At 69.9% G+C, this 42,224-nt stretch carries 37 protein-coding genes and 1 riboswitch (1 of these 38 only partly in view); of the genes, 24 read left to right on the top strand and 13 right to left on the bottom strand.

Going from position 1 to position 42,224, the window contains the following annotated elements; translation table 11 throughout:
- From K8625_RS17910 to K8625_RS17890, 5 genes are all read left to right on the top strand, one after another.
- Positions 1-2,175: condensation domain-containing protein (locus K8625_RS17910; RefSeq protein ID WP_223783372.1), on the top strand; the 2,175-nt coding region annotated here is incomplete at its 5' end.
- A gap of 6 nt (positions 2,176-2,181) precedes the next feature.
- The gene (locus K8625_RS17905; RefSeq protein ID WP_223783371.1) at positions 2,182-3,414 is read left to right on the top strand and encodes an aminotransferase class I/II-fold pyridoxal phosphate-dependent enzyme; all 1,233 of its coding nucleotides are present in this window, start codon (positions 2,182-2,184) and stop codon (positions 3,412-3,414) included.
- Entirely contained in the window at positions 3,411-4,301 is an 891-nt protein-coding gene (locus tag K8625_RS17900; RefSeq protein WP_141331190.1) for an aldolase/citrate lyase family protein, read from the top strand. The genes K8625_RS17905 and K8625_RS17900 overlap by 4 nt, the downstream gene beginning before the upstream one ends.
- Positions 4,298-4,825: a MaoC/PaaZ C-terminal domain-containing protein gene (locus K8625_RS17895; protein WP_046713949.1), complete on the top strand. Its 528-nt coding sequence runs from the start codon at positions 4,298-4,300 to the stop codon at positions 4,823-4,825. The genes K8625_RS17900 and K8625_RS17895 overlap by 4 nt, the downstream gene beginning before the upstream one ends.
- Positions 4,812-5,810, top strand: a complete 999-nt coding sequence (locus K8625_RS17890; RefSeq protein WP_223749092.1) for an NAD(P)H-quinone oxidoreductase — start codon at positions 4,812-4,814, stop codon at positions 5,808-5,810. The genes K8625_RS17895 and K8625_RS17890 overlap by 14 nt, the downstream gene beginning before the upstream one ends.
- A 10-nt stretch (positions 5,811-5,820) precedes the next feature.
- On the opposite strand, the gene K8625_RS17885 is transcribed toward K8625_RS17890, so the two are convergent.
- Both K8625_RS17885 and K8625_RS17880 read right to left on the bottom strand, forming a co-directional pair.
- Positions 5,821-6,921: an ornithine cyclodeaminase family protein gene (locus K8625_RS17885; RefSeq protein WP_223783370.1), complete on the bottom strand. Its 1,101-nt coding sequence runs from the start codon at positions 6,919-6,921 to the stop codon at positions 5,821-5,823.
- A 172-nt stretch (positions 6,922-7,093) separates the two neighbouring features.
- Positions 7,094-8,107, bottom strand: coding sequence for a formylglycine-generating enzyme family protein (locus tag K8625_RS17880; protein WP_223783369.1), 1,014 nt, complete (start codon positions 8,105-8,107; stop codon positions 7,094-7,096).
- Between the two features lie 236 nt (positions 8,108-8,343).
- On the opposite strand from K8625_RS17880, the gene aspD reads away from it, so the two are divergent.
- The 5 genes from aspD to K8625_RS17855 all read left to right on the top strand — a co-directional run bounded on the left by aspD (position 8,344) and on the right by K8625_RS17855 (position 14,819).
- Entirely contained in the window at positions 8,344-10,011 is a 1,668-nt protein-coding gene (gene aspD, locus K8625_RS17875; RefSeq protein ID WP_223783368.1) for an aspartate 4-decarboxylase, read from the top strand.
- A gap of 36 nt (positions 10,012-10,047) precedes the next feature.
- Positions 10,048-11,214: a type II asparaginase gene (locus K8625_RS17870; protein WP_223783367.1), complete on the top strand. Its 1,167-nt coding sequence runs from the start codon at positions 10,048-10,050 to the stop codon at positions 11,212-11,214.
- Between the two features lie 24 nt (positions 11,215-11,238).
- Positions 11,239-12,378 carry a hypothetical protein gene (locus tag K8625_RS17865; protein WP_223783366.1) on the top strand — a complete coding sequence of 380 codons (1,140 nt, stop codon included), beginning with the start codon at positions 11,239-11,241 and terminating at the stop codon, positions 12,376-12,378.
- Between the two features lie 110 nt (positions 12,379-12,488).
- On the top strand, positions 12,489-13,379 hold the full coding sequence (locus tag K8625_RS17860) for a hypothetical protein (RefSeq protein WP_223749086.1): 891 nt from the start codon (positions 12,489-12,491) through the stop codon (positions 13,377-13,379).
- A gap of 111 nt (positions 13,380-13,490) precedes the next feature.
- Positions 13,491-14,819, top strand: coding sequence for a DUF1254 domain-containing protein (locus tag K8625_RS17855; protein WP_223749085.1), 1,329 nt, complete (start codon positions 13,491-13,493; stop codon positions 14,817-14,819).
- A 218-nt stretch (positions 14,820-15,037) separates the two neighbouring features.
- Here K8625_RS17855 and K8625_RS17850 read toward each other — a convergent pair whose 3' ends face one another.
- From K8625_RS17850 to K8625_RS17840, 3 genes are all read right to left on the bottom strand, one after another.
- On the bottom strand, positions 15,038-15,895 hold the full coding sequence (locus tag K8625_RS17850; RefSeq protein ID WP_223749084.1) for an SMI1/KNR4 family protein: 858 nt from the start codon (positions 15,893-15,895) through the stop codon (positions 15,038-15,040).
- A 358-nt stretch (positions 15,896-16,253) separates the two neighbouring features.
- Positions 16,254-18,077, bottom strand: a complete 1,824-nt coding sequence (locus tag K8625_RS17845) for an aspartate:alanine exchanger family transporter (protein ID WP_223749083.1) — start codon at positions 18,075-18,077, stop codon at positions 16,254-16,256.
- Between the two features lie 108 nt (positions 18,078-18,185).
- Positions 18,186-18,905 (bottom strand): outer membrane beta-barrel protein, encoded by a 720-nt coding sequence (locus tag K8625_RS17840; protein WP_223749082.1) that lies wholly within the window; start codon positions 18,903-18,905, stop codon positions 18,186-18,188.
- Between the two features lie 179 nt (positions 18,906-19,084).
- On the opposite strand from K8625_RS17840, the gene K8625_RS17835 reads away from it, so the two are divergent.
- Complete coding sequence (locus K8625_RS17835) at positions 19,085-20,791, top strand: SulP family inorganic anion transporter (RefSeq protein ID WP_370641924.1); 1,707 nt, start codon at positions 19,085-19,087, stop codon at positions 20,789-20,791.
- Positions 20,792-20,885: 94 nt separating this feature from the next.
- Positions 20,886-20,955, top strand: a riboswitch (guanidine-III (ykkC-III) riboswitch).
- An 18-nt stretch (positions 20,956-20,973) separates the two neighbouring features.
- Complete coding sequence (sugE, locus tag K8625_RS17830) at positions 20,974-21,300, top strand: quaternary ammonium compound efflux SMR transporter SugE (protein ID WP_223749081.1); 327 nt, start codon at positions 20,974-20,976, stop codon at positions 21,298-21,300.
- A gap of 6 nt (positions 21,301-21,306) precedes the next feature.
- Here sugE and K8625_RS17825 read toward each other — a convergent pair whose 3' ends face one another.
- On the bottom strand, positions 21,307-22,368 hold the full coding sequence (locus K8625_RS17825; RefSeq protein WP_223749080.1) for a hypothetical protein: 1,062 nt from the start codon (positions 22,366-22,368) through the stop codon (positions 21,307-21,309).
- 200 nt (positions 22,369-22,568) lie between these two features.
- Between K8625_RS17825 and K8625_RS17820 the strand changes: the two genes are divergently transcribed.
- From K8625_RS17820 to K8625_RS17810, 3 genes are all read left to right on the top strand, one after another.
- Entirely contained in the window at positions 22,569-23,936 is a 1,368-nt protein-coding gene (locus K8625_RS17820) for an amidohydrolase (RefSeq protein WP_223783365.1), read from the top strand.
- Between the two features lie 116 nt (positions 23,937-24,052).
- The gene (locus K8625_RS17815; protein ID WP_223783364.1) at positions 24,053-24,352 is read left to right on the top strand and encodes a hypothetical protein; all 300 of its coding nucleotides are present in this window, start codon (positions 24,053-24,055) and stop codon (positions 24,350-24,352) included.
- Positions 24,353-24,403: 51 nt separating this feature from the next.
- Positions 24,404-25,174, top strand: a complete 771-nt coding sequence (locus K8625_RS17810; protein WP_223783363.1) for an ATP-binding protein — start codon at positions 24,404-24,406, stop codon at positions 25,172-25,174.
- Between the two features lie 15 nt (positions 25,175-25,189).
- Here K8625_RS17810 and K8625_RS17805 read toward each other — a convergent pair whose 3' ends face one another.
- Entirely contained in the window at positions 25,190-25,453 is a 264-nt protein-coding gene (locus K8625_RS17805) for a hypothetical protein (RefSeq protein WP_141330881.1), read from the bottom strand.
- 269 nt (positions 25,454-25,722) lie between these two features.
- Between K8625_RS17805 and K8625_RS17800 the strand changes: the two genes are divergently transcribed.
- From K8625_RS17800 to K8625_RS17790, 3 genes are all read left to right on the top strand, one after another.
- Entirely contained in the window at positions 25,723-27,255 is a 1,533-nt protein-coding gene (locus K8625_RS17800) for a methyl-accepting chemotaxis protein (RefSeq protein ID WP_223783362.1), read from the top strand.
- Between the two features lie 537 nt (positions 27,256-27,792).
- A complete protein-coding gene (locus K8625_RS17795; RefSeq protein ID WP_223749075.1) occupies positions 27,793-28,548 on the top strand; it encodes a hypothetical protein in 756 nt (251 codons plus the stop codon).
- 34 nt (positions 28,549-28,582) lie between these two features.
- The gene (locus tag K8625_RS17790; protein WP_223749074.1) at positions 28,583-28,936 is read left to right on the top strand and encodes a DUF2019 domain-containing protein; all 354 of its coding nucleotides are present in this window, start codon (positions 28,583-28,585) and stop codon (positions 28,934-28,936) included.
- Between the two features lie 24 nt (positions 28,937-28,960).
- Here K8625_RS17790 and K8625_RS17785 read toward each other — a convergent pair whose 3' ends face one another.
- Entirely contained in the window at positions 28,961-30,463 is a 1,503-nt protein-coding gene (locus K8625_RS17785) for an MFS transporter (protein ID WP_223749073.1), read from the bottom strand.
- 208 nt (positions 30,464-30,671) lie between these two features.
- On the opposite strand from K8625_RS17785, the gene K8625_RS17780 reads away from it, so the two are divergent.
- From K8625_RS17780 to K8625_RS17770, 3 genes are read left to right on the top strand one after another with little or no spacing between them, the layout of a single operon-like run.
- Positions 30,672-31,670 carry a polyprenyl synthetase family protein gene (locus tag K8625_RS17780; protein ID WP_223783361.1) on the top strand — a complete coding sequence of 333 codons (999 nt, stop codon included), beginning with the start codon at positions 30,672-30,674 and terminating at the stop codon, positions 31,668-31,670.
- On the top strand, positions 31,667-32,257 hold the full coding sequence (locus K8625_RS17775; protein WP_141332387.1) for a GbsR/MarR family transcriptional regulator: 591 nt from the start codon (positions 31,667-31,669) through the stop codon (positions 32,255-32,257). Before K8625_RS17780 ends, K8625_RS17775 begins: the two co-directional genes overlap by 4 nt.
- Before the next feature lie 10 nt (positions 32,258-32,267).
- Entirely contained in the window at positions 32,268-32,789 is a 522-nt protein-coding gene (locus K8625_RS17770) for a gamma-glutamylcyclotransferase (protein ID WP_223749071.1), read from the top strand.
- 184 nt (positions 32,790-32,973) lie between these two features.
- Here the strand turns inward: K8625_RS17770 and K8625_RS17765 are convergent, their stop codons facing one another.
- Positions 32,974-33,633, bottom strand: a complete 660-nt coding sequence (locus tag K8625_RS17765; protein WP_223783360.1) for a YopT-type cysteine protease domain-containing protein — start codon at positions 33,631-33,633, stop codon at positions 32,974-32,976.
- A gap of 539 nt (positions 33,634-34,172) precedes the next feature.
- Between K8625_RS17765 and K8625_RS17760 the strand changes: the two genes are divergently transcribed.
- The 3 genes from K8625_RS17760 (at position 34,173) to K8625_RS17750 (ending at position 37,289) form a co-directional block, all read left to right on the top strand.
- The gene (locus K8625_RS17760; RefSeq protein ID WP_223749069.1) at positions 34,173-34,832 is read left to right on the top strand and encodes a RedB protein; all 660 of its coding nucleotides are present in this window, start codon (positions 34,173-34,175) and stop codon (positions 34,830-34,832) included.
- Positions 34,829-36,328 (top strand): methyl-accepting chemotaxis protein, encoded by a 1,500-nt coding sequence (locus K8625_RS17755; RefSeq protein WP_223783359.1) that lies wholly within the window; start codon positions 34,829-34,831, stop codon positions 36,326-36,328. The genes K8625_RS17760 and K8625_RS17755 overlap by 4 nt, the downstream gene beginning before the upstream one ends.
- Before the next feature lie 76 nt (positions 36,329-36,404).
- Positions 36,405-37,289, top strand: a complete 885-nt coding sequence (locus K8625_RS17750; RefSeq protein WP_223749067.1) for an efflux RND transporter periplasmic adaptor subunit — start codon at positions 36,405-36,407, stop codon at positions 37,287-37,289.
- Between the two features lie 9 nt (positions 37,290-37,298).
- On the opposite strand, the gene K8625_RS17745 is transcribed toward K8625_RS17750, so the two are convergent.
- The 4 genes in view from K8625_RS17745 to K8625_RS17730 are tightly spaced (at most 4 nt apart) and all read right to left on the bottom strand, a layout consistent with a single transcriptional unit that may run on beyond the window.
- Positions 37,299-38,693 carry an MBL fold metallo-hydrolase gene (locus tag K8625_RS17745; RefSeq protein WP_223783358.1) on the bottom strand — a complete coding sequence of 465 codons (1,395 nt, stop codon included), beginning with the start codon at positions 38,691-38,693 and terminating at the stop codon, positions 37,299-37,301.
- 4 nt (positions 38,694-38,697) lie between these two features.
- On the bottom strand, positions 38,698-40,917 hold the full coding sequence (locus tag K8625_RS17740) for a peptidase domain-containing ABC transporter (protein WP_223783357.1): 2,220 nt from the start codon (positions 40,915-40,917) through the stop codon (positions 38,698-38,700).
- Positions 40,910-41,866 carry an efflux RND transporter periplasmic adaptor subunit gene (locus K8625_RS17735; RefSeq protein ID WP_223783356.1) on the bottom strand — a complete coding sequence of 319 codons (957 nt, stop codon included), beginning with the start codon at positions 41,864-41,866 and terminating at the stop codon, positions 40,910-40,912. Before K8625_RS17735 ends, K8625_RS17740 begins: the two co-directional genes overlap by 8 nt.
- A protein-coding gene (locus K8625_RS17730; RefSeq protein WP_223783355.1) for a lantibiotic dehydratase crosses the window boundary here: on the bottom strand, positions 41,863-42,224 show its final stretch. The gene runs 2,845 nt beyond the window's last position; only the last 362 of its 3,207 coding nucleotides appear in the window; the start codon falls outside the window, past its right edge; it ends in the stop codon at positions 41,863-41,865. The genes K8625_RS17735 and K8625_RS17730 overlap by 4 nt, the downstream gene beginning before the upstream one ends.

Raw genomic sequence — 42,224 nt, 5'->3', positions numbered from 1 at the left:
GACACGAAGCTGCTGGTGCTGGATGAGAAGGGGAGGCTGTGTCCGGTGGGGGTGGCCGGAGAGCTGCACATTGGAGGGGCGCAGCTGGCGCAGGGGTACCACGAGAGGGCGGAGCTGACGGCGAAGCGCTTCGTGCCGGACGGGTACGCGAGGGAGGTGGGGGCGAGGCTGTACCGGACGGGAGACAGGGCGAGGTGGAGGAGCGACGGGGTGGTGGAGTTCCTGGGGCGGCTGGACGCGCAGGTGAAAGTGCGCGGCTACCGGATTGAGTTGGCGGAGGTGGAGGCGGCGCTGAGGGAGTTGGAGGGGGTGAAGGACGCGGCGGTGGGGGTGCACGAGGAGACACCGGGGGACAGGAGGCTGGTGGGGTACGTGGTACCGAGGGCGGGGGCGGCGTGGGAGCCGGAGGGGCTGAAGGAGGCGCTGGGGCGCAAGCTGCCGGAGTACATGGTGCCGCCGGCGCTGGTGAGACTGGAGGCGCTGCCGCTGACGCCGAGCGGGAAGGTGGCGAGGGCGAAGCTGCCGGCGCCGGACCTGGCGAGCCTGAGGGGCGTGGCGCCCTTCGTGGCGCCGAGGGACACGCTGGAGACGCAGCTGGCGGAGGCCTTCGCGTCGGTGCTGAAGCTGCCGAGGGTCAGCGTCACCGACAGCTTCTTCAGCCTCGGCGGTCACTCGCTGCTGGCGACACAGGTGGTGGCGCGCATCCGCAATCGGCTCAAGGCGGACATCCACCTGACGACGCTCTTCGAGGCACCGTCCGTGGCCGCGCTGGCCCGACGCATCGAGGCCGCGCCGCGCGCGCCGCTGGCGACCCTGCCCCCCATCGTCCCCGCATCACGCGACAAGTCGGTGCCGCTGTCCTATTCGCAGGAGCGCCTGTGGAAGCTGTTCAAGGCCAACCCCCAGTCCACGGCCTACAACCAGCCCGCGGCGTACCGCTTCAAGGGCGCGCTGAATCCGGATGCGCTCCGGGCCGCGGTCCAGGCCCTGGTGGACCGACACGAGTCCCTGCGCACCACCTTCACCGAGGAAGCCGGTCAGCCCGTCCAGAAGGTCGCCGCGACGTTGCGAATCGACCTGCCGCTGGAGGACTTCCGGGCCCGCGAGGACCGGGAAGAAGAAGTCCTCCGTCGCATCGCCGAGGACGCGCGCAAGCCCTTCGACCTCACGCAGGGGCCCCTGGTGCGCGGCGGTCTGATCCGCCTGGCGGACGACGAGTACCTGTTCATCTTCAGCAAGCACCACATCCTCTCGGATGGCTGGTCCGAGAGCGTCATCACCCGCGAGGTGGTCCACCTCTACACCGCCTTCGCGCGCGGCTCGGCGCCGTCGCTGCCTCCGCTGGTGATTCAATACCCCGACTACGCGGCCTGGCAGCGCCGCTGGCTGTCCGGTGTCGAGCTGGAGTCCCGGCTGTCCTACTGGCGCAACGCCCTGGCGAAGGCGCCGAAGCTGCTGGAGCTGCCTCTCGACAAGCCCCGTCCTCCCACGCGCACGTTCAACGGCACCTGGATTCCCGTGTCGCTGGGGCGCGCGCGCAGTGACGCGCTCAACCTGCTGTGCCAGCGCGAGCGCGTGACGCCGTTCATGGCGCTGCTGTCCCTGTTCGGCACCTTGCTCTGCCGCCGGGCTCGACAGGAGGAGCTGGTCATCGGCTCTCCCATCGCGAACCGCGCGCTCCCGGAGGTGGAGTCCCTCATCGGCCTGTTCGTCAACACCGTCGCGCTGAACGTGGATGTGCGCGGCAATCCCTCCTTCCGGCAGCTGTTGGCCCGGGTGCGCGACGTCACCCTCGGCGCCTACGCGCACCAGGAGGTGCCGATCGACCAGGTGGTGGACACCCTCGTCCCCCAGCGACAGCAGAACCGGGCGCCGCTCTTCCAGGTGATGTTCGTGCTCCAGAACACTCCCGCAGAATCGCTGGAACTGCCGGAGCTGACCTTGATGCCGATGCCGTCGGATCGCGGTGCCTCCATCTACGAGCTGACGCTCTCGCTCCAGGAGCAGGAGGACGGGTTCTCCGGGCTGCTGGAGTTCAACACCGACCTGTTCGAGCCCGACACCGCACGACGACTGTGTGACGCCTTCTCCGCGCTCCTCGACGCGGCGCTGGCGACGCCGGACATGCGGGTCGGAATCGACGCGGTCATCCCAGGATTCGAAGGGCAGGAGTGAGCCGTCATGGAACTCAAGAATCGCTATCGCAACACGGAGTCGATGATCGGCCACGGCAACCCGTCGTTCACGTCGGCGAAGGAAGCGGGGCTGCTGGACCTGTCCGTGCACAACACCGGACGCGGCACGCTGGCACTGCCGGATGGCCGTGAGTTCATCAACATGTGCTCGTGCTCGTACCTGGGGCTGGACTCGCACCCGGACGTGCTCCAGGGCGCCATCGACGTGCTCCAGCGCGAGCGCACCCTGTGCATGTCCATCTCCCGGCTGCGAATCCGGCTGGCGGACCTGGACGCGCTCGAGGAGGAATTGACCCACCGCTGGCGCGCGAAGACCATCGTCACCAACTCCGCCAGCTCCGCCAGCGCGGGCCTCCTGCCCCTCATCGCGTCCGGCCACCTGCTGCCCGACGGGCACAAGCCCATCCTGGTCTTCGACAAGTCCGCGCACTTCTCGATGAACCTCATCAAGCCCATCTGCGCGGATGAGACGCACGTCATCACCGCGCCGCACAACGACCTGGACTTCCTGGAGGACCTCTGCCGCAAGCACGCGCGCGTCGCGTACGTGGCGGACGGCTTCTACTCCATGGGCGGCGTGGCCATCGTGAAGGACCTGTTCCACCTGCAGGACAAGTACGGGCTGTTCCTCTACTTCGACGACTCGCACTCGCTCTCCATCTACGGCGCGTCGGGCGAGGGCTACGTGCGCGCGACGATGGGCGGCGAGGTCAACTCGCGCACCATCATCATCGGCTCGCTGGGCAAGGGCTTCGGCACGGCGGGCGGCGCCGTCATGCTGGGGCCCCAGCAGCACGCGGACCTGGTGGGCCGCTTCGCGGGTCCGCTGGGCTGGTCCCAGAGCCTGTCGATTCCGGCCATCGGCGCGAGCCTGGCCTCGGCGCGGCTGCACGGGGGCGCCGACCTGGCCGAGCGACAGCGCGCCCTCCGGGCCAACGTGCGCTACTTCGACGAGCGCGTGCCCACGCGGACCGCGGGCGAGGACTTCCCCATCAAGATCATCGACGTGGGGCCCGAGCCCCTGGCGGTGGAGCGCTCGCGGCGGTTGATGGCCGCGGGCTTCTACTCCTCCGCCGTGTTCTTCCCCATCGTCCCCAAGGGGCGTGCGGGGCTTCGCATCATGCTGCGCTCCAACCTGTCCACCGAGGACCTCCAGCGGCTGTGTGACGCCGTGCTGGAGCTGGCGGCGCCCGGGACCTCGGAGCCACTCGCATCATGACCATGCCCTTGCAGTGCAGGTCCTTCCTGGTGACGCCCGCCATCGACCCCTCCCGCTTCGACAAGGCGGTGGAGGTGGGCGCGGACATGGGACTGCTCGACCTGGAGGACGGTGTCCCCCACGCCCTGAAGTCGGAGGCTCGCCGGCTGGCGCTGTCCTATCTGTCCTCCTCCCGCCCACGCGGGCCGCTGTGCCTGCGCATCAACAGCCTGCGCACGGAGGCGGGCCTGCGCGACGTGCTCGCGCTGCTGGACTCCAACGCGCGACTGGATGCCCTGCTGCTGCCCAAGGTGGAGTCGCCCGCCGAAATCCAGCAGCTGGACGCGCTCCTGGGAGACCGCTTCCCGGAGCTGTCGCTCCTGGCCATCATCGAGACGGCGCGCGGTGTGGAGGCCGTGGACGCCATCGCCCTGTCCGCGCCCCGCCTGCGCGGCCTCATCTTCGGCGCCGCGGACCTCTCCGCGCAGATGGGCGTGTCCCTGTCCTGGGAGCCCATGCTCTATGCGCGCTCGCGCATCGCCATGGCGGCGGCCATCGCGGGGCTCAACGCCATCGACTCGCCGTACTTCGGCCTGGGAGACCTGTCGGGGCTGGAGGAGGAGACGCGCAAGGTGGGGGCGCTGGGCTACACCGGGAAGATCGTCATCCACCCGGACCAGGTGGGCGTGGTGCACGCGGCGCTGCGGCCCACGCCGCAGATGGTGGCCCACGCGCGCCGGGTGCTCGCGCAGGCGGGTGACGGAAAGGGCGGCATCCACGTGGTCGGAGGGAGCATGATTGGCCCCCCGCTCGTGACGGTGGCGCGGCGGGTGCTGGCGAGCGTCCAGCATGACGAGGCCATGGCGCCCGTCCACCTTCGCGCGGGCTCCGGGAGCGGGGACTCATGAAGAAGATGGTGGCCGCCCACAAGAAGGTGGGCAAGCAGCGCTACCGCGAGACACACGGGCTGTTCTACGAGGACTTCGAGGTGGGCGATGTCTTCGAGCACCGCCCCGGCCGCACCCTCACCGACGTGGACAACATGTGGCAGTCGCTGCTCAGCCTCAACACCCACCCGCTCCACATCGACGCCGTCTACGCCAGCAAGACCGAGTGGAAGCGGCCGCTGATGTCCAGCCTCGTCACCCTGGCCATCGTCGGGGGGATGAGTCTGAACAGCACCAGCGCCAAGGGCGTGGCGAACCTCGGGTGGGACCGCATCCGGTTGACGGCCCCCGTCTTCGTGGGGGACACCCTGTACGCGGAGAGCCGGGTGCTGGCCAAGAGGAGGTCCCGCTCTCGCGCGAAACAGGGAGTGGTCACCGTGGAGACCAAGGGCCTCAAGGCGGACGGCACCGTCGTGATGACCTTCGAGCGCTCCTTCCTCGTGCCCTTGCGGCGCCATGGCGTGGACGTGGATGCGAACTACTGAGGTGATGACCGCGGTCGTCGTGCGGACTCCAGGCGGTCCGGAGCAGCTCCACCTGGAGACCCGACCCCGGCCCGTCCCCGGCCCCCGTCAGCTCCTCGTGCGCGTGCGCGCCTCCGCCCTCAACCGCGGAGACACCAGCCAGCGCGCCGGCGGCTACACGCTGCCTCCCGGCGTCACCAGTCCCTTGCTCGGCATCGAGGTCGCGGGCGAGGTGGAGGCCGTGGGCCACGAGGTGCGCGCCTTCCAGCCCGGCGCGCGCGTCTTCGGGCTGGTGGACGGCGGCGGCTACGCGGAGGCGTGCCTGATGGAGGAGGGGATGGCCCTCCCGATTCCGGAGGGCTGGTCCTTCGTCGAGGCCGCGGCCGCGCCCGAGGCGTACTGCACCGCGCACGAGTCGCTCGTCGAGCTGGGCGGACTGGGGCCCGGTCAGTCCGTGCTCATCCACGCCGCGGGCAGCGGCATCGGCACCGCGTGCATCCAGGTGGCGCGCGAGGTGGGTGCCACCGTCTTCGTCACCGTGGGCAGCGACGAGAAGCTGCGCCGGTGTCTGGCGCTGGGCGCCTCGGCGGGCGTGGTGCGCACGCGCGAGAACTTCGCGGACGCGGTGCCCGAGTGGACGAAGGGACGCGGCCTGGACGTGGTGGAGGACTTCGTCGGAGGCGCGGCGCTGGGCCGCAACCTGCGCGCGCTGCGCTTCGGCGGCACGCTGATGCTCGTGGGGCTGATGGACGGAATCCGCGGCGACCTGGACCTGAAGCAGGTGGTGCTGCGCCGCCTCCAGCTCAAGGGCATGGCGCTGCGTCCGTTGCCCCTGGCCGCCAAGGTCGCCGTCGTCCAGCGCTTCCGCGAGCGTTGGCTGCCCCGGCTCGTCGACGGCCGCGTGCGCGCGGTCATCGACACCACCTTCCCGCTGGCGCGCGTGGCGGACGCGCACCGGTACATGGAATCCAACGCGAGCTTCGGGAAGATCCTCCTGGAGCTCTGAGGCGGTGGCTTCAGCTCCCCGTGGCGCGGCGCAGGTTGCCGCGGGCCGCGGCCCCCGGCTCGTGCAGGAGCGAGTACGGGTCCAGCGCGTCGCCGCCCACCGTCTCCAGCCCCACCGACGTGCCCAGCCCCAGCCGCTCCGCGTGACGCAGGAACAGCGCGGTGACGACCTGGTCCTCCAGCGCGTACCCGGTGGAGTCGAACACGGTGGCCTTCTGGCGCCAGGACTCGTAGCGGTCCGGGTTCTTCACCAGCGTGACGAGGTCCGGGCCCACCTGCTCGGGCTTCAACTGCTGGCACTCGCCCTCCACCAGCGCCTGCACGGTGAAGTCCGGGCACACCAGGCTCTTCTCCAGGAGCGCGCGCGGCAGCTCCGTCTTGCCCGGCAGGTCCGAGCCCACGGCGTTGACGTGCACGTGCGGCTTGAGCGCCTTGCCGGAGATGACGGGGCCGGCGCCCACGGCGATGGAGGTCGCGGTGCAGATGATGTCCGAGCGCTCCTCCAGCTCCGAAAGCGACACCTGCTTCACGTCCAGCCCGAGGAACGCCGTGCGACGCGCGAGCGACGCCTGCGCCTCCGGGTTCGTGTCGTACGCGAGCACCTCCGTGAGCGGGAACACGCGGCTGATGGCGTGCAGCTGCGTCACCGCCTGCGCGCCGCAGCCCACCAGGCCCAGCACGCGGCTGTCCGGCGAGGCCAGGCAGCGTGTGGCCACCGCGGAGGCCGCGCCCGTGCGCAGCGCCGTGGCGAACACGCCGTCCATCAGCGCGACCAGGTGGCCCGTCCTGGAGTCATACAGGCTGTTGGTCGCGATGATGGTGGGCAGCCCCTGCTCCTCGGGGTTGAACGGGCTGTAGCTCACCATCTTCACGGTGACGGCGCCGCCCTTCTGCATCACCGGCATCCACTCGAGACACCCGGGCTGGCGCGGATGCTCCGTCAGGAAGCCATCCCGCTTGCGCACCTCGGTGAGCTCTCCGTCGAACGTGCGCAGCGCGTCGGTGAGCGCGCGGATGAGCTCGTCCATCAGCGCGTCCGCACCCACTGCCTCCACGATGCAGCGCAGGTCCGCCCGAGTCACCAACAGTGTCCGTGTCGCGTCGCTCTTCACTCGAGTGTCCCCTGGGCCAATCCGCTGTTTCAGTCGCTGACTCGCGAAACAGGATCTGCTGATAACACAGCTCTGTAATGGGAGCGCAAACTAGCAGGGCTTTCGTGTTCACGACAGGGGGGGCCCAACCCAGCGGAACCCGGTCGTTTTTTCCGGGCGGAACGTTGGCGTCTCACGCGTCCGAGACATGGACGACACATCGGAATCCGATGTGCGAGGTTCCGCTGTCGATGGACTGCGGCGAGCGCGCGGCGGGGCGGTAGCGCAGGCAGTAGTTGGACGCGCAAAGGTGGCTGCCGCCCTTGAGGACGCGGCGGGGGATGCTCACGTGCGGAAGGCTCGGGTCCAGGCTCTTGCCGCTGGAGGCGGGGCCGCGCGGGTTGACGGGGATGCAGCACGCCTTGCCGCCGTTGCCCTGGTGGCGCTCCTGATACCAGTCGCAGGTCCACTCCCACACGTTGCCCGCCATGTCGAAGAGCCCATACCCGTTGGGTGGGAAGCTCCCGACTGGCGAGGTCCCCTCGAACCCATCGGTGTTCAGGTTCTGCCAGGGGAACTCTCCTTGCCAGATGTTGGCCATCTGCTGGCCTCCCGGAGAGAACTCGTCGCCCCAGACGTACACCTTGCGGTCCAGGCCGCCGCGGGCCGCGCGCTCCCACTCGGCCTCGGTGGGCAGGTCCTTGCCGGCCCAGGTGGCGTAGGCCTCCGCGTCCTCATAGGCGACGTGGACCACCGGGTGGCGCTCGCGGCCGAGCCACGTGCTGCCGGGCCCTTCCGGGGCCTTCCAGCAGGCGCCGGGGGTATAGGCCCACCACTGCGTCAGGTCCTTCAGGCTCACGCGCCGGGCCGTCTTGCGGAAGACGAGTGAGCCGGGCACGAGCAGCTCCGGCGTGGCGCCGGGGAAGTCGTCCGGATTCAGCGGACGCTCGGCGACGGTGACGTAGCCGGTGGCCTCGACGAAGCGCGCGAAGTCGGCGTTGGTCACCGTGTGGCGGTCCATCCAGAAGCCGCTGACCGTCACCTGGTGCGCGGGCTTCTCCTCGGGATAGTGATGGTCGGAGCCCATCCAGTAGGTGCCGCCCGGAATCCACACCAGGTCCATGGCGGGTGCGTCCTTCTCCGCCACCTCGTTGCGCGAGACGGGGGACTGCAGGCCCTGGGTTTCACCGACGACATCCACGCTCATCCGCCGCCTCGCTCTTCGTCTGTCCACACCGGTGGAGGGGCACGCTCGTGGCCCCAGGCGGCAAGCTGGGTGGCTTCGTCGCGCGGGACAACCGGGCCCCGCGGGGCGGGGCGACCGAGGGGCCCCGGGCGCTCGGAGGCACCCGGACCTGCGAGCGCCCGCGGCGTGTCCGCCTTCGGATTGGCGGCGTGTGCACGCGTGGACAACGTCCTGTCGCCAACGTGCAGGAGGGGCTCATGGAGACGAGGACCGAGACGGAGACGCGCGTGAGGGAGCAGACGGACACCACCACGCCCCGCGAGCTCCACAAGCTCAGCCCCTTCGAGCTGAAGGACACGCTCATCGAGATGGCGGACGAGTCCGCGAAGACGCGCGCGGCGGTGATGCTCAACGCGGGGCGGGGCAACCCCAACTGGATTGCCACCACGCCGCGCGAGGCGTTCTTCCTGATGGGGCAGTTCGCGCTGAGCGAGAGCCGCCGCACCTGGAACGAGCCCGAGGTGGGGCTGGCGGGCATGCCGAAGTCACCGGGCATCGCCCGGCGGCTGCGCGACTTCCTGGACGCACAGGAGGACAGCGCGGCCGTGAGGCTCCTGCGCGACTCGCTGGAGCACGGCGTGCGCGAGCTGGGCTTCGACGAGGACGCGTTCGTCTGGGAGCTCACCGACGCGGCCATCGGCGACAACTATCCGGTGCCGGACCGGATGCTCGTCCACGCGGAGCGAATCGTTCAGTCCTATCTGGCGAAGGAGATGTGTGATGGCCGTCCGCCGCCGGGGCGCTTCGACCTGTTCGCCGTCGAGGGCGGCACCGCGGCGATGACGTACATCTTCCGCTCGCTGATGGTGAACGGCCTGCTCCAGAAGGGGGACACCATCGCCCTGGGCACGCCCATCTTCACGCCCTACCTGGAGATTCCGCGCCTGGAGGAGTTCGACCTGCGCACGGTGGACATCCGGCAGAGCGAGATGACCGAGGAGGGGCGGCACTCATGGCAGTATCCGGAGTCGGAGCTGCGCAAGCTGGAGGACCCTCGCATCAAGGCCTTCTTCGTGGTCCACCCAGGCAACCCGGGCGCGACGGCGATGCGGCGTGAGTCGCTGGACCTGCTGGTGGACATCGTCCGGAAGAAGCGGCCGGACCTGCTGCTGCTGACGGATGACGTGTACGGCACGTTCGTGGAGGGCTTCCGCTCGCTCGCGGCGGAGCTGCCCCACAACACGCTGCTCGTCTACTCGTACTCGAAGCACTTCGGGTGCACCGGCTGGCGCCTGGGCGTGGTCGCGCTCCACGAGGACAACATCCTCGACGACATGATCGCGCGCCTTCCGGCCGCCCAGCGCGAGATGCTCGAGGAGCGCTACGGCTCCATCACCCTCGAGCCCGAGCGGCTGAAGTTCATCGACCGGATGGTGGCGGACAGCCGCGCGGTGGCGTTGAACCACACCGCGGGCCTGTCCCTGCCGCAGCAGCTCCAGATGTCGCTGTTCTCGCTGTTCGCGCTCCTGGACAAGGACGACGCGTACAAGAAGCGCTGCCGGCGCATCTGCCGCGAGCGGCTGGCCGCGCTGTACCAGGGCCTGGGCGTGGACCTGCCGGAGGACCCGCTGCGCTCGGCGTACTACCAGACGCTCGACCTGGAGGCGTGGGGGCGCAAGCACGTGGGGAAGGACTTCGTGGAGTACGAGGAGGCGCGGCATGACCCGCTCGACATCGTGCTCGCGCTGGCGCGCAGGCATGGCGTGGTGCTGCTCAACGGCAGCGGCTTCGAGGGGCCGGAGTGGTCGGCCCGCGTGTCGCTGGCGAACCTGGACGACGAGGCCTACCCGCGCATCGGCCAGGGCCTGAAGGACATCGTCATCCGCGCCATCCAGGAGTGGAAGGGGCGCGAGCTGGACTCGTGAGCGCGCGAAGATGCCCACCTTCGACGGAGGCCCATCATGAATGGCTCGAAGAACTCGATGCGAGGACTGTTGTGCGCGGTCGGCCTGCTGCTGACGGGCGCGGGCATCGCCGCGCAGGAGGGCTCGGCGCGGCCCACGTCCCCAGGCGCGGAGGCGTCGTCGACCCGCGGGGCCCCGGCGGACACGAAGGCGAAGGACGGCAAGGACGCGGCGCCGCTGCAGTCGGTGCGCATCCTGGCGACGGGCGGCACCATCGCCGGCTCGCAGGGCAACCCCCAGGGGTATGGCTACAAGGCGGGGGCCTTCAAGGTGGCGGACCTCATCAAGAGCGTGCCGAACCTGGACAAGCTGGCGCGGCTATCCGGTGAGCAGGTGGTGAACATCGGCAGCCAGGACATGAACGACGCGGTGTGGCTGAAGCTGGCGAAGCGGACCAACGAGCTGCTGGCCTCGCCGGACGTGGACGCCGTCGTCGTCACGCACGGCACGGACACGCTGGAGGAGACGGCGTACTTCCTGGACCTGGTGGTCAAGAGCGACAAGCCGGTGGTCCTGGTGGGCTCCATGCGGCCCGCCACCGCCACCAGCGCGGACGGGCCGGGCAACCTCTACAACGCGGTGGCCGTGGCGGCGTCGCCGGAGGCGAAGGGGCGGGGCGTGCTCATCGTCATCAACGACGAAATCCACGCGGCCCGGAACGTGACGAAGACGAACACCACCAACGTGGAGACCTTCCGCAGCCTGAACCGCGGGCCCGCGGGCGTGGTCAACACGGGTGACATCCACTGGTTCGAGAAGATGGACAAGCGGCACACGGTGGACTCCGAGTTCTCCATCGCGGGCGAGAGCGCGCTGCCGCGCGTGGACATCCTCTACGCGCACGCGAACATGAGCCCGGACCTCATCGACTCGGCGGTGAAGAACGGCGCCAAGGGGCTGGTCATCGCGGGGGTGGGGGATGGGAACATGACCCAGCCCGCGCTCGACACGCTGGCGAAGCACGTGAAGAAGGGCGTGGTGGTGGTGCGCAGCACGCGCCTGCCGAGCGGCCTGGTGCTGCGCAACAATGAAATCGACGACGACCAGAAGGGCTTCGTGGCCTCCGGGGAGCTGAACCCCGCGAAGTCGCGCGTGCTGCTCCAGCTGGCGCTGCTGGAGACGAAGGACCCCACGCGCGTCCAGCGGATGTTCGAGGAGTACTGAGGCCCTCCGCCTCGCGGTGCTCCCATGGTGGGCTCGGAGACGCTGTCGGACTTCTCGCTGGTGAGGGGCGGTCCATTCCAGACGCTGGGACGGCGGCTGCGCGGTGTCGAGCCGCGCCGCTCCGGCCTCTTCGCGCTCGTGCTCGCGTTGGGGTGCTGGGGGCCGCTCGTCCTGATGACGTGGATGCAGGGGGGCGACGCCCCGCGCCTGCTGCTTCGGGATCTCCAGGTCCATGGCGAGCTGCTGCTGTCGCTGCCGGTGCTCGTGGCGTCGGGGCCCTACATCGACAGCCGCCTGGGCGCGGCGGCGCGTCAGTTCCTCCGGGCGGACCTGGTGGGCGAGCGGGGACGGGGCGCGCTGGAGGCGCTGGCCCGGAGGTGCACGCGGTGGTGTGACTCGGCGGGCGTGGAGCTGCTGCTGCTGGGGCTGGTCATCGCGTTCGCGTGGCTCACCTCGCCGGACCCGTCGCGGGCGTGGCAGGTGTCGTCCTGGGGCCAGCCGTCGCTCGCGGGCGGCTGGTACCTCTGCGTGGCCCAGCCGCTGGTGCGCTTCCTGGTGCTGCGGTGGCTGTGGCGCGGAATCGTGTGGGCGGTCTTCCTGCTGCGCGTCTCGCGGCTTCCGCTTCGCCTGGCCTTCACGCACCCGGACCAGTCGGGCGGCCTGGGGTTCCTGGCCGTCTGTCAGGCCAGCTTCGCGCCGGTGGTGTTCGCGGTGTCCGTGCCGGTGGCGTCATACTCGTTCCGGACGAACGCCGCCGCCATCACCGAGTCCCCGCTGGTCTACATCATGCCCCAGGTCCTCTACGCCGTGCTGGCCTGCCTGGCCGTCTTCGCGCCACTGGCGTGCTTCTTCCGGCCGCTGGTGGCGGCGAAGCGGCGAGGGGACCCGTGGTTCTCCGCCGTCGCGGCGCACCACTCGCGCGAGTTCGAGGACCGATGGTTCCAGAAGAAGCCCGAGCTCCCCACGCTCGGCGCGCCGGACTTCTCGTCGCTGGCGGACCTGGGCTCGTCCTTCATGGTGGCTCGCAAGATGAAGCTGTTCCCGTGGGACCAGCGCGGGCTGCTGGCGGTGGGAGGGGCCGGGCTGGCGCCGCTCGTCATCCTGCTGATGGTGGACCGGCAGTTCCTGGCGGTGGTGAACCAGCTGCGCCAGAGCATGAGCTGAGCGGCGGCCTGCGCTCGGGTGCCTGTCCGCCGAGGACTGTCGGCAGGGGGCGGACGTGAGGATATCCAACGACGGCGGCCGGTGTGCATGCCGCTTGGAAGGAGGCGAGCATGCTCAGGACCCTGGCCGTGTTCGTGCTGGGCAACATCGTCACCCTGTTCATGTTCACCCAGGGCCTGGAGCGAAGGCCCGGTGACATCCGGCACGTCCTGGAGCGCCCGGCGTTGTATGCGCGCTCGCTGCTGGTGGTGCTCCTGCTGGTGCCGTTGGTGGCCATCGCGTTGGTCCATGTCTTCCGGCTGCCGACGGTGGTGGCCAGCGCCGTCCTGCTCATGGCCGTCTGTCCGGGCGCGCCGCTCCAGGTGAACCAGGCCCGCTCCCTGGGCGCCAGCAGCACCACGTCCCTCAACCTGTTGTTGCTGCTCAGCCTCTGCGCGCTGGTGACGGTGCCGCTCTGGGTGCGGGGCGTGGACCGGCTCCTGGGCGTCGAGTTCAGGGCGGCGCCGAGCCTGGTCTTCCGGCTGCTGCTGGTGAAGATCGTCCCTCCGCTCATGGTGGGAGTCGCGGTGGGGCACTACTTCCCGAGCCTGGCCCGGACGCTCGCGCGCTGGTGTGGTCGGGTGTTCAACGTGCTGCTCATCGCCGTGTCGGTGGGCGTGCTCTTCATCGTCGGTCCGAAGCTCATCCACACCGCGTGGCTCGCGGTGGTGGCGTTGGTGTTGCTGGTGACGATCTCGGCCGTGCTGGGACACTGGGCGGGGGCGCCGCGAATGGAGGACCGCAAGGCGGTGGTGCTGGCCGCGGCCTTCGCGCACCCGGTGTTGTCGATGACCATCATCACCCAGAGCTATCCGAACTACCGGGCGCTCGAGGTGGCGGGCGTGGTGGGCGCGTACGTCGTCATCCGCGTCCTGGCGTTGACCCCGTACAAGCTGTGGGTGAAGCGCCATGGAGAGTCCGAGGGCTCGAAGCGGGTTCCTCCGGGTGGCGTGCCGGCGTAGCGGGCTCACCTCCTGTCGTCCGGCGACGGTGTTGCCCGGGTGGAAGTGGCGGCTCAGCTTGCGGGCATGAGCCGGGCTTCGGACCCGGCACCCACGCCATCGAGGTGAGTCATGTTGGAGCAATCGACCACGGGGCTGTCGCCCCAGGAGGCGCGAGACATCGCGCGTGAGGCGTATGTCTTCGGCCTGCCCCTGGTGGAGCACTACCGGCTGTTCGCGCTGAACTTCCGTCCGGAGTCGCCACAGCTCCGGCCCGCCAACCAGTTCCTGCACTTCTCCCGGCTGTTCACCTCCGAGGACCGGGAGGTCGTCTCCCCGAACAACGACACGCTCTACTCGGTGGCGGTGTTGGACCTGCGAGGCGGGCCCGTGGTGGTGGAGACGCCGGAGCTGAACGGGCGCTACTTCTGCATCCAGCTGGTCGACATCACGACGAACAACCTGCCGTACATCGGCACGCGGGCCACGGGCACGGCCCCCGGGCGGTTCGTCGTCTCGGGGCCTGACTGGACGGGGCCGCTGCCCGAGCCGCTGAAGGACGCGAGCATCATCCGCTCCGACTCCTGGTTCGTGGCGGCGCTGCTGCGCGTCGGCGTGGACGGTCCGAAGGACCTGGCGGCCGCGGTCCCGCTGCAGCGGGAGTTCAAGGCGACGCCGCTCCACGTGTTCTCCGGGCAGTCGGCGCCGAAGCTCCCCGAGGTGTCGTGGCCTCCGTACTTCGATGACAAGGCGGACGCGTCGCTGAAGGCGTTCGAGTACATCAACTTCATGATGCGGTGGCACCGCTTCTCCGATGCGGAGCGACCGCTGCTGGCAAGGCTCGCGCGCGTCGGGGTGCGCCCCGGGGAGTCCTTCGACGCGAAGTCGCTGCCACCGGACCTCCGTGACGCGATGCTGGCGGGAGTCCGCGAGGCCCGCGAGTCCATCCAGCAGCGGCCGATGCTGCATCAGGGGTGGGAGCTGCCGGACCCGAAGGTGGGTGACTTCGGCGACGACTACGCGCTGCGCGCCCGCGTGGCGTGGAACTACCTCTACGCGAACTCAGCGGCCGAGGCCGTCTATCCCATCACCCACCTGGATGGCGCCGGCCGTCCGCTCGATGGGGCGCGTGCCCGCTACGTGCTGCGCTTCCCGAAGGAGGCGATTCCTCCGGTGCGCTTCTTCTGGTCCCTCACCGCGTACGACGCGAAGAGCCACATGCTGGTGGAGAACGACATCCACCGGTACTCGCTGGGAGATCGCTCGCGCACGTTGAGGCGGTCCGAGGATGGCTCCATCTCGTTCTTCCTCCAGAGCACGCCCCCGGAGGCCGCGCGTCAGTCCAACTGGCTGCCGGTGCCCACAGGGCCGTTCTATCTCCTGCTGCGGCTCTATGGTCCCACCGAGGCCGCGCTCCGGGGGCGTTATGTGCCTCCAGCCGTCGAGGCGCTGAACGACTGAGCCCCGGCTCCGCGGGACGACGCGAGTGTCGTCCGTTGACGCTCGCGCCGTCCCTGGCGGCCGGGATGTCCGCCCCGCGGGGTGGGGCGGATTGTCGGCCCTCGTATCCGTCCGGTCAGCGACGGGGCGTGATGTGACGTTGGCAACCAGCACAGGTGCGAAGGCCCATGGACCGAGGCTACCCGTGAGCCGTGGTGGTTGACCTCGAGCCGCCGACGTCAGGCGCGAACGACGCGGCCTCGGTACACGCCCAGCATGCTCAAGTCGTCGGGGGCGCGCGGCGGGCGGTCCTCGAACGTCCATGCGTTGTCGAGCAAGAGGCCGTCCACGCTGGATGCGACGGTGCTCGTGTCTTTCAGCGGGCCGCCGATGGCCCGCGAGGCCACCGCGAGCGCCTCCGGCTCCCAATCTTCTGCTCCTGAGAATCCCCACACCCACCGATTGGCGTCGACCTGAACATAGAGGTTCCAGAATGGGCGCATCGCCGCGCCGAGGGTGCACACGACGATGGCGTCGCCGATCCCCAGCGCCCCCACATGGACCGCGCTCTCCCTGCTCCACCCGCCGATCCGCATCAGCGCCCCCTGCTCTCGAACGGGCTTGCTCTCCCAGGTACGCAGTGCGCTGGCCACGAGTGCCGCGAGCGAGGGCGCCCAAATGGGGCGCGAGGCGTCGTCGTGTCGGTACTCGACCAGCTGGCCGGCCTCGGTTCCCGACAGCACATACGCGACGTGGTCGCCGTTGCCCTTCGTGAGCACGGGAACCCAATGTTCGGAGAACCGCGCACCGTCACTGTCGAACCCGAGGAGAAACCGACGAGTCGAGATCGCCTCGACGCAGCCCATCATCGAGTAAACGCTCGAGCCATCGAACGACACCAGCGCGGTCCCATCGTGCCAGCTGAACAGGGCGCGAAGGTCGCCTGGCAGTGCCGTCCCGAGCTCGGCCTCGAGCCCGGCCAGCTGCTCGGGCGCAGCCGGCGGTAGGAACGAGGCGTGCCCCCCGGGGTCGGCGCGGCGGATGGCCACATCGAGACGTTCGAGAGCGCGGACGAGCTCCTTGGGAGGCTGCGGCATCGAACGACATCACCACCGGAGGGATGCTGCGTCAAAGATCTCCGCGAATCAGACGCGAGAGCCCGCGGCGACCTCTCGATCACCGCGGGCCGTCGGGTGTGCAGGCGGCTCAGCGCTCGGGGTCGGTAACCGACCGATGGGAGACGTCCGACGGATGCACTCGTCCACTCGCACCGCCTGGAAGCCGCGCGTGGAGGTCAGGGGCGCCGATGCTTGCCTGACTTCAGGAGGAGTCCGGCGCGAAGGAGGAGGACGGCTGCCAGCGGTGCGGCAGCAACTCGTCCAGCGAAGTCCAGCAGCGCCTGTCGGGTGGCGCCGTCGTTCCACGAGGGAAGGGGCTTGCTCATGGCGTCCTCACTCAGCCCATCAGGGCGAACAGGTAGCAGATGAGGGTCAGCAGCAGGTTGGAGATGGCGAACGTCACCGGGTAGCCGATGGCGGGGACGATGCTCTTCGACGCCTCCTGCGCCGCCCGCATGCCGGCGCTGTTGCACCGGGCTCCCGCGATGGCGCCCATCAGCACCGCGCTGTTCATCTTGAAGATGTACTGGCCCACCACCCAACCGATGATGGGCGGGATGAAGGCGGCGATGGAGCCGATGATGAGCGTGGGCCCCAGGAGGCCGCCCTCGATGGCGTGCGCCACGCCCGCGCCGGAGTTCAGTCCGAGGATGGCGATGAAGACATTCAGCCCCACATCCTCGAGCAGCTGACGCGCGGACTCCGGGAACGGGCCGCCGAGCGCGGGGTTGTGCGTGCGCAGGATGCTCAGGCCGATGCTGACGATGAGCAGGCCCACCGCCGAGCCCAGGCTGAACTTGATGCCGTAGAGCGGAACCGTGATCGCGCCGAGCAGCGCGCCCGCCGCGAGCCCCAGGCCCAGGGTGATGATGTCCGTGGAGAGGCTCGGCTTCACGGGCGGACCGAGCACCTTGCGCAGGTCCGCCACCCGCTTGGGGCTGCCGGTGATGCGCAACACGTCGCCCTTGTTCACCACCTGCTCACGGCTGACCGGCAGCTGGTCACCCGCGCGGAACAGGGCGTTGAGGTAGATGCCGTGGCCCATGCGCAGCGCGAGCTCTCCCAGCGTCTTTCCGACGACCTGCTTGTCGTGGACGATGAACTCCACCGTGTCGAACTTCACGTTGCGCAGCTTGGAGTCGTCCACCTCCGGGCCGATGTGCGGCCCACCCGCCAGCAGCAGCGACACGGGGCCGAGCATCGCCACCTCGTCGCCCCGGCTCAGCACCAGGTCCGGCGGCGGGTTGTAGACGCGGCCGTCGTGGTAGACGCGCTCGATGGCCACGCGAGGGTGCGCATGGTCCAGGTCCGCCACGGTGCGACCCTCGAGCGCGGGGTTCTCCACGCGGAACACCCGCAGGTCCAACGGCATGTAGCCCCGGATGAACGAGTCCGCCGTGCCCGGCAGCGGCGCGGAGTCCTCGCCCGCCAGCTCCTTCTCCATCTTCTTGCCGTCCGCCACCGCGTCGCGGCCGAACATCTTCGGCATCACCGACATCATCACGGTGAAGAGCACCATGCTGATGCAGTAGAGGAACGCGTAGGACGTCGTCAGGTTCCCGGGCGCCTGCCGCGCGGCGTCCCCCGTCAGCGCCGCCGAGCCGCTCGCCAGCGCCGCCTGCGCCGCGCCGAAGCCTGGCGTCGCCGTGTTCGCGCCGGAGAGGATGCCCGCGAGCAGACCGGGCGCCAGGTGCGTGAAGTACCGCGAGGCGTAGACCAGCGCGGCCGACAGCAGCGGCACCAGCAGGGACAGGAGGATGAGGTGCTTGCCCTCGCGATGGATGCCGCCGAGGAACTGGGGACCCACCTTCATGCCGATGGCGAAGATGAAGAGGTTGAAGAACACCGTGCTGGTGAACTCCGGCAGGGCGTATTCGATCTGGTAGGCGTCGAAGGCCCAGAAGCTGACGATGAGGGCCAGCAGCAGCGTGGCCGCCGTGGAGCCCATGCCCACGCCCTTCACCTTCAGCTCGCCGAGCGCGTAGCCGACGGCCACCACGAGGAAGAGCAGGATGAAGGGCTGCCGGCGCATGTAGTCCAGCACCACGCCGAAGACGCCGTGGGGGTGGGGTTGCACGGCGGGCGCCGGCTGACCCTGTGCGAAGGCGATGACCGCGAGGCCCACGACGGCGGCGCCCGCGAGCAGGGCGGTATGGCGCATCTGGCTTCTCATGCGTGCATCCCTCCAGCGTTTCCGGTCAGGGTAGGGCGCCAGGCTCCTCGCCGGACGTGCCCCACGGGGAGAGGCGGCCGACGCGCCGGCCCGTCGTCAGAAGCGCAGCCCCAGGTTGATGGGCAGGTACTGGCCGTTCGCTCGGCGCGCGCCCGTGGCCGTCTGGTACTCGGGGCCGAAGATGTGGTGGTAGCGCGCCTCCAGATACACGCGCACCGTGCCGTAGAGCCGGTACGTGAGGCCCACGCCGCCATTCACGCCGATGTCCGTGGAGCTGCGCGAGTCGAGGATGACGTCCACCGGGACGACCTCCGTGTAGCAGGTGAAGAAATAGGGATCACACACGGGGACGAGCCCCGTGCCGGCGAACTGGGTGAGCTCCACCTTGCGGTAGTAGAGGCCCGGTCCCGCCGTCACGTAGAGCCCGAGACGCCTGCCCGACAGCAGGCCGAGGAAGAGGTTGAGGTCTCCGTACTGCATGATGTGATCGCCGGAGACGCGCTCGTCGGGCAGGACGTCGCTCTTCAGGTTGTAGTCGCTGTACTGGTATTCGGCGCGGAGGCCGAAGTGCTCGGTGAAGTGGTAGCCGCCGCCGAGCAGGAAGCCCCAGCCCGCCTTGAAGCGACTGTGTGATTCGCCGACGGGGAAGACGAGGCCGACCCCCAGGTTGAAGGTGAAGCGCCCGGCCATCGGCGGCGAGTCCTCCACGAAGCCCGCGGCGGGGTCCTCCGCGACTTGTCTCAGCGGACCTCCTCGCGCGACCCAGGGGACGAGCAGCGAGGACAACAGCACGAGCCTGGCGATGCACCGAGGCATGCGACCTCCTCACGACATGGCTCGCTGAAGCTGGGGACGTGGTGCCCTGGGGGCCGCGCGCGGCGCGGGCTCGTGGCTCCCTCTCGCGCCGGGTCGTCGTGGCGTGTTGGACAGCGTCGCCCGGCTGCCCCTCCCCCGGGGCCCGTGCCGCGGCGGGCCCGAGGACACATCGTCGAGGCGTGACGAGGCTCACGGCGACAGCAGGCTGGCGACGGGCCCGACGGTACGTGCCGGGGCTGGGGTGGATGTCCACCTACTCGCGGGCCTGGCTGCGCCCGGACCTGCTCTCCGCGCTGACGATTGGCGCGATGCTGGTGCCGCAGGGACTGGCGTACGCGCAGATTGTCGGCGTGCGCCCGGTCACCGGCCTGTACGCGGGCGTGGCGGCCATGCTGGCCTACGCGCTCTTCGGTCCCTCGCGGCACCTGATGCTCGGGCCGGAGGCGGGCGCGGCCATCATCGCCGCGAGCGCCCTGGGCGGCGTCGTGCCGGGAGACGACCCCGCGCGGTATGCGTCGCTCGCGGCGCTGCTGGCGCTGATGGTGGGGCTGTTGAGCCTGGCGGCGGGCCTGCTCAAGACGGGAGCGCTGGCGGACTTCCTCTCCAAGCCCATCCTCATCGGCTATACGAACGGGGCCGCGCTCATCATCATCGGCAGCCAGCTGGCGCGGATGTTCGGCCTGGAGCGGCGGGCGGAGGGCTTTCCGGGACAGGTGCTGGAGGTCGGACGCAACCTGCACGGCATGCACCTGCCCACGGTGCTGTTGGGGGTGGGCATCATCGGGTGTCTGGTCCTGCTGAGGCAGTGGCTCCCGAGGCTGCCCGGGCCGCTCATCCTGGTGGTGCTCACCACCGTGGCGGCGAGCGTGTTCCAGCTCCACCACGCGGGGGTGAAGGTGGTGGGGCCCATCGCCTCGGCGCCGCCGTCGTTCGGGTTGCCCCGGGTGGGCTTCTCGGATGTGCGGGCCTTGCTGCCCGCGGCGCTCAGCCTGGCGCTGGTGAACTACGCGGGCTCGGTGCTCGCGGGGCGGCTGTATGCCGACAAGCACCACTACCGGCTGGACGGGAACCAGGAGCTGCTCGGGCAGGCCGCGGCGAACGTGGCGTGTGCCTTCACGCAAGGGTTCCCGGTGACGGGAAGTGACTCGCGCACGGCGGTCAACGACGCGATGGGCGGGAGGTCGCAGCTGGTGGGCGTGGTGGCCGCGGTGCTGGTCGCCGTGTTCGCGCTCTTCTTCACGCCGCTGCTCCAGAGCCTGCCGCTGGTGACGCTGGGGGCCATCGTCATCGTCGCGGCGGTGTACCTTGTGGACGTGTCCTCGCTCGTGGCCCTGTGGCGGATGCGGCGCGTGGAGGCGGTGCTGGCGGTGGTGACGACGGTGGCGGTGCTGGTGCTCGGCATCCTCCAGGGCATCCTCGTCGCCGTCGCGCTCGCGCTGGGGGACCTCATCCGACGTGCCGCGCATCCCCACGACGCGGTGCTCGGCGAGCGCGAGGGCGTGTCCGGGTGGCACGACGTGACACGGCACGAGGGCACGCGCACCGTTCCGGGGCTCCTGGTGTATCGCTTCGATGCGCCGATGTTCTTCGCCAACGCGCGGCACCTGCGCGAGCAGGTGCGCGTCCTGGTGGCCCGGGCGTCCCCTCCCGTGCGCGAGGTGGTGCTGGACGCGAGCGCCGTTTTCGACCTGGACGTCACGGCGGCGGAGGGGCTGGAGAAGCTGCGCCAGGAGCTGGAGGACGAGGGCATCGTCCTGGTCATCGCGGACGCGAACGCGCCGCTGCGAGGCATGCTGCGGCGCACGGGGATGATGGAGCGACTGGGGGAACAGAACGTCTACCTCACCGTGGAGGCCGCCGTGGCGCGGTTCCAGGCCTTGCATTGACGTGGGGCCCCGGCCGGCCGCCCGCCTGGGGAATGAAGGGGGATTCGAGGACGTTGAAGACAGAGGGGCGAGGCGCTATAGACCTCGCCGTCCGTCGTTCCCAGGGTGGGTTCGGCGGGCCCGGACGAGGTGCGCCGTACCCGGTCACGACAAGACGACGCTCATCTCTGGAGTCGTACGTCATGGCGTGGATCATTCTCGTCATCGCGGGTCTGCTCGAGGTGTGCTGGGCCATCGGCCTCAAGTACACCGAGGGCTTCACCCGTCTTGTTCCCAGCATCCTCACGGGCACGGCCATCGTGGCCAGCATGTTCCTGCTGTCCACGGCGGCGAAGACGCTGCCCATCGGCACGGCCTACGCGGTGTGGGTGGGCATCGGGGCGCTCGGCGCCGCGGTGCTGGGCGTGGTGCTCTTCCATGAGCCGCTCACCCCGATGCGCATCGTGTTCCTGTCGATGCTGCTGGTCGCCATCATCGGTCTGAAGGCGACGAGCGGCGCGGACCCCTGACGGGGCTCACCAGACGTAGCGCAGGATGAGCTGTCCATAGGACAGCGTCGGGTCTCCGGAGCTCTGCTGCGAGCCCTCGTCGCCGTAGCCCCGCTGGGGCTCGCCATTCAGCATCACCACCGCGCCCAGGCCGAGCTGGAGGTTGGCTCGGCCCGAGTAGTAGACGCCGAGCCCCAGCGAGCTGTTCTTCAACGTCCGGTCCGAGCGCCCGAGCTCCTCCTGGCGGCCGGTGCGGAACAGGTATTCGCCCATCACCGCCACCGGCACCGACGTGGTGGGGTAGAGGTCCAGGGCCGCCGCGAGCGAGAAGAAGAAGCGCACCGCGTGGGTCTTCTGCTCCAGGCGGTCCCCGAGGATGCGGTCGAACGGCCTGCGCTTCTGCCAGGCGTACTCCGCCAGCGCCGAGCCCTGCAGCGAGAACATCCGCCCCAGCGTCTGCGCCGCGTAGACGCCGCCGTTCGCCGTCGTCTCCTCGCTGGGGACGAACAGGAACTGTCCCAGGCTGCCGTTGATGATCTGCTCCACCGTGACCTGGGGCGTCTCGACGATGGCGTTGATGAGGGGCAGCAGGGTGATTTCGCGCCCCTTGTCATAGCCGAAGTTCGCCCGGACGGAGACCTGCGTCCCGCTGTGCTCGCTGCGAAACAGCCGCACCACGCCGCCCACCTGGCCCAGCAGGTCCACCGTGGCGCCGGAGGACAGCAGGCCGTCCGCGTTGGTGCCGGTGATGATGGTGGCCCGGCCGAAGCCCGCGATGCCCAGCCAGTCGGTGATGCTCAGGCTCAAGTCCAGCGTCTGCTGGACACCGGTGAGCGTCACGTCCAGGGGCTGCAGGTCATTCACCGGCACATCGGGGATGTCATAGAGCGCCAGGCCCTCGCGGATGCCGACGTGCGAGGTGACGAACGCGCTCTGCTGGAGGATGGGGAACACGTAGGTGTGTCCCGCGAGTTGGCGGGTGCGCGCGCCGCAGGGCTCCTGGCAGGACTCCGCGCCCGAGGGCGCACCCGCCGCGACTCCCGCACCGAGCAACAGGCCCACGCCGAGGCTTCGAAGAAGGGTCTTCATCTCGGGCAACGTGGGGAACGTGGCCACTGCGGACCATTGCCCCGCGCGCGCGGTCAGCGTCGCGACGAAGACAGCCCACGGGTGGGCGACGCGAGGGCCGTCGTTCCACGGACATTGATGGGAGCGGAGTTCGTGCTCGGCGCTCTGCGTGCGCCCGGGGAGGGGCATCTTGCGCGCGTTTCTCGGGGAGGAGACGTGGAATGGAAGTGACGGAGACCTTGCAACGCACCGAGCCCGCGCATGCCTGGCGGCCTCATCTGACGACGGCGCACGAGCAGCTCGCGCCCAGGTTGGAGGCGTTCTATCGGGACCTGCATGAGCACCCGGAGTTGTCCATGCAGGAGCATCGGACGGCCGCGAAGGTGGCGAAGTGGTTGGAGGACATCGGCTACGAGGTGACCTCGGGCGTGGGGCGTACCGGCGTCGTCGGCATCTTGCGCAACGGGCCGGGGCCCACGGTGCTCCTGCGCGCGGACATGGATGGGCTCCCCGTGGAGGAGAAGACGGGACGGCCCGACGCGAGCCATGTCACGGTGAAGGACGCACAGGGGCACACGGTGCCGGTGATGCATGCCTGCGGGCATGACGTGCACCTGACGTGTCTGGTGGGCGTGGCGGAGCTGCTCGCGTCGTCTCGCAACCACTGGCGGGGCACGCTGATGATGGTGGCCCAGCCCGCGGAGGAGACGCTCCAGGGCGCTCGGGCGATGATGGACGACGGGCTGTATGCGCGCTTCGGCACGCCGACCGTGGCGCTCGCGCAGCACGTGGGGCCGATGCCCGTGGGACTGGTGGGGTACCACCAGGGCGCTTCGATGATGGCGTCCGCGAGCGTGCGGGTGCGCATCCACGGCAAGGGTGGGCATGCCTCGCGGCCGCAGTCCACGGTGGACCCGGTGGTCATCGCGGCCTACCTGGTGACGCGGCTGCAGACCATCGTCTCGCGCGAGCTGGACCTCACCCAGGGCGGCGCGGTGATCTCGGTGGGGAGCCTGCACGCGGGCAGTCGCGCGAACGTCATCCCGGACGAGGCGGTGCTGGAGATGTCGGTGCGCACGCCGACCGACGCGCTCCAGGACCAGCTCATCGAGGCCATCTCCCGGATGGCCCGCGCGGAGTGCGAGGCGGGGCGCACGCCCCGGCCTCCGGACATCGAGGTGATAAGCCGCACGCCGGTGATGGTGAACGACGACTCGTACTCCCGCCGGGTGCGCGCCGCGCACGCCGCGTGGTTCGGCGAGGACCACCTGGTCGACACGGGCATGGTGAGCGGCAGCGAGGACTTCCCGTACTTCGACGGGCGCACGTCCAACGACGCGTCGAAGGCGAAGGTCCCGCTCGTCTACTGGTACTTCGGCGGCACGTCCCACGACGTGTGGAAGCGTGCTCCAGGCAAGACGCTCTGGGAGAAGCTGCAGAGCCTGCCGTCGAACCACTCACCGTACTTCAACCCGTCACCGGAATGTCTGCGCTTCGGCTGCGAGTCGATGCTGATGGCCGCGCTGGCGTGTCTGGATGAGGAGCCCAAGGCGGAGCAGGCGCCGGAGGCAGGCAAGCGGCTGCACTGAAAAGCGTCGGCAGCCGGCGCTGACATTTCTACAGGGATTCAAGCGGTCCGTGCGCCAACCGTCCGATTTTCTTCAAAGGGCGGATGGCACGCGGACTGCTTTGTGCAGCGACCGTCATGAAGTCACCCAGGAACACGCACCGCCCGTACACCGTCGAGATTTCGGCGGGAGCCTGGAGCCAGGTCGCCCGGCTCTCCCAGGAGCGCTATCGCGCCATCCAGGCCCACCTGGAGCGCGTGGCCTCGCTCGGCGCGCAGACGGAGGCCTCGGCGACGTTCCAGGTGGACGAGCTGCACGTCCACTACGCGGTGGATGCGCGGCGCCGGCTGGTGACGCTGGTGGACATCACCCGGGACACGGCGGGGGTGATGAAGGCGGCGGGGCGGTCCACGGCGCCCAAGGCCCCGGGCCTCTGAGTCGGGGCGGTGTGCTACGCCCGGGGGCATGACACGGGTGGTGGACGGGGCATGAGCCAGGACGACAAGCGGGAGCCTCGGCGGCTGGCGGACCTGCTGCGTCGGGGCATGTCCCAGGCGAAGCAGCAGCCCTCGGCGGGCCTGGCCCAGCTGGAGGCGGACTGGAAGCAGCGGGAGCTGGAGCGGCAGCGGGCCGCGGAGGAGGCGAAGGCCCGGCATGCGTCCGCCCAGGTGCACGCGTGGCCCTTGCACCTGGAGCAGTGCGGCGCGCCGGCCGAGGCCGTGGCGGGCCTTCGAGGAGAGACGCCGCTCGAGACGGCGGCGCTCCGCGCGGCTCGGCATGTCCTGAGGGAGCGGCTGCGCAGCCTGCTGTTGTCGGGAGGCCCTGGCACGGGGAAGACGACGGGGGCGTGCTACCTCTTCCGGGCCGCCGTGCGCGGCGACCGGGGGCTGTCGGCGTGGGATTCGTCGGCGGGGCTCTTCATCGACTGGGCGCGTCTGTCGCGCGAGGAGGACTCCGAGGCGCGGCGGCGGTTGCTCCAGCGGGCGGCCCAGGTGCGGGTCCTGGTGCTGGACGATATCGGCGGGGAGGCGTCGGGCCCGCGGCAGCGGGAGCTGTTGGAGTCGCTCGTGGAGCAGCGGGACAGGCCGGACCTGGTGACGGCGTATACGACGCGTCTGTCGGTGCAGCGGCGCGAGGGTGGGCCCTCGCGCTTCGCCGAGTCCGTGGGGGCCCGCGTGGTCCAGCGCATGAGCCGCCAGGGGACGTTCCACCTGGCGGACTGTGGGAACAGGGACCTGCGTCAGGGCGGGAAGCCGTGAGCCCGGGCGAGGCGCTCAGGTGCAGCCGGGGTCGCACGACTGCTGGGAGACGGAGTCGTAGCAGAGGTTGAAGACGACGTTGGAACAGCACTCCTGCACCTCGACGTTGCAGCCGTCCTGACAGGTCCAATAGGTGAAGACGTGGCGGAAGCCGTCGATGCAGACCTCCGCCTTCTGCTCCTGTTCAGCCAACGGTGGTGGCTCCTGGGAGGGCTCCTCCACGCCACCACAGCCCAGCAGCAAGCACGTCGTCAGCGCGACTCCGAGAAGCTCTCGCATGTGACCTCCAGGGGTGAAGACTCGCGAGCGTAGCGCGGCCTTCGTGGCGCATGTCGAGGCCGGGGGACTCACATGCGGCGCCTCCGGGTGCAATTTTCTCCTGGGGATGCGAAAGCCAGACGTCCTCGCTCTCGCAGGGGTGTGCTGGGATTGGGGTGCCGACGGACCCTCGCGAGGATGAGAGGAATCGCTCGGCGGGGTGGGGTTGCGCTATTGGCAGTCACGCGTCCACAATTCGTCGCGTTCGCTCTGCATACCCTCGTGCCCGGATGCGACTCTCCCTCGTCCATAAAATCACCGTGGCGCCCGTGGTCGTGGCGCTGTTCTTCGCCCTGCTGTCCATGGGCTACACCATTCCGCGTCTGCGCCAGGCCTTCGAGGAGCAGGGCCACGAGATGAGCATGGCGGTGCCGACGGCGCTCGCCTCCGCGATGGCGGACCTGCTGCGCAACCGCGAGCAGCAGGAGGTCCAGCCCACGCTGGACGCCGTGGCTCGGGAGGGCGCGCTCGCCTACGTCGCGCTGGTGGACGCGCGGGGCTCGCTGGTCGCCGTGTCCGGGACCCACGCGTCGGTCCTCCGCGAGCACGTGGAGGGGCTGGCCATCTCGAAGGAGGGCACGCCGCTCGAGGCGCAGGGCCTGGAGCTGCTCGACATGGCCGCTCCGGTCCCGGGTGGACTGGGGGCCGTGCACGTGGGCTTCAACCGCACGGAGGCTCGGGGCCGTATCGAGAGCGTCCTCGGCAACATGCAGCTCATCCTGATCGCCGTGCTCGTGGTGTTGATGGGCGCGGCGTGGACGCTGAGCCGCCGGATGGTGGCGCCGCTCGTCTCGCTCACGGGGGCCGTGCGCCGCATCGCCGAGCACGGGGACTTGCGTGAGCCGGTGCACATCTCGACGCAGGACGAGGTGGGGGAGCTGGCGCTCGCGGTGGGCATCCTGGTGGGGAAGCTGAAGGACCTTTTGCACCAGCTCCACTCGTCCACGGAGCTCTTGAGTGACTCCGTGCAGGGGCTCAACGAGTCCGCCAGCGAGCAGAACCAGATGGTCTCCCGGCAGGCCGCCGCCGTGCAGGAGACGCAGGTGACGGCGCAGGAGATCCGCCAGACGGCGCTGCTCGCGTCCAGCTCCGCGCAGTCGGTCATCGAGGTGGCCGAGCGCGCCGAGGCGCTGGGCAGGACGGGGGAGGAGGCGGTGGCCGCCAGCATCGATGGGCTGGTGGACCTGCGCTCCCAGGTGGAGCAGATCACCGAGCGCATCATGTCGCTGGGGGAGAGGACGCAGCAGATTGGTGGAATCACGGAGACGGTGAAGGACCTGGCGGACCAGTCGCATCTGCTCGCGGTGAACGCGGCCATCGAGGCGGCCCGCTCGGGCGAGCACGGCAAGGGGTTCGCGGTGGTGGCGCGGGAGATTCGCGCGCTGGCGGACCAGTCCATCCGCGCGACCAATCAGGTGCGGAAGATCCTCAACGACATCGGCGAGGCGATTGCGGGGACGGTGCAGATCACCGCGGAGGGGACCCAGCGGATGGAGGCGGGGCTCGCGCAGGCCCGCGCGTCCGGGGACACGCTGCGCGAGCTGACGACCATCGTCCAGGACAGCACGGCGTCCGCGCGGCAGATTGCGCAGACGGTGAACCAGCAGGCCACCGGCATCGAGCAGATCTTCACCGCCGTCAACGAGCTGAACGCGCTGATGGGCGACACGGTGAAGCGCATCTCCTCCACGAACGAGTCGGCCGTGTCGTTGAAGATGCTCTCCGAGCGGGTGGCGGAGGTGGTCCGAGCGTATCGGGTTTGAAGTCACGCCACCTCGAACAGCGAATTCCATGATGGGCTTGTTTTCAGCGTGAGCCTCGGGCGAGTCGGCGGGATGTGTGTAGGCATCCGCCGAATGCCCTGTCTCCCGAAGGTTTGTCAGACGTCAATGCCAGCATTTTGCCATGGGCCTTCACATAAGGAAGGCGTCGGGTGACGAATGCGTGCTGGTCTTTGGGTGGTGAGTGTCGCCCTTCTTTTCATGGGCTGCGCTGGAGTGGACTCCGCGACACGCGGGGACATGTTCCAGCAGCGAGCGGCGACACCAGGAGAGCGATGGGATTCTTCGAGCGAGACTCCCGAACGCGAAGTGGATGGCGACGCGGTCGACGCTCCCTCCGGTCAACGGCTCCACCGACGCCATTTGTTCCGGGACTCCGTGTCCCTTGGTACGGGCAGGAGACCTCAGGATTCGTTTGTTGCCCTGCTTCAGAAGGCGGGACTCGAAGATCGCGACGCGCAGCCAGTCGGGGGAAGCGCTCTCACCCCGATTCACGCAGCGAGACTCCTCGAAACGTTGTTGAAGAGGGAGGTCACGCTGGGGCAGTTCCCAGCGCGGGTTGCGGTGGGCTTCTTGCTGCGGGAGATCTTGGTCACGGGCGAAGTGTCGCGGGTCGAGTTGGTGCGCCGGGTCGGGCGCTTCAATCATCTGGCGGTACTCCGACCTGACGGATGCCTTGCGTGGGTGCTCACCGGAAGGACTCAGCAACGGGTGTCGCCCGTTGAATGGAAGGGCGGAGCCTTTCGCGCGCACGGCTTCGAACTGGGCCGCTTCTACGATGGGCGAACGGGCGTCTTCCGACTCCTCAACGATGAGCTGCGGGAGGAAACCGGCTTCCCCCTGGCTGACGTCCATGACGATGCCGATGTCATCAGTCGCACCCTGGACGGGGCCGAAGAGGCGTTCATCGGGCTCGCGCTGGCTGTGGGGAAGTTCTTCTCGACGTCACCAGCAGACAACTTCGCAGCCCTTCGGCAGATGCCTGCCTCCGTTGTGGCGTTGATGGAGTCCTCTCCGGAATACCTGGAACGCTTCCGATACATGCCCCGGGGCGAGCAGGTGCAGGCTGTCTCCAAACTGGTGACGAGTCTCATCGCCACGTGGGGAACAGTATCCGCCGCGACACGCACCTTGGAGGGGACAGCCCTCGCCACTGCGAGAATTCCAGCCCTCACATTGGCCGCAGACGGCACGGTGGCGCTGCGTTTGGTGGCGGCGCCTGTGGGGCGTGCGGCTGCGGTGCTGGGCGGTGGGCGCAGCGAGACTTCGGGCTGAGGGCTGTCGAGAACGTCCGCAAGGGGAGTTGGTGATGGACCTGGAGTCGCTCGTCGCGCAGTTCGCTGAGAATATCGCGGCGCAGACGGATTGCATCCGGAGTGGGGATGCGAAGCGCGGAAACAAGCATGCGGACAAGGCCTATGCCGCGTTCACGAAGTTGCGTTCCCTCGGCGATGCAGGCCGCGATGCCCTCGCATCACTGTTCTCGTCGCCTCGGGTCGACGTGCGAGTCACCACCGCGGCCTTCCTGTTGAGGCACAAACCCAAGGAGGCCAGGGGGGTGCTCGAAGAGGCGGCACGAGGCGAGGGGATCTCCGCGCTCGGGGCTCAGCAGACGCTCAAGAACTGGGAGAACGGCACCTGGGCGTTGGACCCCCTGGAGTAGCCGGCCCCCGCCCATGTCGGCGCTTCAGCTCGGGCGGTGACTCCCGGTGCTCTCCCGCGCCAGCATCCTCGCCGCGTGCGGCCGGGGCATGAGCCGCGACACGAGCGCGCTCACCGACGTCACCGGGTGTGCCCCGGGCTCCGGGAGCCGCGCCGCGAGCAGGGCCGCGCAGAGCCTCGCCACCGACGACAGCACGAACAGCACGTGCAGGTTCACCCAGGGCTGTCCTCCGAGCACGAAGTTCTCCGGCAGCGCGGAGGCGATGGCGCCCCCGAGCGCCGCGGCGAGCGCGTACGCCAATCCACCCGCCGTCGCGAACGCGGCCAGATAGAACGGCCGCCCCTTGCGCGGCGCCACCGTGAGCGGCAGCGCGAAGATGGCCAGGCCGTGCCCGCTCCACAGCGCCCCCGCGAGCACCACGTCGAACAGCAACGGCCAGAGCGTCCCCGCGGAAGGCAGGAGCCACAGCGCCGGGATGACGCCGATTCCCAGTGAGCACGCCATCAACACCGGCTGCGCCCCCACGCGGTCGATCATCTTCCCCCACAGGGGCGCGGTCAGGATGCGCACCCCCGCCACGGCCGCGGCATGCAGCGCCAGGATGACGAACGTCATCTTCAGGTTCTGGATGCTGTGCAGCGCGAAGAACGGCGCGGACACCCCCACCGCCGCGTTCCAGGCCACCTGATACGTGAGCACCCGCCGCGCGAGCGGGTCCTTCAGCGGCCCCAGCGCGCCCTTGAGCTCCAGCCGAGGCGTGGTCCCCGGCGGCGCCGGGTCATGCTGACTGGCCATGAGCAGCGTCGTCACCACGCCCATCACGCAGGCCCCGAGCGCCAGCAGCGGCAGCGCCAGTCCCACCCCGTCCGCCGGACGCAGCCGGTCCAACAACAGCCCCGCCGCCAGCGACGCCAGCGTGCCCGCCAGCGTGGTGAGCGCGGTGCGCCGCCCGAAGAACCGGCCTCGCACCGCGCGCGGCACCAATTCCCCCATCCACGCCACCCACGCGTTGTTGCCCACCACCCCCAACACCGCCGACGCCCCCGCCACCCCCAGCAGCACGTGCTGGCGCGCCGTCAGGTCCAACTCCCACCACGGCAACACCGCCAACGGGAACATCACCAGCCGCGACAGGCAGATGGCCGTCAGCGCGACGCGCCGGTGTCCGAACGTCGACGTCAACCACGCCGCGGGGAACTGGATGAACTGCGCGCAGAACGGCAGCGCCGTCATCACCCCCACCAGCAGCGGGCCCAGCCCCAGCGCCATCGCCCACGCGGTGAGCACCGTGGCCCCGGCGCACGCGGTGAACACCTCCGCGAACATGCCCTCCGCCACGGACAGGCCCAGGGTCGCGCGCAGGCGCCGGGTGGGCGTCAGGTGCGCGTCCGGCCCGTCCACCGGAGGCGCCCCGAGCAGCGGCGCGGACGAGCCGGGCAGCGACGAGCCCGGACGGAAGAGGGGGACGGCGGAGGCGAGCGAGGCGAAGCTGCTCAGGACGTAACGACGGAAGGCGGCGGGGCTCAACGCGGTCCTTGCGACGAGGAAGCGGGGCGTCCCACGTCTGTCTCACGCCCGCGGCAGGGGCCTCAATCCGACCTCCCACCCCCCTCGGCCGCCCGCCTGGAGCCCTGCCTCCCCAGGCCGCCTGCTCCCCCGTCCGGAGGGGGACGCTGGAATCAGGTGCAGTTCAAGCGGTCTTGAACTATATGAACGTTCGAGGAGAACGGCGCACATGGAACTGGCTCGGGAGCTCACGGACTTTCTGGCGGCGGTGGAAGAGCGGCTCAGCGGCATGCTGGTGGATGGCAACGCCGGTCCGGACGTGAAGGGCGACACGCTGATGGAGGCGGCCCGGCACCTGTGCCTGGGGACGGGCGGCAAGCGGGCCCGGCCCATGCTGGTGCGGCTGTTCGGCGGCGCGGTGGGGGTGGCTCCGGAGCGGCTGGTGGACGTGGCGGTGGCGTCGGAGTTCATCCACTCGGCCAGCCTGCTGCACGACGACGTGGTGGACGCGGGCATGTTCCGCCGGGGCCGTCCCACGGTGAACGCGCGCTGGGGCAACATCGTGGCGGTGATGAGCGGAGACCTCATCCTGTCGACGGGCCTGCACCAGCTGGCGCTGCTCGACTCGCGGCTGACGCTGTCGGCGCTGTCGGTGGTCTCCGAGATGACCCGCGCGGCCATCGCGGAGGTGGAGGCGCGCGGAGACCTGGACCTGCCGCTCAACCGGCTGCGCTTCATCGCCGAGGGCAAGACGGGCTCGCTGTTCGGCTGGTGCGGACACGCGGCGGCGACGCTGGCGAACCAGCCCGACGCGGTGGAGCGCTTCGACGGGTTCGGCCGTCACCTGGGCGTGGCGTTCCAGATCGCCGACGACATCCGGGACATCCTGGGCACGGACGCGGGCAAGCCGCGGTACGCGGACGTGCACTCGCGCACCCCGTCGATGCCCATCCTGCTGGCGGTGGCCAAGGATGAGAGCCTGCGCCGCAAGCTGAAGGACGCGTGGGCCTTCTCCACCATCACGCCCGAGCGCACGAAGGAGATTGGCGCGGCCATCGAGGCCACGGGCGCGGTGGATGCGTCCATGGCGCGGATGAACGTGGAGATCGAAGCGGCGCTGGACAAGCTGGGGCACTTCGCGACGGACCCGGCGGGGGCGGAGCTGGTGGGCTGGGCTCGCAAGCTGTCGGCGGGGATCGCCGAGCAAGTGCAAGGACGCGCCGCATGAAAGGCTACCTGTGGACGGGGGGACACGGGAGCGCGGGCGGTGAGCCGCCGGTCGTCGAGGGCCGGCTCGCGCCGTGGGAAGCCATCGCGGTGGACGCGGTGGGCAACGTCATCGAGTTCTGGGGCTTCAAGCGCAACCAGGGCCGGGTGTGGGCGCTCCTGTACCTGCGCGGCGAGCCGCTGACGGCGGGGGAGATCGAGCGCGAGCTGGACCTGTCGAAGGGCGGGGTCTCCATGCTGCTCCGGGACCTGGAGCGCTGGGGCGTCATCCAGCGGGTGCGGCTGCCGCAGGACACCGTCTGGCGCTATGGCGCGGAGACGGACCTGGTGCGGATGGTCCGCCACGTCATCGAGGAGCGCGAGGCGGGCTTCGTGGCGCGCATCCGCGCGGACCTGGCGGAGGCGCGCAGGCTGGCGGAGACGACGGGCGGGGTGCCGCTGGAGCGGCTGGAGCGGCTGGAGAAGATGGCCACGCTGGCCGAGCACGTGGAGCGGGCGCTGCGGCTGTTCATCAAGACGTCGCGCCTGGACGTGTCCGGGGTGCTGGCGGTGTTCCGGGACGGGGCCTCGCGGCGCGGGGACCGGTAGGGGAGGGCTGATGGATTCGCACTACGACATGGTGATGAAGGCGCGCGAGGGCGCGGACCCGAAGGCGACGCGGCTGTACTTCGCGTACTCCACCATCCTGGACCGGGCGGCGTTCGAGGAGTGGCGGCAGCAGCACTCATACGGCTTCTTCGATCTGCCGGAGGGGCGGCTGGCGGAGGCGGTGGACGTGGACCTGGTCTACGACTTCCCGTCGCGCTGGTGGGGTGGACGGGTGGCGGGGCTGGCGGATGCACCGGGGGGCCGCATCTTCGGGCGGCTGTTCGAGATTCGCGGGCAGGACTGGCCCATCGTCCAGCACAAGGAAGGCTTCGTGACGGGGATGTGCGTGGAGCGCGCGGTGAAGGTGCGCGTGGACGGGCAGGAGGTGGAGGCCACCGCGTTCGTCACCAATCCCCGGCGCGCGTCGCAGGACGGCTCGGTGAGCCCTCGCTTCGTGGAGGCCCTGGTGCGAGGCGCCCAGGCGGCGGGCCTGCCGGCCGAGTACGTGGAGCGGCTCAAGCGCGGGGCCTAACGGGCTCGCGGTGGAGGCAACCTTCGGGGGCGCCGTGCGGATGCGCGCGGCGATGCCTAGGTTGCCTCCACGGCCATGTTCCTCTTCTTCTCCAACAAGCTGGGCTGCGCGGGCAGCATCCTCGTCTCGGTGGCGCTGAGCCTGCTGCTGTACTTCCTGTTCATGCGCGCGTGAGCGCGGGGGCTCAGACCTCGATGGCGCGCCCGGCGCTCAAGGTCACCCCCATCAGGCGGACGGAGTCCATTCCCAGCGAGGTGGCGATGGCCATCAGCGCGAACCGGGCGTACCTGTAGGCGTTGAACTTGAACTCGCCGAAGTTCGGGTCGAAGACGTACCAGTCCTGCCAGGTCATCCCATGGGAGCGGTAGACGCCGATGGCGTGCGCCCTGGAGGTCCCCTGCTTGTTGAAGAAGAGCAGGCAGGTGGACTGCTTGGGAACCAGCGCCATGAGGGCGTCGAACGAGGTCTGGAGGCTGTCCATGTTGCCGGGAGCCAGGGCCCAGTGGCCCAGCCCGGCGAGATGGAGGCCGAAGGCGAGGGCGAGCCCTGACTCCGTGGAGGTCAGATAGGCGCCATTGCCGTACTCCTGGCCTCGGGTGAGCCTCCTGATTTCGAGGGTGGTGGGGTCCTGGTCGGGGGGGACCTCCTCGTCATCGATGCGGCGGCTCTGTTGCGCGAAGAGCCGCGTCAACTTCAACTCGTCGATGGTGGCCTGGTCCCGGTCCAGCTGCTCGCCGTACAGCTTGTGTTGTTTTGTAATCTCGGCGAGGTCGAGGAGGATGGCTGTGATGCGTTGATCCGGGGTCTGCTTGAGCGACCAGTTCATCCAGACGGCCGATGCCATGATTTCCCGGGCCCAGCGACACGAGAAGGCAAAACATATCCTGCCGCCTCCGTAGCGGCTTTGGTTCATCAGTCGATGACTGATGGCGTTCTGCTGAATCATGTCCGAGATGGACGGTTCATTTCGCATGGGTTCACGGTCCTGATCCCAGGGGAGATGACGGGTCGCGTGCGCCCCCGCCGCGCAGTGCCTGGCGACACAGGCAGTGAATGGCTGCAAGCGCGTGGCCAGTACGGGGACCCGAAGGCGAACCCAGGGCGGCTCCGAGGCGTGCGTTTCGTCCAGACGCGGCTGCGTCCCCATACCACGCGTGAAGTAGGGCGGCCCTGGATGTGCGTGGGTGTCGGTGTCCCGCGATGGCCGAGCGAGGCGTCGCGGCGGGCGACGACACTGGCGGGTTGATACAGATTTACATGTATTAATGAGAATGCGCAGGCCTTGCGGCTCAATGCCTGCTTCCTCTGAAATACGGTTGCCACATCCACGGGATTTCTCCAGCATGGCCAAGAATGGCCGTCCAGGATGACCCACCCCCCGCCGTGGCTGTATCAGCCCGGGACTCCACCCAGGTCGGGTTGAGACATCGTGTGGGGCGGCCGGGTGTCCTGGCATGTCTGGTGGGCGCGTGGCTCGTGGCCTGTATCGCGGGAATGGGCCTGCTGTGGCGCTACGCGAACGCCGCGGGTGAGCGTTCCCTGCCGCCCGCGAGGCTGCCGGAGTCGCTGGGGCTCGCGCGTGGCCCAGGCGACTGGGCGCTGCTCGTCTTCCTCCACCCGCAGTGCGCGTGCTCGCGCGCGACGCTGACGGAGCTGGGGAAGCTGGTGCACTTCGCGGGGGCGCGGCTGGTGACGCGGGTCTACATCTGGGCGCCCCGCGAGGCGCCCGAGGGCTTCGTCCAGTCGGAGCTGTGGGAGCGCTCGCGGGCCTTGCCGGGCGTGGAGGTGCTGGCGGACGTGGATGGGCAGGTGGCGCGGGAGCTGGGCGCGGTGACCTCCGGCCACGTGGTGCTCTACGCGCCGGATGGCACGGAGCGCTTCAGCGGTGGCATCACCTCCGCGCGCGGACATGAGGGGGACAGTCCTGGGGGACTGGCCCTGCGCGCGTTGGTGTCATCGGGAGAGGCCGAGCGCTCCGAGTCGCCGGTCTTCGGCTGTGCGTTGAGAACACCTTCACAGGTCACGGGGGCTTCGCCACGATGAGGATCCAGGTTTCCGAGGCGGAGCTCGCCACGCTGTCTCAACAGCTCCACGCGAAACAAAGTCTGGCATTGAGCCGCCGCACGGACCGGACGTTCGCGGCGTTGATGGTCTTGCAGTGGCTGGGCAGTATCGTCGCGGCGCTGACCATCTCCCCCAGGGCCTGGGCGGGGCTCGAGAGCTCGGTCCACTTCCATGTCGAGGCCGCCGTCTGGCTGGGCCTGCTCTTCGGCGCACTGCCCGTCACCCTGGCGCTGACGCGGTCGGGGCGGGCCTCCACGCGCCATGTCATCGCGGTGGGACAGGCGTTGATGTCCGGCTTGCTCATCCACCTGATGGGCGGCCGCATCGAGACCCACTTCCACATCTTCGGCTCCCTGGCGCTGCTGGCCATCTACCGCGACTGGCGGGTGCTGCTGACGTTCAGCGGCGTGGTGGCGGCGGACCACTTCCTGCGCGGGGCGTTCTGGCCGGAGTCGCTCTTCGGGATTCACGCGCTGGAGTCCTGGCGCTGGCTGGAGCACACGGCGTGGGTGGTGTTCGAGGACCTCTTCCTCATCGCGTCCTGTGTGCAGGGGCAGCGGGAGATGCGGGACGCGGCGCGGCGGGAGGCGCTGCTGGAGTTGTCGCGGCGCGCGGTGGAGGAGCGGGTGGTGCGGCCGCTGATGGAGTCGGCGGATGCGCTGCGGGACTCCATGCGGACCCTGACGCAGGCGACGGCGGAGCAGCGCCGGGAGCTGGCCCGACAGGCGGGGGCGCTGGAGGAGACGCGGGTGACGGCGGAGGAGATCCGCCAGACGTCGCTGGTGGCCTCGCAGCAGGCGACGCGGATGATGGAGACCACGGCGGAGGCCGGGAACATGGGCGAGGCGGTGGAGGCCGCCATCGGCAAGAGCGTGGAGGGGCTGGCCGCGCTGCGCGAGCAGACCGCGGACCTCACCGAGCGCGTCCGGTCGCTGGGGGCGCACACGGACCGCATCGCGGGCATCACCCGCTCGGTGCAGGACCTGGCGGACCAGTCGAATGTGCTGGCCATCAACGCGGCCATCGAGGCGGCCCGCTCGGGCGAAGCCGGGCGGGGGTTCTCGGTGGTGGCGCGGGAGATTCGCGGGCTGGCCGGGCAGTCGGTGGCGGCGACGCAGCAGGTGAGGGTGGTGCTCGGGGAGACGCGCACGCGCATCCAGGGCGTGGTGGAGATCACCCGACAGGGCGGCGAGCGCATGAGTCGAGGCATCGAGAGCATCCGTGACTCCGGCGAGCAGCTGAAGACGTTGTCCGCGCTGGTGAAGAACAACGCGGACTCGGTCCGGCAGATCTCCGCGGTGGTGAGTCAGCAGTCCGCGGGCGTCGCGCAGATCTTCAACGCGGTGTCGGACCAGACGGAGCTGATGCGGACCTCGATGGCCCGCCTGGAGACCACGCACGCGGCCGCGGACGGGCTGCGTCACGTCACGGACCAGATCCACGACATCATCGCCCTGTATCAGGCCAAGAGCTGAGGCGTCACGCCTGCCCCACTGCCCAAGCCCGCCGCATGGACTACACTGGGCGAACGGCATGGGCTCCAGGCATTCGATGAGGTTCGGACAGGGAAGGGCGCTGGCGGGACTGTTGTGGCTGTCCTGCGCGAGTGCCCTGGCGCAGACATCGGAGCCGGGCCCCAAGGAGCAGGTGCTCTCCGCGCCGCGTCCGCTGCTGGGCGTCGTGGTGGCCAGTCAGGTGCTGGACCTGGTGTTCGCGGTGGAAGGCCAGCTGAGCGAGGTCAAGGCCCACCTGGGGCAGCGCGTGCAAGCGGGCGAGGTCGTCGCCGCGCTGGACGCGGAGCCCCTCCGGCTGGAGCTGGGCACGCGTCAGGCCAACATGCGCGCGTCGGAGGCCGTCGTGCACCGGGCCGTGCTGGTCGTTGCCCAGGCCAAGCAACGACTCGCGCGCGAGCAGCGCATCCGGGACTTCTCCGCCGCTCAGGCCGAGGAGACGGCGCAGAACGACGTGGCGCTGGCGGAGGCGGACCTCCAACTGGCGCAGGCCCAGCTGGCCTCGACCACGGCCCGCGCGGCGCAGGCCGAGCGCGACGTGAACGTGGCCCGGTTGAAGGCCCCCTTCACCGGGACGGTCACCGAGCAGTACCTCACACCGGGCATGCGCGTGAGCATGGGCATGCCCGTGCTCAGGCTGGTGAGCGAACAGATGCGATTGCGCTTCGCCATTCCGGAGCAGCTGGCTCCAAGCGTGCGTCCCGGTGACACCGTGCGGGTGCGCCTGCCCGCGGTGAATCTGGAGCTGACCGCCGTCGTTGACCGGTTGTCGCCCGAGGTGGACCTCTCCTCGCGCCATCAGAAGGCCGAGGCCTTGCTCCAGGTGTCCGAGGCGCTGCGCAGCCAGCTGGCCAGTGGACTGGTCGCGGAGGTGTACCTCCAGCCCGGCCCCCGTGCGCGAGGCCGTGTCGTGACCACGCCTTGAGCCAGGGCGTTAGCGTGCGGCGTCCAACCGCAGCTCGCCGCGCTCGAAGCGCGCCACGTCCCCGGGGCTCCAGTCCAACACCTTCGTGAAGACGCCCAAGGCCTTCAGGTGGTCGCGCACCGCCGCGCCGCAGGCGGCCTCGGACGGCTCGCCCAGTCCCCAGCCGACGTCCTGGATGGCGCGGCCCACGCCCTCGAAGCCGTTCGCGTAGGGCAGGAACCAACGTGCTCCGGCGGCGGCGCACACCTGGGCCACTCCCGCGGGCCCGGCCGTGGCACTGCGCAGCCGTCCGGCCAGGTGGTCCGCGTACAGCTCGCGCAGCCTCGTCCAGGGCAGCGCGGCCCAGTAGTGACTCAGTCCTCCGAAGAAAGGCGAGAGGAACTCACGCTGGCACGAGAGCACCGCGTCGACCGGCCCCAGCTCCCGGCGCGAGCGCTCGACCACCGCCTCCATCCGTCCCTCCGGGTCCGTCCCGCTGTCCACCAGCAACAGGCAGCTGAAGTCCTCGGTGGTGAAGCGGTAGCAGTTGCCCCAGCTCCGCAACCCCTCGGCGAGCGGCGGACCGTCCGGCGACGGCTGCTCGCCGTAGAAGGGCAGCACGTCCACGCGGATGTCCCCCACGTGCACCGTCTCACCCCACTGGGGCGCCAGGGCGCGCTGGCCACACCTGCCCAGCACCTGGGCGAAGTCCTGCATCGTCAGCAGGTTGGGGCGAGGCACGCGCGGCACCAGCACCGGCACGCTCGCGTCCGTCAGGTGCGACAGCATCGACGGCACGTGCCAGTGGTCCACATGCCCATGGGTGATGGCCAACGCGTCGGGGGGCCCGTGGGCCAGGTTTCCCGGTGCCAGTCCGATGTGATTCATCCGCCGCTGGAGCGGAATCGGGTCCACCAGCACCGACGTCGTCCGTGAGCGGATGAGCACACTCGCATGCTCACGTCGGTAGATGCCCGGACCGGAGGGCTCCACCCAGGGCGAGGGGGGCGGCCCCGCGGCGAAGAGCGCGTCACGCCAGCCCGACTCATCGAAGGGCCACGCCTCGCGCACCTGCTCCAGGGTCGAGGCGAGCGCCGTGGCGCGCAGGAACCCGGCCACCGCCGGCACGTCCTCCACGGCCAGCCGCGTGCGCCAGCGCTCCTCGCCCTGCTGGAGCACCCACCACCAGGCACCCTGCTCGGGGAAGAGCACCGGTGACTCCACCAGGAAGCCACCGTCGTCCACGCCCTGGGGACGCAGCAGCCCCGGCCCCAGTCTCGCTTGCGCCGCTTCCAGCACCCGCCGCGAGCCCTCGGGGTCGAAGCCCTCACGCAGCAGCACGTCCAACAGCTCGGTGAACGGCACTGCGCCCACCCTGTCCGGCAGCGGCGTGAGGTCCAGGATGACGTCCGGCGCGAAGCGCATGCGGCTACCCCGCGGCCTGGTGGGGACGGTCCTGCGAGGACACCAGCTCGAAGTAATCTCCGCGCTTCTCCATCAGCGCGGCATGCGTTCCCTGTTCCACCAGCTGGCCGTTCTTCATCACCAGGATGAGGTCCGCCTCGCGCACGGTGCTCAGCCGATGGGCGATGACCACCCGCGTGCAGCGCAGCTCCGCCAGCGCGTCCTGTACCGCCCGCTCCGTCCGGGCATCCAGGGCATTCGTCGCCTCGTCCAGCAGGAGGATGGAGGGGTTGGCAGCCAGCGCGCGCGCAAGCGCCAGTCGCTGCCGCTGGCCTCCGGACAGCGAGGAGCCCATCTCGCTCAGCACCGTCTCGTAGCCCATGGGCATGGCGACGATGTCGGCATGCACCTGCGCGCGGCGCGCCGCCTCCTGCACGGTCTCCATTGGCAGCTGCGGGTCCGAATAGGCGATGTTGCGACGCACGTCGCCTCGGAACAGCGAGGGGTTCTGCAGCACCACTCCCAGCTGCCGCCGCAGCTCCTTGAGGTCCAGGTCCTGGAGGGGCACGCCGTCGTAGCGGATGGTGCCCGAGCTGGGCAGGTACAACCCCAGCAGCAGGTGCGCGAGGCTGGACTTGCCCGCGCCCGACGCGCCGACGATGGCCACGAACTGTCCCGGCTCGATGGTGACCGACACGTCCCGCACCACCAGCGGCGAGTGGGGCCCGTAGCGGAACGACACGCCCTCCACCTGGATGCACCCCGCCACCTCGTGGCTGCGGCGACGCTCTCCCGGGAGCTGCTCGGCGGGTGACTCCAGCACGTCGTCCACGCGTGCCAGATAGCTGCCCACGAGCTGGAGCTGGAACGCCGTCGTCACCAGGTTCGAGACGGGCAGCAGGAAGCCCGCCGCCAGGGCGTTGAGCGCCAGCATCTGTCCGAGCGTGAGCTGCCCCTCCATCACCAGCAGCGCCCCCAACCCCATCACCATCAGCGGCGACGCCATCCGCAGCGTCGCGGTCAGCGAGTCCGTGAGCGCCGACACCCGGCCGCGCTCCAGCGACACATTGAGCACGTCCACGTAGAGGTTGGACCAGTGCTGCACCGCGCGGTCCTCCAGCCCCATCGCCTTCAGCGTCTGCACGCCCGTGAACAGCTCCACCTCGTAGTTCTGCGCCGACGCGCTCACCTCCAGGTTCTGCGCCATCAGCTCGCGCTGACGTCGGCTGGAGAAGAGGAACACCGCGCCTTGCAACAGGGCGAGCACCGTCACCAGCGCGCCCATCTTCGCGCTGCCGGCGAACAGGAGCCCCAGGTAGAGCAGCACCAGGCTGCCATCCAACAGCCCGGACAGCGTGCCCGCGGTGAGCAGCTCGCGCACCGTGGTGTTGCTGTTCAGGCGGTTCATCAGGTCGCCCGCCGAGCGCAGCTGGAAGAACGAGAACGGCAGGTGCACCAGGTGGTCCAGGAAGCCCAGCGTCAGCCGCGCATCCAGGTGCGTGCGCAGTTGCAGGAGCAGGTGCGCGCGCACGAGCGACGAGAGGAACTGGAAGCCCACCAGCGCGGCCATCCCCGCGCCCAGCGTGGCGAGCAGCGGCACGTCTCCGGCCGGCACCACCCGGTCCACCACCGCGCCCGTCAGCGACGGCAGCGCCAGGGCGAACAGCTGGAGCAGCAGCGACATCACCGCCACGCGCAGCAACGCGGGGCGCTCCTCCAGCAGCAGGTGCAGGTATCGATTGGGTCCTCGACGCGGCGCCGCTGTCTCGAAGGTCTCCGAGGGCTCGAAGAGCAGCGCCACGCCGGTGAAGGACTTGCGGAACTGCTCCAGCGGAACACGGCGCCGACCGAAGGCCGGGTCCACCACCTCCACGCCCGCGCGCGTCAGGCGCTCGAAGACGATGAAGTGACGGAACTCCCAGTGCAGCACCGCGCCCGGCTCCAGCAGGTCGAGCTGGTCCATGTCGACCTGGGCCGCGCGGCCCACCAGGTCGAAGCGCCGGCCGGCCTCCAGGATGGCGCGGGCGGAGATGCCCCGGATGGAGAGGCCCGCGGCCGCGTGCACCTCATCCAGCTTCACGTGGCGGCCCCAGTAGCCCAGCACCATGGCGAGGCACGCCGCGCCGCAGTCCGTGGACGCCATCTGCGTGACGACGGGGATGCGGCGCCGGCTGAAGCGCGCGCCCAGCCGCTGCAGCGCGGGGAAGCGCTCGAGGAACGAGGGGGGTGGGGTGGGCTCAGTCACGTTGCTTCCCGAGCAGCTCCAGCACCGGCAGCAGCGTCAGCCAACCATTGCGCGCGCGCACCTTCACCCAGGCTTCTCCGGCCATGCCGGGGTGGTACGCGTAGGTCTCGCCATCCGACTCGAAGGTCTCCCGGGGCAGCCGGGCCTCCACCAGCACCACGGGGCCGTCGTCCACGGTGATGGCGTCCCCGACGCCGGGCCCCAGGTAGCGGCGCACCTCGGCGGGGCCCACCAGCTCGTCGCTGACGGAGGCGACCTGGAGCGACTGCCACGCGTACGGAAAGCCGGTGAGCTCCATGCGCAGCGGCTGTCCGGGGCGCAGCATGGGACGGTACTGTCCGGGCACCAGGGCCACGGCCCAGGCCTCCGCGCCGCCGCGCACCAGCGACACGACGATCTCGCCCGCGGTGAGGAACTGCTGCTCGCGCACGCGCACCTCGCCCACCTGTCCATCACAAGGGGCCTTCAGCACGCGCTCACCCATCCGGGCCTCGGTCAGCTCGAGCTGGGCCCGGAGCGTGGTCAGGGCCTGCCTGGAGTCGACATTGAGTGGCTCCAGCAGCCACATGGCGAGACGCGAGCGGAACTCCTCCTTCATCCGCTCCCGGTCCGCCGTCTCGCCCCCCGCGTACAGCTCCACCAGGGGCTGGCCCGCGCGCACTTGTTCGCCCCGGCGCACCAGGACCCGACTGACGCGGCCACCGGCGGTGGAGGTGACCTCCTCCATGCCCTTGATGCGCACCAGCACCGGACCCCGCGCGTAGTCGTTGATGTCCACCAACGCGAGGCCCACGCCGCCCACCACGACGAGCGCGACCACCAGCCACCAGACGGCGTGGGTCCACCCTGGCGTGATGCGCAGGAGCGCGCCTCGGGCGTCGGGCCGGGCGTGATGCTCCAGCGCCTCTTGTCGGAAGAGCTTCTGCGGGGGCGGCTGTACGTCGCTCATGTCTTCATCGTCCGTGCCCGGCGCGAACGATACAGGCGCGTCAGGAAGTCATAAAGGATGAGCTCCTGCGCGCGCTGGTCCGCGGGCAACAGCCGGTTGACGTGCATGTGCAGGAGGCTCTCCGCCAGCGCCTCCACCTTCCCGGAGAGCCGGCCTTCCGATTGGGCGTGTCGCAGGTGCTCGACCACGGGACGCATCGCTTCGCTCCGGCGCTGGAGGGCGCGCAGCCCTGGCCGCCAGGGGCCCTCCGTATCGTGGGGCGTCTGGAGCAGCGCCTCCAACGCGCGAGCCTCCTTGCGGAACCGGGTGCTCAGCTGCGCCTCGAAGTGTCGCTCCACCTTGAACTCGGCGCCGAAGC

The organism is Myxococcus sp. AS-1-15 (assembly GCF_020037055.1).
GTDB lineage: Bacteria > Myxococcota > Myxococcia > Myxococcales > Myxococcaceae > Myxococcus > Myxococcus fulvus.
The sequence above is the reverse complement of the archived record's forward strand: the minus strand, read 5'-3'. Positions and strand labels throughout refer to the sequence as shown.

Excerpts from the sequence above, each read along its gene's own strand:
- K8625_RS17800 (WP_223783362.1), top strand. The coding sequence starts at position 25,723 with ATGCGACTCTCCCTCGTCCATAAAATCACCGTGGCGCCCGTGGTCGTG.
- K8625_RS17750 (WP_223749067.1), top strand. The coding sequence starts at position 36,405 with ATGAGGTTCGGACAGGGAAGGGCGCTGGCGGGACTGTTGTGGCTGTCC.
- K8625_RS17825 (WP_223749080.1), bottom strand. The coding sequence starts at position 22,368 with ATGAAGACCCTTCTTCGAAGCCTCGGCGTGGGCCTGTTGCTCGGTGCG.
- K8625_RS17775 (WP_141332387.1), top strand. The coding sequence starts at position 31,667 with ATGAAAGGCTACCTGTGGACGGGGGGACACGGGAGCGCGGGCGGTGAG.
- K8625_RS17780 (WP_223783361.1), top strand. The coding sequence starts at position 30,672 with ATGGAACTGGCTCGGGAGCTCACGGACTTTCTGGCGGCGGTGGAAGAG.
- K8625_RS17765 (WP_223783360.1), bottom strand. The coding sequence starts at position 33,633 with ATGGCATCGGCCGTCTGGATGAACTGGTCGCTCAAGCAGACCCCGGAT.
- K8625_RS17890 (WP_223749092.1), top strand. The coding sequence starts at position 4,812 with ATGCGAACTACTGAGGTGATGACCGCGGTCGTCGTGCGGACTCCAGGC.
- K8625_RS17880 (WP_223783369.1), bottom strand. The coding sequence starts at position 8,107 with ATGAGCGTGGATGTCGTCGGTGAAACCCAGGGCCTGCAGTCCCCCGTC.
- K8625_RS17770 (WP_223749071.1), top strand. The coding sequence starts at position 32,268 with ATGGATTCGCACTACGACATGGTGATGAAGGCGCGCGAGGGCGCGGAC.
- K8625_RS17805 (WP_141330881.1), bottom strand. The coding sequence starts at position 25,453 with ATGCGAGAGCTTCTCGGAGTCGCGCTGACGACGTGCTTGCTGCTGGGC.
- K8625_RS17905 (WP_223783371.1), top strand. The coding sequence starts at position 2,182 with ATGGAACTCAAGAATCGCTATCGCAACACGGAGTCGATGATCGGCCAC.
- K8625_RS17850 (WP_223749084.1), bottom strand. The coding sequence starts at position 15,895 with ATGCCGCAGCCTCCCAAGGAGCTCGTCCGCGCTCTCGAACGTCTCGAT.
- K8625_RS17790 (WP_223749074.1), top strand. The coding sequence starts at position 28,583 with ATGGACCTGGAGTCGCTCGTCGCGCAGTTCGCTGAGAATATCGCGGCG.
- K8625_RS17735 (WP_223783356.1), bottom strand. The coding sequence starts at position 41,866 with ATGAGCGACGTACAGCCGCCCCCGCAGAAGCTCTTCCGACAAGAGGCG.
- K8625_RS17810 (WP_223783363.1), top strand. The coding sequence starts at position 24,404 with ATGAGCCAGGACGACAAGCGGGAGCCTCGGCGGCTGGCGGACCTGCTG.
- K8625_RS17745 (WP_223783358.1), bottom strand. The coding sequence starts at position 38,693 with ATGCGCTTCGCGCCGGACGTCATCCTGGACCTCACGCCGCTGCCGGAC.
- aspD (WP_223783368.1), top strand. The coding sequence starts at position 8,344 with ATGGAGACGAGGACCGAGACGGAGACGCGCGTGAGGGAGCAGACGGAC.
- K8625_RS17895 (WP_046713949.1), top strand. The coding sequence starts at position 4,298 with ATGAAGAAGATGGTGGCCGCCCACAAGAAGGTGGGCAAGCAGCGCTAC.
- K8625_RS17855 (WP_223749085.1), top strand. The coding sequence starts at position 13,491 with ATGTTGGAGCAATCGACCACGGGGCTGTCGCCCCAGGAGGCGCGAGAC.
- K8625_RS17870 (WP_223783367.1), top strand. The coding sequence starts at position 10,048 with ATGAATGGCTCGAAGAACTCGATGCGAGGACTGTTGTGCGCGGTCGGC.
- K8625_RS17815 (WP_223783364.1), top strand. The coding sequence starts at position 24,053 with ATGAAGTCACCCAGGAACACGCACCGCCCGTACACCGTCGAGATTTCG.
- sugE (WP_223749081.1), top strand. The coding sequence starts at position 20,974 with ATGGCGTGGATCATTCTCGTCATCGCGGGTCTGCTCGAGGTGTGCTGG.
- K8625_RS17840 (WP_223749082.1), bottom strand. The coding sequence starts at position 18,905 with ATGCCTCGGTGCATCGCCAGGCTCGTGCTGTTGTCCTCGCTGCTCGTC.
- K8625_RS17845 (WP_223749083.1), bottom strand. The coding sequence starts at position 18,077 with ATGCGCCATACCGCCCTGCTCGCGGGCGCCGCCGTCGTGGGCCTCGCG.
- K8625_RS17900 (WP_141331190.1), top strand. The coding sequence starts at position 3,411 with ATGACCATGCCCTTGCAGTGCAGGTCCTTCCTGGTGACGCCCGCCATC.
- K8625_RS17860 (WP_223749086.1), top strand. The coding sequence starts at position 12,489 with ATGCTCAGGACCCTGGCCGTGTTCGTGCTGGGCAACATCGTCACCCTG.
- K8625_RS17820 (WP_223783365.1), top strand. The coding sequence starts at position 22,569 with ATGGAAGTGACGGAGACCTTGCAACGCACCGAGCCCGCGCATGCCTGG.
- K8625_RS17755 (WP_223783359.1), top strand. The coding sequence starts at position 34,829 with ATGAGGATCCAGGTTTCCGAGGCGGAGCTCGCCACGCTGTCTCAACAG.
- K8625_RS17865 (WP_223783366.1), top strand. The coding sequence starts at position 11,239 with ATGGTGGGCTCGGAGACGCTGTCGGACTTCTCGCTGGTGAGGGGCGGT.